Source organism: Shewanella sp. SM71, from assembly GCF_025653905.1.
Taxonomy (GTDB): domain Bacteria; phylum Pseudomonadota; class Gammaproteobacteria; order Enterobacterales; family Shewanellaceae; genus Shewanella; species Shewanella oncorhynchi.
This window is the reverse complement of the sequence record NZ_JAKKRW010000015.1, coordinates 1-57671: the sequence shown is the minus strand read 5'-3', so window position 1 is coordinate 57671 and position 57671 is coordinate 1. Positions and strand designations below refer to the sequence as shown.

Genomic DNA, 57671 nt, shown 5'->3' with positions numbered 1-57671 from the left:
CCTTCAGTGCCATTGGTATCTAAGTAAGACTTAGCTATGTTGATCATTGGCATTGCTAGATCTTTAGAAATACCCAATTTTTCAAAGGAGTCTAATACCATAGCACTGCCTTGCAGTGATGAACCTAAATCACCCGCTTTGGATAATAAGCCAGAAACACCCGATTTTGAGTCCAATTTAGGCGCGGCGGCTAGCAAACTATCGGCATTAGGAATGCTGGCAGCCAGTTTTGAGTAGTCGGTTGTTCCTAGGCTTGATTGCGCTAAGCCTAATAAACTGCCTAAGCCACCTTCGGCTTGAGTTTGGTTTAAACCCAATTGTGACATGACGCTGCCAACTAAATCATTCGACTGAGTTGCCGCTACTGTAGTGGTCGCTTTTTCAGTTTTGGCTTGAGTTCCTGCCAAGTTATCTAACCAGCCTGCACTGGCGGGCGCCGCTAAAATACAAGTGCTGAGGAGGATAGAGAAGGTTAGAGTGTGTTTCATATGGAAGCGTCCTTTGAGGGTTTGCGCACGAGTTCGCTGGACAGTTTAGCGGGTTTGTCACTTTTGTTGCAGTAGTTTTCTGTGATTTACGGTTCACACTGGTGATTTCTACTGTGCATTGCCAAGGGATTTTCGGTATCCTTAGCGGCAATTCTAAGTGTTAATTCATTTCAATTATTTGGAAAGTCGCATGTCACTATCCGCAATTTTGTCAGAAGCCTATAACTTCTTCCGTAATCATCTGGCGCAACTCGCTATGCTGACGATCCCATTACTCTTGATCCAAGTGGGGATCCAGTTATGGCTTGGTATAGAGATGAGTAAAGTTGATCTAGAAAACCCACAGTTTGGCGCTCCGCATATAATCGCCATGATGCTGTTACTACTTACTTTTTCGGTATTAATTGCCGCTTTGACTCTGTTTTTAGAACTGCGCTCACAAGGGCATAGTCCTTCAGCGGGAGTGGTGTTGAAGGCGAGTTTACCTTTTGTTCCACCATTATTATTGGCTGGGGTGTTTTCTGGTCTAGCGATTTTAGCACCAGTGATGCTGTTTGCCGCCTTCGGTCCTGTGTGGCTGGTAGGATTGGTAATTAGCTTCTATCTCTTTGCGCGTTTAGCCTATGTGAACTTTATGGTTGTGGTTGAGCGCTTAACACCGCTAGAAGCGATTAAGGGTAGTTTTAGTTTTAGTGGTCCTATCGTACTAAAAACCATTGCATTATTGATGTTGTATTTACCACTCTCTGTCATAGGTAGCCAGCTTTCTGGGTTAGCGTCCATGGGTGGATTACCTGTGCAAATGTTAGCGGATACTTTTATGTCTTTTATTGGATTATTCGTTAACGTCGCTTTGTTCCGCTTATATATGGTGTCGAAAAAACCAAGCGTCGAATAGTGCAACATCAATTCAGCCTGTAGGGAATCACTCATGGGGACGAAAACAGTCATTAAGGATAGTGAGTTTATCCACGATTTTTCGGTCTCCTTGAGTGATGATTACCTCAAGGCGAAAAGCTATGTGCAGGATGTGCCGACACAGTCGCTGCTGCACATTCGCAGTTTTACCCATAAACTTACAGAGTTACTGGGGCAAGATAAGCAAATCGCGTTTTCCAGTCCGAATTTATACGATAGGATCGAACAGCTAAATCAGCGGCGCGTGATTGATGTGAAGACCACTCGTGCCCTGCATCGATTGCGTGCCGACGGTAACCGCGGTGCTCATCCTGAGAAATACCATCTCACCCAAGAACAATTACTCGCGCTAGCGCAAAAATCCATTAAAGATGTCCTGACTTTAGTTGAGCACTTGTATCCTAAGGTTAAAGGTCGAGTTGCCCCTGACTACTGTTATGAAGCGACTGACGCAATGACGGTGAGGGACTTATGTTACCGCGCTGTGATGGAAGATGACCCGCAAGCGCAGTATTTGGTGGGGATATCGCTTAAGATCAAGGCTTTGATACTGAAAGAACAAGAACTGCTCAAAGAGCAAGAACTTGCGGCAGAAGCCGAAGCTATATCAAGCCAAGATTTATCCACAGTTTCACCTCTAAATACCATTTCTCACATTAGCGCAGCTGACAGTTTTGCCCGAGCGGCCTATTGGTTTTCCCTTGCGGCACCTAAGCACATGGAAGCCTTACATGAGCATGGCGTAGCACTGATCCACGGTTATCAAGGCGCGCCAGAAGTGGCTAAAGGTGAACAGATCATTGCCACTGCAGCAGCAGCAGGTGTGGTCAATGCGATGGCGTTATTGGGATATTTTTATCTTGTAGGCAGTGAGTCGTTTCAACCCGACAGCAAGTTAGCACAGCAATATTTACAAGGTGCGGCAGATGGCGAGCAAACCGAAGCGATGGCGAATCTAGGTGTATTGCATTACCAGCAAAAGAACTTAACTCAAGCTTATCATTTTATAAGCAAAGCCGCGCAAGCAGGTTATCCCCATGCTCAGTATCATTTAGCATTAATGCTTGCCAATGGAGATGGTTGTACTCGAGATATGATTGCCAGTGAGCATTGGATGGCCGAAGCTGCCGAGCAAGGACAACTCGATGCTATGCTCACGCGGGCGCAACATATGCTCAATGATGACAATGCCTTTGGCAGTGATTTGACTCAAGCTGAGGATTATTTGCGCCAAGTGATAAAATATAGCCACAGTGTGCCTGCGATGATTGAGCTGAGTATGGCACTGGCCGACGGTATCTTAGGACGAATTGATGTCGTTGGATCTGCTGCTTTGCTTAAGCTGGCACGGCAAAATGCCAATAAAAAAGAGGCGGATATTATCGAGCCTCTGTGGCGTTCACTGGTATTACAGATTGAAAATGTGCTTGAGGTAACCCAAGATCCCGCCGAAATTCATAGCCTTAAACGCGCGCAGACCTTACTCGCTTAAGTGCAGTTTTGCTTCGATTGAACTAGTGTTCATCCTCTTTATGCTCAAAAGTGCGCCCTTGATGGCGTGCCGCATTAGATTCCCTAACAATAGTGTCAGATCCATAAACCTGACTCTGCGGCTCCTCTGTCGCGTGGGCATGTTGCGTTGTGCTTGCCTGAGCCTGATTAAACTTAGCCAACTGATGTGCCATATAAAAGCGGCTAAATAGGACTAAACAACCGAGCGCAATCGCGCCAAATAAGAGCACGAAGGGCAATAAAAATAGTGATAAACAAATTAGGCTAATGCTAATTGCCATCGCTAACCAAGCCCGTGGGCCAGAAATTCGGGTCTGCAGTGGGCTCTGTTGGAACTGTTGAAAAATCATAAGAACTCCTCGATAGGCAGTGGACATTTAGTGTGCAATAGCGAGTGCGTATAGGTCACGTTAATCTTGATTAATTTACTTTATTTTACTCGGGAGGCCATTTTGGTGTTGCGCATTACTTTGATATGTGATCGCATGTCTATCTATATGTTGTTGCTCGAATAACGGTTGGTTAATTATATGTGTTTGCTAAAATCTTTTTGATGTAAATCTGAGCAATTTCTTTGCTAACTGTACATAATATGAGAAAATTCAGCTCAAATTTAACTGCAGTTTTAACTCAGTTAGCCGCCTTATTATATTGGTTGTAAATGTTCGTTCGACCCGCTCAAACACCCTCTTGTTTCACTGCTTTGTTAATTAATTAGACGCCAACATGAACTCATATTCGCTCAAGCAAAAAATTCTGTTCTCTGTCGTGGCAGCCCTTTCACTCGTGATTGGTTTGTTGTCATGGCAAAGTTATTCCAGCCAAAAATCCCAACTGTTACAAAACAGCCTAGAACAAGTGCAGCGCTTAGGTGAACAGCAGGCTGAGCGGATACAAGAATGGTTGGCTGGCCGCCAAGATATTATGGGAGCCCTGGCAAATAAAGTTGAAGGTGACAGCCTCAATACACTTCAACAAGCACAGGCATCGGGCCGTTTTCAGCTGACCTATTTTGGCTCTCAAGCAGGGCAAATGTTGGATTCTGATCCGAGTATTGATCGTACGGGCTATGATCCTCGCAGCCGCCCTTGGTATCAACAAGCCATCAGTGAGCGCGGTCTTATTTTGACAAAACCTTACGTGGATGTTGCCTATAACATTCTGGTTGTGACTATGGCACAGCCTACCGCACAAGGTGTTGTGGGTGGTGACTTATCTATCGCAAGCCTAGTTGACGGTGTTAATCGGATGAAGTTACCGGCAAACGGTTATGCCATCATGATGCACAAAGACGGCACAGTGATCGCTTATAAAGACCAAGCTAAGACGATGAAACCTATAGGTGAAATCGACAACGAGCTTAATCGCAACTTACCGGAACAGAGCCGTGCAGCGGGCACTCTGTTGCCTATGTATTTTGAAAATGAAGGACGTGACAAATTAGTCTGGAGCGTTGATATCCCTAATACAGATTGGGAATTAGTGTTAGTGCTTGATAAGGAAACGCTAGAAGCGCCACTCTCGAGCCTATTACTCACTCAACTGGGTCTCTCTGCACTCGTACTGTTGCTGAGTGTGTTAGCCATTTCTTGGTTAGTTGGCATGTTACTGGGTCCTCTGAGTCGAGTATCGCAAGCCCTTGCGCGTATTGCCGATGGTAATGGTGATTTAACTCAACGTATTTCAGTCGACACTCAAGATGAAGTGGGCGTGCTTGCCGACAGCTTTAACCGCTTTGTGGGCAGTCAACATCAGCTGATCAGCCATATTCGCCAATTAGCGAATGAGTTAGATGCCGATGCTGAACGTAGTCTTGCCACCACGCAAACTTCTGTTGCCGAGTTACAACGTCAACAGCAAGAAGTCGCTATGGTCGCGACTGCGGTAACTGAAATGGCGAGTGCGACTAATGAGATCGCAGCCAATGCTGAGAACACGGCAACAGCGGCTCAACAGTCTGCAGCGAGCAGTTTACAGGGCAAAGAGTTAGTGAATAAAACTCGTAACTCGATTAATTCACTCGCAGATGAAGTGACTCAAGCAACGGATGTCATTGGCGATTTAAGTCGTCACGCTAAGTCTATCTCGAGTATTCTGGCGACAATTCAAGGGATTGCTGAGCAAACTAACCTGTTGGCGCTTAACGCAGCCATTGAAGCGGCTCGTGCTGGCGAGCAAGGCCGTGGTTTTGCGGTCGTTGCCGATGAAGTTCGAGTGCTTTCACGTCGTACACAGGATTCGACTCAGGAAGTACATACCACGATTGAAACGCTACAACGCACTACCGCTCGAGCAGTCAGCTTGATGGAAAGCAGCCAAGCATTAGCGGGTCATAGCGTAGAAGATGCCAATGCGGCGGCGAAAGCCCTTGAAGAGATCACACAAGCGGTCAACGTGATTTCAGATATGGCAGGCCAAATTGCTACCGCAGCGGAAGAACAGACTCAAGTGACGGGTGAAATAACCCAGAATACGGTTGCGATTAAAGATGTGACCGATGAGATTACCGCGTCGGCCATGGCAGATTTGGCACAGGCGAGAGGGTTAAAAGCTCGCGCTAATGACCTGAATGCGCAAGTCGCGACATTTATTCTTTAGTTGCCTTAACTCGATTTTTTGAATAATAGATATTTAAGTAAATTTCAATCGTAGGTTTACAATAACTAATAGTTTTCCTCCGCGCCTTAGACGGCGCGAAGGTATTACTTTTTAAGATTGTTTGTGATGATACAATAATGAGTTAATTATACCTTTATTTAAAGGTACCATTCTGTTTATTTTTTATAATATCTTAAAATCACTTAATAACTGTTTTAACTTGAAGTTTTTAGTTGCATTTAATTCTTAGTTGTTTGCATTAATATGCATTGCTAAGCCTGTTTAATGTTTTGTGCTTATTTAAATTTGGCTAATTTAGTTTGTTTGTTAAGATTAAATTTTATTTTTAATTTATTTATCTTTCATGGTCAACGTGAAATAATTCATTTTTACGTTTCTAAGTAAGCTCACTGCTGCTAAAAATAGCTGTTGTTATATTTAGTCGGTATGGTTATCAGGTCTTTATTTGTGAAAAATATATTATGAAATCATTTTCATTAAGGCAGAAAATTCTTTTTTCCGTTATTCTTGCTCTTTCATCTGTCATATTATTATCTTGGCAGAGTTATTCAAGTCAGAAGAAAGTCTTACTAGATGTGAATTTAGAGCAGGCTCAACGACTTGGTGAGCAGCAAGCGCTACTTATCAGTGAGTGGCTCGTAAGCCGTCAGCAAATTGTTAAAGGAATCGGTGGGCAGTTGAGTCATGACATTGTGCAAGCAATGAAACAGGCTAAGCAATCGGGAGGGTTTGAATCGACATATTTTGGTGAGTCAAACGGTAATATGAGAGACTCAGAGCCAGCAACTGACTATTCAAATTATGATCCTCGTACAAGGTCATGGTATCAAGAGGCAATGCAAGCTGGAGGAAATATAATAACCCAGCCATATCTCGACATTCCTCTCCGTATTTTAGTTGTTACTTTGGCCGAGCCTGTTGCAGGCGGAGTTATTGCTGGAGATCTATCGATTAGTAATCTTATCGAAGAGGTCAACCGCATGAAGTTACCGGCAAACGGTTATGCCATCATGATGCACAAAGACGGCACAGTGATCGCTTATAAAGATCAAGCTAAGACGATGAAACCTATAGCTGAAATCGATAACGAGCTTAATCGCAACTTACCAGAACAAAGCCGTGCAGCGGGCACTCTGTTGCCTATGTATTTTGAAAATGAAGGACGTGAAAAATTAGTCTGGAGCGTTGATATCCCTAATACAGATTGGGAATTAGTGTTAGTGCTTGATAAGGAAACGCTAGAGTCGCCACTGTCGAGCTTGTTACTCACTCAGTTTGGGCTTTCTGCACTCGTGTTGATCTTAAGTGTATTAGCCATTTCTTGGCTAGTAAGTGTCCTGCTGGGTCCATTGAGCCGAGTATCGCAGGCACTGGCGCGTATTGCCGATGGCAATGGTGATTTAACTCAGCGTATTTCAGTCGACACTCAAGATGAAGTGGGCGTGCTTGCCGACAGCTTTAACCGCTTTGTGGGCAGTCAACATCAGCTGATCAGCCATATTCGCCAATTAGCGAATGAGTTAGATGCCGATGCTGAACGTAGTCTTGCCACCACGCAAACTTCAGTTGCGGAGTTACAACGTCAGCAGCAAGAAGTCGCTATGGTCGCGACTGCGGTAACTGAAATGGCGAGTGCGACTAATGAGATTGCAGCCAATGCTGAGAACACGGCAACAGCGGCTCAACAGTCTGCAGCGAGCAGTTTACAGGGCAAAGAGTTAGTGAATAAAACTCGTAACTCGATTAATTCCCTCGCCGATGAAGTGACTCAAGCAACGGATGTCATTGAAGACTTGAGCCGTCATGCTAAATCCATTTCGAGCATCCTGGCGACAATTCAAGGAATTGCCGAGCAAACTAACCTGTTGGCGCTTAACGCAGCCATTGAAGCGGCGCGTGCTGGCGAGCAAGGCCGTGGTTTTGCGGTCGTTGCCGATGAAGTTCGAGTACTGTCACGTCGTACACAGGATTCGACTCAGGAAGTACATACCACGATTGAAACGCTACAACGGACTACTGCCAGAGCAGTCAGCTTGATGGAAAGCAGCCAAGCATTAGCGGGTCATAGCGTAGAAGATGCCAATGCGGCGGCGAAAGCTCTTGAAGAGATTACGCAAGCGGTCAACGTGATTTCAGATATGGCAGGCCAAATTGCTACCGCAGCGGAAGAACAGACTCAAGTGACGGGTGAAATAACCCAGAATACGGTTGCGATTAAAGATGTGACCGATGAGATTACCGCATCGGCCATGGCAGATTTGGCACAGGCGAGGGGGTTAAAAGCTCGCGCTAATGACCTGAATGCGCAAGTCGCGACATTTATTTTGTAATCGCTATTCTTAATAGCGTGCCTCGATATTAGCCCGATAAAGCCTTCGCTTTGTCGGGCTTTTTACTGGCCGTTTTGTCGTGTTAAAGCATTTCTGTGGGATTGAATAACTTAGCCACACTTTGACAAATGGTTTCTCTAATCCATTTATGCCCTTGATCTTCATCATTTCTTTGATGCCATAACAGCACATAGGCCATTGGCATAAATTCGAAAGGCAGTGGCAGTTGTTTGAGCGGATAAAGTTGGCAGGCGTGACGGGCAAAGCTCGACGGCAGAGTGAAGATTAAATTGCTGTGGGCGCAAACGCTGGCGGCACCATAAAAGTCGGGTACAGTCGTGCTGATCCGGCGTCTATGCCCAAGATCGGCAAGAAAGTAATCCAGTGCCCACCAATCACTACCTTCACAACGAACCTGCACATGGGCCATATCGAGGTAAAGGGGTAAATTCCATTGTTCTGAGGTGAGCGCCGCCATCAGCGGGTGATCCTCTCGCACTAAGCAGACTTGTTGATCGGTAAATAATGTTTGATAGGCAATCCCTTCGGGCAGGCGATCCACTTGAAAATCCGACAGTGGATGCAAATCTCGCCCTGAAATGCCAAAGTCGATTTGCCCTTGCTGCAAATCCTGCATCGATTTTTCGGTCCAGACATAGGAGTCGAGTTTGACGTTGGGTGCCGTGGTCAGCATAGGGCCGATAAAATATGGGATTAAGGTTTCATAGGCGCTTTCCACCATGGCAAAAGAAAATTGTCGATTGCTACTGGCAGGATTAAAGGTCGGAGGCTGAGTGAGTTGATACAAGTCTTGCAATATATTCGGCAGTTTTTGCCCAAGAATGAGGGCATGCGCGGTGGGTTTTAAGCCATGCGCCGTGCGCTGAAATAGGGGATCATCTAAGGTTTCTCTGAGTCGATTTAAGCTCTTACTGAGTGCTGACTGGCTTATATGTAATCGGCTGGCGGCGCGAGTGACACTCTGCTCCTCTAGCAGTACTTTGAGTATGACCAGCAAGTTCAAATCGATTCTGGCTAAGTTGTCGATATTCACAGATATTCCTCAGAGGAAATTTACTTTGGAAATTATACCATTTCTGTTCATACCTTGAGTTAATTAAAATAGCGCCCACTGAAATACCTTTCCCTGATCAACTGAGATTATTTATGCGGCGCAATCTGTTACCTATCCTGATGTCTATGGTGCTGCTCAGCCCATTAGCCATCGATATTTATTTACCTTCAATGCCAACTATGGCGACAGAATTCGCCGTATCTGCCAGTGATGTGCAATCCACACTCGTATTGTTTTTATTCGCTATGGGTTTAGGCCAAGTGTTGATTGGGCCATTAGCCGATCGTTATGGCCGCCGTCCTGTGGCCATTTTCGGGGTCTTACTCTACGGCGCAAGTAGCCTTCTCGCTGCCGCGGCCATCGAATTTCATTGGTTACAGATTGCTCGTGTGCTGCAAGGTTTAGCCGCCTGTTCAACTTCTATCGTGGTGTTTAGTGCGGTGCGCGACTGCTACTCGCAAAAAGAAGGCGCTAAAATTTACAGTTACTTAAATGGTGCGATTTGCGTGATCCCAGCTTTAGCACCAACCTTAGGTGGCTTGTTAGCGATGCAATTCGGCTGGCGTTCAACCTTCGTTTTCATGACGTTATATGCCATGTTGATGATGCTCGTTGTTGGTTATCGCTTACCTGAGACTCGTCCAGCCAACACTGTTACTACTGGCCCACTTTACCGTTGGGGCAGATTCAAACCTGTACTCGGTAACACCCACTTTTTGTTTTATGCCTTTGCTTGTATGTCGGCTATGGCGGCTATTTTGAGTTATGTGTCTTATGCGCCAGTGTGGTTGATTGGGCATTTAGGGGTTTCAGAGTTGGCGTTTAGTGGCTTATTCGGACTCAATGCTGTGTTCAATATCGTGGCCTGTTTTGCGGCACCGATCGTCATTCGCAAACTGGGTAATCGTCCAACGGTTATTTTGGCTCTGTCCTTACTCGTTCTGTCTTCAGTGGCGACAGTGGCGGGCCAACAGTTTGGTCCAAATAAAGGGATGGCAGCAGCTTTTAACTTCATGTTACCTATGATGTTGTTATGTGTGGGATTTGCCTTCTTACTTGGTCCTGCGACTAGTATGGCGCTGTCAGCTTTCGGTGAGCGAGCGGGGACTGCCGCGGCTATGCTAGGTTTTATTCAGATGAGTGGTGCATCCGTTTTAGCTGGACTTATACAGCAAACGAATTTAACTGCACCTTACGCTGTGGCACTCGTCATGGGCGTGTTTTCTATTGGTTTGTTGTTGATGATGGCGCTGAGTCGATTCGACCACTGGCACCAAGAGCAGTTAGTTGGCGAGCATTAGTTCGCGGCACTGATTAATTACAGAGTACACCCTTTACCCACAGTTTGTTTGACCGCGAACTGTGGGTATTTTTTATTGTGTCTAATACCCTTTTATCCTTTGGTATACTCGTAAAATAACTCACTAAACCGAGGGTAAAGCTTGTCACGTCACTATTGTGTTATCTGTCGTTATCCGCAGAATGCTTGCTTATGTGCGAGTGTTCAGCCTATCTCTCCAATGACTCAGTTGGTGGTTTTACAGCACCCGAGTGAAGTCGAACATAAGAAGAATAGTGTGCGGGTATTGAGTCTTGCTGTACCTAAAACGCAAGTTTATGTGGGTGAAAGCGAGTCTGACTTCAAAGGTTTACGGGAATATTTAGCGGCGTGTAATAAGCCTATTTATCTCGTCTATCCCTCTGCGTTAAGTGTAAGTGTTGAACAGCAACATATTAATCCTGATTGTATATTGCTGTTGCTCGATGGCACTTGGCGTAAGGCATTCAAAATGCTGCAGCTGAATCCTTGGTTAACCCAGTATCCTGCGGTGCATTTGGCTGAAGGTTATGAATCGCGCTATCGGATCCGTAAATCGAGTCGTAGCGATAGTTTATCGACCTTAGAAGCTTGCGCTTATATGTTAAGCGCCCTTGATCCTACCCTTGATGTTCAGCCGTTAATGATGGCATTTGATGCTATGGTGGAACTGCGGATTAAGGCGATGCCGAGTACAGTGCAGGCTCGTTATCAGAACTCAAATGAATCCAGTGGTAAGGTATAGTTGATGGGGTTAAGGCTATTGAGTCTTAGATGTTTTAGGTATGAATTAGTGCTTTTAAGTTATTGAGTTTTTGAGACTCCGTACGAATTAAAATAGTCAAAATCTTATTCAGATCACGCTAACGTAATGTGAAATACGGTTTAATAACTGGGATTCATTTGCGCAGCAAATGATGAGATAGCTTTGCCAGCCAATTGCTTTGCAGGGGAGTGATTCCATTCATTACTATTAGTAAATGGCGTGCTGGCAGGGCTATCGAGCTTTAAATATGGTGTTTTTGTTGATAATAATGAGAGTGCTTTGCCAGGCCATCATTGGTTTTGCAGGGGAGTAGATTCCATTCATAACTATTAGTAAATGGCGTGCTGGCAGGGCTATCGAGCTTAAATCATATGTTTTCTGCAAGAAAATCTTTCCCCTTCGTTCGCGACCCATCAAAATATTTCGATAAAACCTTAGCGGAATCTTTCGTTTTCCTTTGTAAACGTTGAGAGCGTTAATTTGGTACACAAGTCGGATTATCGAGCCGATGCGAACATCGGCAGTCCTAAATCTGTTCTAGGCTAAGCGTTTTTCCGCAAGAAAGGCTTGGGTGAAGTTTTCGACTGAACTCGGGTAGCCAAATAGAAATCCTTGGGCGAAACCTTGGCCCATATCTGTCATTATGTCTTTTTGTTGTTGAGTTTCAATACCTTCTGCGACGAAGTGAATGTCGAGTGCTTGTGCTAGTTGCACTATAGCATTGCAGAGCTTTTGTCCTGAGACTTCGTTTAAGCGCAAGGCAAACTCGGCATCAATTTTGACGCTGTCTATTGGCAAAGTCCCTAAGCGACTGAGTGACGATAACCCAGTCCCAAAATCATCGATGGCAATGCTGACACCTAACGCTTTGATACGATTGAGTGTGAGTCGTGCTTGCTCCGGTTGTCGTAACAATGCCGATTCGGTAATTTCTAAAATCAGTGCTTCGGCGGGTAACTTCGACATTTCTAAGGCATTTATCACTTGGTCGATAAAATCTAAGTGTTCTAATTGCAGTGGTGACACATTGACTGAAATTCTAAAGTCGGGTTGATAATGTGCTCGCCAGAGGGCCGCTTGTACACAGGCCTGTTCTAATACCCATTGGCCAATGCTGACAATTAATCCTGTTTCCTCAAGCAATGGCACAAAGTCGGCAGCTTCATAATATTCTGTCGGTGACTTCTGCCAGCGGAGCAGGGCTTCGGCAGCAATAGTTTGATTTGTGTGTAAATCGACTATGGCTTGATAAGCGAGAGTGAATTGTTTTAGGCTATGTGCATGCCTTAGGTTATTGATTAACTGTAATTTTAACTCGGCTGCTAGGCTCATTTCCTTATCGTAAAACACGAGATGCGGTAAGCTCTTTTTAGCGCAATACATGGCAGTATCGGCAAGACTAATCAGCTGTCCCGCTTGGTTACTGTGGGTAGGAAATAGCGCAATGCCTATGCTGGTGCCGAGGAAGAACTTTTGGCCTTCAATTTCAAAGGGGCTCTCAAATAGGCTAAGAATTTGCTCTGCAAACAGCTGAATTTCATCTTTACAGCTACAGTCTTGCAGCACTAAGGTAAATTCATCTCCTCCCATACGGGCTATATCGGCCTTTTCGATACAACCTGCTTCGAGTCTGGCTGCGACCAGTTGTAATACTCTATCGCCCATGGAGTGACCGAAGCTGTCATTGATATTCTTGAAACCATTGAGATCTAAAAACATCAACGCGCCCAGTGCGAGGGGATCTGTTTTAAGTTTTTCGAGGGCACTATTGAGGATCTGCTTGAGATGGAACCTGTTAGGTAATCCAGTCAAGGTATCGTACATAGCTCGAGTTGTTAGCTGGGTTTCTAATAGTTTTTTAGTACTAATATCACTGAAAATATTCACATTATAATGAGCATCATCTTCCGTGACGATTTTACGACTGCTCTGCCAAGCAGGGAAGTTACTGCCATCTGAACGTCTTTTCCACGTTTCGCCCTGCCAAAATCCTCTTTGTTTCAAGGCGATTTGGCATTCGGTTTCTTCCCCCATATTATGGGTTATTACCTCTAAAAATTCAGGGGTTTTACTGATGAGCTGCTCAGCGCTATAGCCGCAAATACGGCACATTGCTTTATTGACAGCCAAAATTTGATTATCAGTGTCAGTGATATACACAGCTTCGGCACTTTCTTCGAGCGTGGTCGACAAAATTTCTTTGGGAATATGAGCAAAACCATCAGAAATCGTTTCGCGCATTTGATTGCGGCGATTAAGAGCTTGTAATTCAACGAGTACCACGGGCTGTTGTTGCAGATAACAGCGATAGAGATTAATTCGAGTCGGCAGTTCATTGCCTTGTTGGCTCATGTGCAGCCAGTTGAATTCAACATTATTGCCAGCAATGGCTTCAAGGATCATTTCCCGCGCAAATTCAACACTATTGCGGCCTGAAGATTGGATCCTCGGAGAAAAATCATAGGGAGTCGCATTCACAAAAGCATCGTATTCAGTCTCAAAATAACTGAGGGTGGCTTGGTTGGCACTAATAAAGCTAAAGCCTTGAATTAAGGCTAAGGGGGTTTTATGGGGATGTGCTTGCCAGAGAGACAGCTTTTCTTGTAGTACAGGATCATCTGTACTGAGTTTCTTAAGTAAGTGTTGCCATCTGATCATTCAGGATACTCCCTTGTGACGCAAAATAGTCACATCCCATTTTTAGGTCTTCGTTGAACACGAAGTTGCCCAATAGTACATCATTCCAATGGGGTTAAAAATAAACCTAATTGTTGTTTCACTCAAATAGAAACTTAAAAAGTGTAGTTTAAGACTTGTATTCAAGCATATTTTTTAAGAACACCTGCTGCATATTTCAAGCTTAGGCAGATTTTATGCTATGTTTTGCACATCTTGCGTGAATTGGCTTTTATCATTGATTCATTCAATTATCGAATAAAGGAGACTGGAAATGGCGTATTTATTTAAAGTGCTAATCTCTAAAATATTAATATCGCTAGTCCTCATCTTTAGTTTTCATCTCGCGTTAGCGAATGCCGCCGAGGCGCCAAAGCCTAGATTGACCCTAGAGCAAAAAGCCGATAAGGCACGCATCGACTCACAGCGATTAGAACAGGCTCAATTAGAAAAGGCCCGTCAAGCCACTAAAGAGACGACAGAGCGGGAAGATAACATTAAGCAACAATCCCAAACCAACGATTGGGAAGCGCAGCAAAAACTTAAGGCACAAAAACAGTTCGACGAAAGAGAAAGTCGCGAGCAAAAATATTTACGGGAAGCAAAAGAAGCCGCCGCAAAAGAGCGTAAAATCCCTAAACCTTAATCAGGCCATCGACATAGTCGATTTCAGCTGGTCAGTGCTAGCATTATTTGTGGGCATTACGACTATTCTCATTACTATGCACCTTACTATCCCTAGGAATTGTTGTTGAATATCTGCCCCTTATGCCATGGCGTTGAATTACTCGCTTATCATCAAGATAGGAAGCGTAACTACCTGCAATGCCAAACCTGCCAACTGGTGAGCGTGCCTTCTGAGTTTTATCTTTCGGCCGAGGCAGAAAAAGCCGAGTACGATAAGCACGAGAACCATGCCGATGATCTCGGCTATCAAACATTTTTAAATCGCACACTCGAGCCACTACTTAGCCGTGTTAGCACTTCGGCCCAAGGGCTCGATTTTGGCTGCGGAGAAGGTAAGGCATTGAGTCTAATGGCAAAGGCGCGCGGTTATCAGATAGATAATTACGACCTTTATTACGCTAATAATCCCGAAACGTTAGCCCGCCAATACGACTTTATTACCTTAACCGAAGTCATAGAACACGTGAGTGGTGCCGCAGGTTTGCTTACTCAGCTCGATAGGTTATTAAAACCCAACGGCATTTTGGCGGTTATGACCAAGCGTGTGCAGGATAAAACCGCATTTGCCCGCTGGCACTATAAAAACGATCCCACCCACATCAATTTTTACGCCGAAGCGACTTTTGAGTGGCTCGCGCATCACTATGGCTGGCGACTCGAAATTATCGATAAGGACGTAGTCTTCTTGCATAAAGAGAGGCATAAAGGAATTCATCAGTCGAGTTAATGCTGTTGTCGCTTAAATGTACTTATCATCAATTTGTGACGCTATAGATACCTGATTTTCTATGTTTTTTGTTGCAATGCCAGTGGCTATTACTAATACCTCAAGCTCTGACTCAAGATTAGGGTTAGTCGTTAGCCCGATAATCACTAGGGCATCGTGGGGGGCGTTGTTTGTTTAGCGCGCCTATCTGATTGTATTAACTGAGTTCTATGGTGTTCCTCGCGACGACACTCACAATTGCCGCTAGTGCTTGGTCTATATCATCGAGTAGTGGATGTTGCACCGAACGTTTACTCGTATTCTGCGTGTGGTTTTCAAGACGCTCGATTAATTCATTCACCGATATTTTACGGGGCGAGCGAGAGTTCAAACTGAGTAAGGGTCACTTGACGCTGAAAATTAGGCTGTATATCTAGTTAATAAGGTATGGCTGGAATAGCATTCTAGTAATAGAAGGCTGCGACAAAATCTGTCGCAGTAATATGAAAATAGAATTTATGTGGTTAATTCGATTAAATAAGTTCGCCAAGTGTATATGTTAGCGGTATAAAGCAAACGGATTAACACTGCGGCCAAGTGTCAAGATGAAGGAATAAATACAATGGATGTTAAGACGTATCTACAAGCATTGAGTGCTATTTACACCAACATGAATCAAACATTAGAGCTGGATCGTGGCTTATCAAACTCAGTCTTAGATGAAGCCGAAAAACAATTAGGTTTTAAATTTGTTTCTCCGTTAAGGGAGCTTTGGGGATATGCCAATGGCGGCAATGAGTGGAGCACAGTCTTTGCCCGGAAAGATTACTTTTGCCGATATGATTTTTTGTCATTAGCCTCATCTCTTACATATCGTGACCAAATGAAAAAACGGGCCCAGCACTACGCTAATTACCAAGAGCCAGAAGTGCGGGATCCCAAAATCCAATCGGGATGGTATCAAGAAGGTTGGCTGCCCTTTGCCCAATTTGGGGGTGGCACATTACTCTTGATTGCAGATCATTCGCCCTCAGCATTAGGTAAAATGGGACAAGTGATCGCATACACCCATGACCCCGATATGATGGACTTTATTAGCCCAGACCTAAGCCAATTTTTTGAGCAATCCTTGGCGCAAATCGCGCTATATCCAGATGACTTAATTGAGGATTAAGGATAACAAAAATGTACGATCCATTATTCAACAAACCTAGTGAACTGATTATTGAAGGTGAGCTTCAGGGCAACGATAAGTTACGCATAAAAATGCTCGAAGACGTTTCTCTGATGACACCAGAAACGAAGCATCAAATTCTAAATGCTATGCTCAAAATGCATAAATATTTTGAAAATTATTGCGGTGATTTGGAGGTTTCTTTAAATACCATCAATGAAATAGCCGCAAATACCCAGCCGTTGTACATTATATTGGATGACACCAGCACAATGGAGACTCGGGCAATTCGTTATCATTACGCCTGCAACTGGGAAACCGATCATGGGGTAGAAGTGATGGTACTCAATGGTAATCAAGTGATTTTTGTGGGCAACTGCGGTTACACCTATGGTGTGTTATTAGCCTCCATTGATAGTGCTTTATCCCTTCAAGATGAAGAGCTTAATTTTCTGTGAGTTGCTGACTAAATTTTACAACTATTATTCCCGCGCAATACTGTGTTACTCAGAAAGGCAATTTTAGCTAAGCATTTTAGCCAGACATCCACATATGATGGCTCTTGTTCAAGTAATTTTAGCCAGTACAGGTGGTAGAGAAACCGAAAGTGCATTATGTTGTTGATTTAAAATGGGTGGCTAGACTTTGGCTGGTAAACCAAGCTAAGGAGCCAAAACGTAACAAAGCGTTTAAAATCCTTCGCTTTACTCACTGGAAGTTCAAACTGCTGCTTCAGTTTGAAACTCCTTTAACACGGAGTTAACTTCCTATGACACCTGAATATCTAGCCAAACAAGTTGAATTTATTGACTGGCTCTCGGCTGCAAGTCCGATTGAAGGCATATTGGGTTCTACATATGGATGGGAGTGGCTGCCTACAAGCAGAGATCAAGAGGATCCTTTGAATGGTCCGAAAAAATGTGAGGAAACAAAAGACGCAGAGATGCTTGTGTATAAATCGGCGCTCAGATCTCTGAGAAAAATTGGCCGGTCACATCCTTTGCTTGTGTATGGTCCTCATGATTTTACTGAGAGCTTTAGAGGCGGCGCACTCTTTGCCTTCAAAATGGCAGCGAGAGAGGCCGCTCTCAGACAAAAGGGCGTATGGAGTGAGGTGGCTGAGTTGTATAGCCAAGGCCGATGGCCATGTGGTTTTAAAGAAAATCGTGAATTTGTTGTTTTGTGACTAAAGCTAACGATGCCAAGCATTAGGACAGCTTTTCCGTTGCCTTGAGTTTCTTTAACTGAGATCCGCCATCCCTATCTTTTTTCAGGTTGATTTATCTAAAAGCTGGATTCCAGCCCACAAACATTGCGGGAATGACGGTTAAAGACAGCCTCTAATGAAGCACAGTCTTTTTTACCTTTATCATTAAATCTATTAACACTTCCTCAGTGTCCGTGTAGTTTAGATAGCTTATAAAAACAACAATAGGCTATCGCTATGACTTTACCCTCTGTATCACTTGCTGCATCAACATCATTTGAATTTAAGCCTCCAATAAATAAATCCCGTTTTTCTAAGACCTTACTCGCTTCAGCCTTAGCCTTAAGCTTTATGGGCACGGGTTTTAATTCGGTGCAAGCAGCGACCAATACTATGCCGGATGCTGCTAAGTTGGCGGCGGGTGTGGAGCAAAAGGTGATCGGCTGGCGTCGTGATTTGCATCAACACCCTGAGTTGTCTAATCGTGAATTTCGCACCAGCAAGATTATTGAAAAACATCTGAAATCCTTAGGTTTAGAAGTACAAACGGGTGTGGCGCATACGGGCGTGGTGGCCATTTTGAAAGGCGGGAAGCTGAAGGGCGGCAAGCCTGGTCCATTGATTGCGATTCGAGCGGATATGGATGCACTGCCTGTGACTGAAGTGGTCGATGTGCCTTTTGCCTCTAAGGTGACTGACACTTATCGCGATCAAAAAGTGGGTGTGATGCATGCCTGTGGTCACGATACCCATGTGGCTATGTTAATGGGTGTTGCCGAAAACTTGGTTAAAGTGAAAGACAGCCTAGCGGGGGATGTGATGTTTATCTTCCAACCCGCTGAAGAAGGTGCGCCAGAGGGTGAAGAGGGCGGCGCGGAATTGATGCTCAAAGAAGGGCTGTTTGCTCAGCGCAAACCCGAGCAAGTATTTGGTATGCATGTCACCTCGAGTATGCCGAGTGGCATGATTGGCCTGCGCAGTGGTCCAGCAATGGCGAGTGAAGACTCTTTTACTATCAAAGTGAAAGGCAGCCAAACCCATGGTTCGCGTCCTTGGAATGGGGTCGATCCTATTGTCGCTGCGGCACAAATTATCACTAACGTGCAAACGATCGTCAGCCGTCAGGTGGATATCACTAAAGCGCCGGCAGTGGTGAGTTTTGGCGCGGTCAATGGCGGTATTCGCTCTAATATTATTCCTGATGAAGTCGAGCTGATTGGTACAATTCGTACCTTCGACCAACCTATGCGCGCCGATATTAAACTGCGTCTAGCGGAAATGGCCGAGCTGTCGGCGAAAACCTTAGGGGCGACTGCGACTACTGAGATCCATCAAGGTTATCCTGTGGTGGTTAACAATCCCGAATTAGTCGCCAGTATGCGGCCTGTGCTTGCGAGTGTGGTGGGCGATAAGATGCTGATTGAACCCGGGTTAATCACAGGTGCCGAAGACTTTGCTTACTATGCCTTAGAAACGCCGGGGATGTTTTTCTTCCTCGGGGTGACGCCAAAGGGAACGGACCCTGAAACGGCGGCCAGCAATCATTCGCCGGCATTTTATGTGGATGAAAGCGCGCTAAAAGTGGGCGTTGAGGCCATGACCAAAGTGGCGTTAACGGCGCTCAAAGCCCAATAAGTGGCTAATGCATTATTCCGTAAGCGCTGCGGTATAACTTGAGCTTACAAAAAATCGGCGCGGGATACGCTTCCTGCGCTTGATTTGTTAAACAATTTACCTCTATATGTGGATATTTACAGCAAGGAGCGAACAAGATGAAGCGCACGCTATCGGCTCTGGTGTTGGCCATGGGACTTTTGAACCCCCTAAGCCAAGCACAGGCCACCACGGCAGAAGACATTAAGAGTTTCACGCTAGATAACGGCATGAAAATCATGGTGCTAGAAGATGCCTCAATTCCCAATGCCAACATGTATTTATTTTGGAAGGTCGGTTCACGTAACGAAGTGCCCGGCATTACCGGTATTTCGCACTTTTTCGAACACATGATGTTCAACGGTTCGAAAAAGTACGGCCCAAAAATGTTCGACCGTACTATGGAAGCCGCCGGTGGCGCGAACAATGCGTATACCACTGAAGACATGACGGTTTATACAGATTGGTTCCCCGCCAATGCGCTCGAAACTATGTTCGATCTCGAGGCTGACCGCATCGCTAACTTAGATATCAACCAAGCCATGGTCGATAGCGAACGTGGCGTAGTGCAGTCGGAGCGTTCCACTGGCTTAGAAAACTCTAACTGGAATGCCCTCGAAGGCGAAATCAAAGGCGTGGCATTTTTAGCCCACCCTTATTCTTGGTCGGTGATCGGTCACGAGTCGGATATCGCCGCTTGGTCGCTGGAAGATTTAGTCCAGTACCATAAAACCTATTACGCGCCGAACAATGCCGTGGTCGTGATTGCCGGCGATGTAAAGCTTGCCCAAGTAAAAGCCTTGGCAGACAAGTACTTTGCGCCTATTCCGGCACAAACTCCGCCTAAAGCGATTCGCACCGTCGAGCCTGAGCAAAAGGGCGAGCGCCGTACCTTTGTGCAAAAGGCGTCGGTCAGCACACCGAACGTAATGCTGGCTTACCATATTCCGGCGGCGACTCACGCGGATTTTTATGCGCTGGACTTATTAAGCTCGATTCTAAGCCAAGGTAATAGCTCGCGTTTATATCAATCACTGGTTGATAAACAAGTGGCCTTAGAAGCGCAAACTTATATGCCAATGTCGGTCGATCCTAACCTCTTCTATGTGATGGGTGTTGCTACACCTGAGGTGAAAGCCTCGACGCTAGAACATGCGCTGATTGAACAAATCGATGCGATTGCGACAACGGGCGTTACCCAGCAAGAACTGGATAAAGTTAAAAATATCAAGTTGATGGATTTTTATCGCTCGATGGAAACCATTAATGGTAAGGCTAATACCATAGGCACCTATGAGATGTATTTTGGCAGTTACGACAAGTTATTTAATGCACCTGAAGCCTATAACAAGGTGACGCCTGCGGATATTCAACGAGTTGCCCAAACCTACTTACGTAAATCGAATCGCACTGTGGCTATGCTGGCGGCAACTGAGGAGTCTTCCCTATGAAATCGACAGCAGTGAAATCACTTAAGATGGCATCACTTGGGAAATCGTCTAAGTTAATGGCAGCATTGGCTTTAGGCACAAGCTTAATCATAGCGGGCTGCGCGGCGACATCGGCACCAAAGCGGGTCGATACTGGCAGCTTTGCGATGCCAAGTTACGATAAGTTTGTGTTAGATAACGGCTTAACTGTGTACTTAATGCCGCAGCGCGAAGTGCCGTTAATTACCTTAAATGCTGTGGTACGCGCCGGTGCAGTGAATGACACCACCGCAGGCGTGGCACAAATGACAGCAGAAGGTTTGTTGTTAGGTGCGGCGGGGAAATCTAAGGCGGATATCGAGCAGCAAGTGGATTTTCTCGGTGCAAGTTTAGTGGCCGAAGCGGATAAGGAAGGTAGTTATCTGAGTGCTGACTTTATGGCGAAGGACATTGACTTGATGCTGGGCTTATTTAGCGCGGCGATGTTAACGCCTGACTTTGATGCCGCCGAGTTCGATAAACTCAAACAGCGCGCGATTGCTGGGCTGCAGCAGGATAAAGAAAGCCCACGAGCTGTGATTGGTCGTTACTTCGATAAGCTCGTATTTGGTGCACATCCTTATGGTAATGCGGCTTCGGGTAACAGTGATTCGCTTGAACAAGTGACTGTGTCGCAGCTGCGCGCCTTCCATAAGAGTTACTATCAGCCTTCCAATACTGCGATAACTGTCGTGGGTGACTTTGATGTGGCGACGATGAAAGCCAAGTTGACGCAAACCTTTGGTCAGTGGCAGGGCAGCGAAAAACTGGTACAACCTGATTTAAACCAAGGTTTGCCTCAGTTGACCGAGGCCAAAGTCTTGCTGGTGGATAAACCCGATGCAATCGAAACTACTTTTGTGATCGGGGGCTTAGGTATTAGTCGTGACAATCCAGACTATGTAGGTTTAACGGTAGTGAACACTATTTTAGGTGGTCGCTTCACCTCTTGGCTTAACGACGAGCTGCGGGTGAACGCGGGGCTAACCTATGGCGCGCGCTCAGGTTTTAGTCCTTATACCGACTCGGGTGTATTTACTATCAGCACTTTCACTAAGACGGAAACCACTCAAGAAGCGATGGATTTAGCCTTAAAAACCTATGCACGTTTATGGGAAAAAGGTGTAGACCAAGCGACCTTAGATTCGGCTAAAGCCTATGTTAAGGGTCAGTTCCCGCCTCAGTTTGAAACCTCAGGGCAGCTGGCGGGGCTCTTATCTGGCATGTATCTATACGGTTTCGATGATAAGTTTATCAATGAGTTCCAAGCTAAGGTGGATGGTTTGACCTTAGAAGAAACCCAAAGGTTAGTGAAAACTTACTTCCCGCAAAAAGATCTGCAATTTGTGCTGATTGGCAATGCGGCTAAGATTGCACCTATTGCCGCTAAGTACGGCAAAGTGCAAACCGTCGATATTAAAGCCACGGGATTTGGCCAATAAGCCATCATTGCGAGGCTTGATTCAATAAAGAAAAGGTCTGCATAGTGCAGACCTTTTGCTTTTCTGTTCTTGGTGCTAGATGCAGCGTTTATTGTCCACCCGGCTTAGCATAATGGGTCATCCAATCCTTCACTTGATTATACCAATAGATAGAGTTATTGGGTTTCATAACCCAATGATTTTCATCGGGGAAGTAAATCATCCGTGATTCCACATTGCGAGTTTGCAGGGTGCGGAACAGTTCAAATCCTTGTCCCACAGGTACTCGGTAGTCGAGCTGACCGTGGCTGACTAAGGTCGGAGTGTTAAAGTTAGCCGCAAAGTAATGCGGAGAAATGGCTTTATACAGCTCAGGATTATCCCAGTAGTTGCCAAATCGGGTGCTGTGCACGGCAAAATCCGACGCCATTTGTGAATACATGTCGTAAACCGCAGCATGGATCAACAAGGCTTTAAAGGGATGTGGTTGACCTAAAATAATTGAGGTCAGATAACCACCGTAACTTGCGCCACCCGCCACCATACGATCGCTATCAATCCAGCTTTGCTGTTTAAACCAGTCGGCCGCCTTGAGCACATCTTCGAGGGATTTATTCTTCCAATCTGGGTTAATCGCATCGGCAAACGCTTGTCCGAAGCCGCTAGAACCATGGAAGTTTGGCCAAGCAGTGACATATCCCCAAGAGGCGAAGGTTTGTGCGTTCCAACGATAATGGAAACCGTCGGTAATGGCGTTGTGTGGCCCGCCGTGAACCAGCATAAAGAGGGGATATTTTTTACTGCGATCAAATCCGGGGGGATAGTGAACCCACATTTGAATATCTTGATCTTGATATCCCTTGTAGGTCACTGATTCGTAAGTGCCTAAATCAACATCTTTGAGAATATCGTCATTAAAATTCTCTAGGCGTACCGTCTTACCATTGCGGGGATTAATGCTGACCAAGCGCGCTGGGTGCAAAAAGCTCTCGTTGGTGGCAATCAGTTCACCGTCTTTGCCTATGGCGGGTTGGCCAAAGTCAGTTGCCTCTGTAATGGCTTTGACTTTACCGTTTTTGGCATCGATATGATAAATGCGGTTAGTGGCGGCATCTTCGATGGTGGCATAAAAGCCTTTACTGTCGGGGGTCCAATTAAATTGGCTGACCGAACGATCCCACTCTGGTGTTAGCGTATTAAGTTTACGGCTATCGATATCCAGTAACATCAGCCTTGAAGTATCGGCATAGAAACCGGGGATTTTCTGACGGGTAAAAGCCAACGTTTTGCCATTGGGACTAAAGCTGGGATCAGCATCTGCGGCTTGATTTTCTGGGGTGATATTCTCTGCTTTACCACTGCCAATCGTCGCAAGGAAAATATCCAGTTTAGGGTCGATACGGTTGTCTGAGCCATAAGTACTGAAGGCAATTAAGCGTTCATTAGGCGAAATATCGTAACTTGAACTGCTTTGGCTCGAGCGTGGTAACTCATGGCCGAGCGCTTGCGTCACGGATTCGACTTCGCCGCCCGAAGCGGGGATCCTAAATACATGGGCTTGGCGACGTTCATCTAACCAGTGATCAAACTGAGCGTAGGGCAAAGCGTTCCACTGGCGAGCGGAGACCTTATTGTCTTCGTCGGCTTTTAGTTGGGTTTTCATCTCGTCCCATGTTTGATTTGGGAATACATTGCTGATGAAATACAAATGCTTGCCAACCCATTTAATACCATTTACGCCAGTAGGTATGTCGGTTAAGCGTTGCGCTTCACCCGGACCGTCCATAGGCAATAGGTAGATTTGGCCTGCGTCGTCTTCATTTCGCTCACTCACAAAGGCTAAGGTTTTACCGTCGGGCGAAAACACGGGTTCACTTACCTTTAACCCTTTGAGTGTAATAGCGCGATTATTTTTCCCTTCGCCATCAAAACGCCATAACTGGGTCGAACCTTTATCTTCCTTCAGATCATATTCTGTGACTGGCGCAATAATATGCTCACCAGAGGGTGATACAACTGGGCTACCAATACGCTTAAGTTGCCAGAGCAATTCCACCGAGAGCGGTTTACCCTGCTCCGCAAATGCTGAGCCGAATGGCATCAACAGACAGAGCAATAAGATTCCTGTCTTCTTCACTGTGAGTCTCCTTATCATACATATAGTTATAATGATTTTATTTGTGGTGCAGATTCGAGAGTATAGAAACCGAGCATGAAAGCAAACTGAGTGATAACCCATAGCGGGACGCTTTGTGTAAGCATCTGTGAATGGTTGTCGGCTAATTGTGATTTGTTGATGACAGAATTACAGGCTAATCTAGGGTGATATTTCGGCTGAGGACTAGGTAGATGCAGAATAAAATCAACCGATTAAGACTGTTATTGGGAGTGACAATTGCACTGAGTGCTGCTATTCCTCTGGCTGCGCATGCGGCTAAGGTAAGTTTTAGTGAGTTTTGCCCTCAGTTTACCGGTCAATGGGTGGGCGATGCCGCCAAAGTGGGGGAAGTGCCACGAAAAGTCACAGTCACTGGATTTTGCTCCCATGATATGCGGCAGCTGTTATTGTCTGTGAGTGTTGGCACGCGTGCGCCCTATAGTGAAACCTGGTGGTTTAGGGAGCAGGGCGAGCAAGTGTTGTTGACCTATTACGATGGCGTGTCCCAAGAGAAGCAGCAAGTCTTTAGCTTATATCGTCAAAATGGCGATTATTCTTTGCTGGGTGAGGGCGTGGTGACTGCCCGGTCTGCGTTAATTCAATTACTGTTTGAGGTAAAGGGGGCGGGTGCTCAAGCTAACGCATGGCAATGGACGCAGAATATTCAATATTTAGATGATGATGTTGATCGCTATCAGCTTTTTCGCGGGATAGAGATGACGCCAGTCGCGCCATCTCCTTAGTCGCCAATCCGATTTACCTTCGATAGCGCTTAAAGTGCGCCAGCAAAATCCAGTTGGCGCCATGCTTCATAGCTGATAATTGCCACCGCATTAGACAGATTCAAGCTACGGCTGGTGGCCGCCATGGGGATGCGTAGTCTCTGCTCAGTGGGGATAGATTCGATAATCGCCATCGGTAAACCTCGGGTTTCTGGGCCGAATAGCAGCACATCGTCTTTGGCAAAACTCAGCTCAGTATGCGGGCGACTCCCCTTAGTGGTGCAGGCCATAATGCGCTTGCCCGTCATGGCTTCGAGGAAAGTATCGAAGTCTTTATGGCGAGTCACATTGGTTAAGTCGGCATAGTCCAAACCCGCGCGGCGTAGCTTTTTCTCTTCTAGATCAAAACCTAATGGCTCAATCAAATGCAGCTGGCAGCCATTGTTTGCGCAAAGGCGAATGATATTACCTGTGTTAGGTGCGATTTCTGGCTCATAGAGTGCGATATGGAACATACTGGCCCGCCTGTAGAAAATGACGGCCGATTATACGGCAAACGGTGGCCAAGCGCAGTGTCTGTTGTGGGTGGATTTGGCTAAGTTCATGCAATAGAGGTTGTGATAGGTGGAATTGTTATCTCAAGGCTTGCCTGTTTTATTATCTCAAAGTAATATATCTCAACATCAAGATACTTTTTAAGAAGTCATTATGCCCTTTATTATTGCGTTACTCGCTCCTGTATTTTGGGGGACGACCTATGCGTTAGTGAGTCTCTACTTACATGACATGTCGCCCTACTGGGTAGCCGTGTGGCGTGCCTTGCCTGCGGGGATATTAATGCTGATGCTGCGTCCTCGTTTGCCAACTTTGGTTTGGTCAAAGCTTGGTTTGCTGGCTTTTTGTAATATCGGTGCCTTCTTCACTTTGCTATTTATCGGCGCGTATCGTTTGCCGGGCGCGGTGGCGGGAACCTTAGGGGCTACTCTGCCGCTCATCTTCTTAATACTGGCTTGGCTCATTGATAAAAAACGCCCAGGAATGAAGTGGTTATTATTAGGTTTGATGGGATTAGGTGGGGTCATTTTACTGCTTAACCCTTCGGCGGATCTCGATCCTATCGGCGTACTTTGCATGCTGAGTGCCACGACGTTAATTGCTTTTTCTTCTCGCTGGATGCAAAAGTGGGATGTGGGTGACTTTTTAGTGCTGACCGCGTGGCAGCTATTATTAGGCGGTTTGATGTTGATCCCACTGGCTTGGTTTATGGCAGGGCCACCGCAGCTACCGAGTATGACGCTTGTACCTTCACTGATATGGTTAGTGATTGCCAACACCGCCGTTGCCTATTGGGCTTGGCTGTGGTCTATGCGAAACTTAGGGCCAGAAATCATGGGTATGGTCGCTTTAGTCAATCCCGTGGTTGCCGTATCATTAGGGGTCATGATTGTGGGGGAAACTTTAGACATGCGTCAGTGGGCGGGGATAGGTGTGATATTACTGTCGCTGTTATTGATGAAATTGCCACGGAATTTAAGGTTAAATCCATTTAAAAAAGTGCAACCCTAGTCATTATTTTGGGGTGAATGAGGCATAGATGCTAAAACGTTTGGATCTGAATTTACTGCCCGTACTCGAAATTCTACTTGAGGAACAAAGCGTGACCGCTGCAGCTGCGCGGTTGCATTTAAGCCAGTCGGCGGTGAGTAAACAGCTCACACGTCTGAGGGAAGTATTTGATGATCCTTTATTTGAGCGTACCGCCTACGGCCTAAAACCGACGCCCAAGGCTTTGTCACTCGCGCCTGAGTTGCGCCAATGCTTACAGCAATTGGCGCAATTTACTCGGCCGGACACCTTCGAACCCGCCTTGAGCCAACGACAGTTTAGAATGCATTTGGTCGAAACCACCTATTCACTGACCTTTCCCCATTTTATGCCCATGTTGCTCACTCAAGCGCCCGGTGTGAGTCTCAATTGCCAAACGTGGCGACTCGATACCATGGACAGATTACTGCGCTGTGACATCGACTTAGCCATAGGTTGTCGCGAGTGGGACGAGCGCTCGCCCATGCATGTGAATAATATTCCCGATGACTTATGCCATGTTGAGTTAGTGCAGGATTATCCAGTGTGTTTGATGCGTCGTGATCATCCGGCGTTAACACAAGAATGGAATTTAGATACCTTCTTGAGTTATCGCCATCTGCAAGTGGCCTTTGGCGGTTTAGAGCATTGGTTGCTGGATGATGTGTTGCAACTCGAGGGCCGTCAGCGGGATATTGCCGTGAATATGACCGACTTTCAGAGTGCTCTCACCCTGTGTGAACAGAGCGATTTGATCCTCTGCGCACCTTCACGCTATGCCTTGGCTGTGATGAAGTCTTTTGAGCTTCAGTCTTTACCATCACCCATCAAGCTGATCCCCGGTGCGTATTTATTGATGTGGCACAAACACTTCGAACACGACTTGAGCCATAAATGGCTGCGAGAGTTGATTATTAGCCAAGTGCTGCGTTCGATTACACCTCAGATTTAGGCAGTTTTGGTGTGGCTAACCAAGTGATTAATGCTGGCAAGATATTTTGCCCATCTGCTAAGCCTTGCTGATAGACGGCGGTTACTTTCCCGATGTTGCGATCGAGCCGCGATAGGTTAAGTGGTTGCGCTGGGCGGATCACAAAGGCTTTATTATTCGCAACGGCTTGGTTTAACTCGACTAATGCTTGATTATAAACACGATGGCGTTCATTTAGCGCATGGGCAACGGCGGGGTAGTGTTTATAGGTTTTGCGGGCTAACCAATTCATTTTCATCGCGGATTTTTGATAATGCTCATCTTGAGTCAAGATCACGACTTGGCGTGCGTAACCGTCCTTTCGTGATTGCGCTACTGGTATCGGTTCGCCGATGCCGCCATCGAGGTAAGGATTTTGGTTGATCACGCTGGGTTTAGACATAAAAGGCAGGCTAGAGGAGGCAATGAGCACGTCGAGCAATTTATCGTGATCATTAAAATCGGCCATCCCAAAGTAATCGGTTTTTCCTGTGTTGCAGTTAAAGGCGCCGACCTTGAATTCGGTATTACTATTTAAAAATGTATCAAAATCAAATGGCAGCAACTCATAAGCCATGCGACGGTAGGTAAAGTCTGTATTGACATAATTACCCGTTGCCAGCCAATGGCGGATGCCCATATAGCGTTTGTCATTGAGATATTGCTGCTGAATGTGGAGATTGCGACCAAATTGGCGGGATACATAGGACGCGGGATAAATGGCACCTGCAGATACCCCAATTACATAGTTGAAGTGAAGTGACTGCTGTAAAAACGCGTCTAATACACCTGCGGTATAAATGGCCCTGAGGCCACCACCTTCCAACACTAAGGCCACATCTTTCATCGAGTTACATCTTTTTATCGGTTTATCACCGCAGAATACCCCAGCTTAGCGCAGAAATGAATGCGTGTAAGGTATCTTCAAGATGCGTGACCAACATCAAGATGATGTGACTTTTTCTTAGTTTTAATTGGTAAGATATTGGTTACGTTATCGATTACGCCATCTTTTTGATGGCTCAGGTTAACATGATAAGCTTGGTGAAAATCTGCCTGATTAAAGTATTGGCTAAGTGCATTGAGCGCTTCTTTCACTTTTGCAGGTTGCTTATCCCGCGCCGACGTTACGCTATAAACACTGTAGGTATTGAGTGACCATTCGGGTAATAGGGTGACCAGTTGGCCGCTTTCGAGGTATTTATGCACTTCAGGTTCGGGCAGAGCGGCAAATCCTAGACCATCGAGTGTGAGTTGAATTAACGCCTGCATATTGTTGACGCTAATTCGCTGGCTTGTCAGTTCAAAACACTCTTGGCTGAAGGCGTGGGTTAAGATATCGCCTTTAGCATAAGTGTGGTAGATCCGATTTAATTCAGCTAACTCCGTTGGGTGGCTAAGGTTTTTATGCATTGGCAGATAATTGGGGGAGGCGCACAGTAACATACGCCAATCGGCTAAATGGCGGGCAATTAGGTTGGAATCCGATAAGGGGCCGATGCAAATCGCCAGATCGATACCGTCGTTGACTATATCTATCGGGCCATCTTGCAGCAGTAAATTCAAACTTATCTGTGGATGTGCTGCCAACAGGTAATTAAAAGGTTCGCTTAACAGGCCGCCGCCAAATCCTATAGGCGCGGCAATCTTTAATTCCCCTGATGGAATACCTTTCAAGTTATTAAGTTTCTGCTCTGTGCTTTCGACTATCGCTATGACCTTGCGGCAATTCTCATAGAACAAACTGCCCGCTTCGGTGAGTGTGAGGTTGCGGGTATTGCGGTGGAACAGGCTGATCCCCATGTCCATTTCGAGCTTGGTCACTTGCTGACTTACCGCCGACGAGCTGAGATTTAATTGCTGCGCTGCGGCACTCATTGAGCCCTTTTCTGCGATTGTCGCAAAAACGATCATCCCTTTGATCATGTTTTTATTCATTTTTAAGTAACTCTTACAAGTGAATACCTAAAGTCTAACTTGAGCTGATTGTAACATAGAGATACATTGCCGTATTGAAAATTGTTCTCATTTACAATCTTTGCTCTAATGGAGACTTGTCGGTTATGTTGTTAAGTCGTAAGAAGTACCTCGCTCAAGTGATCACCGCTTTATGTTTGTTGCCCACAGTACCAGTAACAAATGCCATTGCGGATACCGCGTCAGATAAAGAAAAGATGATGGAAAGAATCGTGGTGACTGCATCGGGATTTGAACAGCAAATTCGCGATGCGCCAGCTTCTATCAGCGTGATCACCCGTGAGGATCTGGATAACCGCTTCTACCGTGACTTAACCGATGCCATGTTAGAAGTGCCCGGTGTGGTGATTACGGGCGGTGCAGACCGTCAGGATATCAGTCTGCGGGGCATGGGTAGCCAATACACGTTAATTTTAGTGGATGGTAAACGCCAATCCTCGCGCGAGACACGGACCAACAGTGACGGCCCAGGCGTTGAAGGCGCTTGGACACCACCATTGGCTGCTATCGATAGAATTGAGATCGTTCGTGGGCCTATGTCGTCACTTTATGGTTCGGATGCCATTGGTGGGGTAATTAACATTATCACTCGCAAAGTGCCAAACGAATGGCAGGGTGAGGTGCGACTCGACAGCACTTTGCAGGAAAAATCTGACTCGGGAAATGTGTATCAAGGCAACTTTTTCGTCAACGGTGGTTTGATCAAAGATCTGCTAGGGATGCAACTTTATGGTCAATATACCCAGCGTGAAGAAGATCAAATCTATGGTGGTTACCGAGGTCGCGATGCGACTAACTTGACCGCGAGATTTGCGCTCACACCCAATGAAAATCACGATATCATGTTTGAAGTTGGTACTTCTAACCAAGAACTCGACAGCAGTTTAGGTAAAACCGTCACACCGTTAGCACCGGGCGAAGCCTGTGGCCGTCGCGGTTGCCCTGAATCTTCAATGACAGAATATGAAAACAGCACCTTCTCCCTTTCACATACAGGTCGTTGGGACTTTGGTACTTCGGATAGTTATATCAAGCATGAAGTGTTTGATAATAAAACCCGTAAGATGAAAATCACTAACACGGATGCGCAATCTAGCCTTATCACTACGTTAGGCCAAAGTCATACAGCGACCTTTGGCGCAGCATTCAACCATCAAGATTTAACCGACGAAACAGGTAACCAAGTGAGTGACTTAACTGATATTAGTCGCAAACAATGGTCGGTGTTTTCAGAGGATGAATGGCGCATTGTCGATAACTTTGCTCTGACCATGGGGCTGCGTTTGGATGATGATGAGAACTTTGGTAATCATGTCAGTCCGCGCGTTTATGGCGTGTGGGGATTAACCGACAGCACCACCTTAAAGGGCGGTGTATCAACAGGCTTTAGGGCGCCGAGTTTGCGCCAGACAGTGCCCGACTGGGGACAAGTCAGCCGTGGTGGCAACATGTACGGTAATCCAGATTTACAACCTGAAACTTCAGTTAACTACGAGTTAGGTTTGTATTCTGATCTGACCGAGAGCATTACCGCTAGCGCGGGTGTGTTCTATAACGAGTTTAATGACAAGATCACCCGCGTTGCCTGTCCTGCGACTCAATGTACCGATGGTCCAAATCAATTTGGTTCTAATCCGACGACTTATGTGAACGTCGACGAAGCTGTGACCCAAGGGATTGAACTGAGTATCGACTATCGCATTCGCTCAAATTTGAGTTTGACGGGTAACTATACCTATACGGATTCGGAGCAAAAGACAGGTGTTTATAAAGGTAGCCCATTGAATCAATTGCCTAAGCATTTGATCCAAGCGTCTTTCAACTACGAGCCTATTGATAATTTAAGCACTTGGTTGAGGGTGAACTACCGTGGCGAAGAGAGCCAACCGACGACTGGACCTTCATCGAGCAGTTTAATCGCCCCTTCTTATACTCTGCTGGATTTGGGGGCTAACTATCAGTTGAACGATAGCTTGAAATTTAGTGCGGGCATTTATAACGCCTTCGATAAGGAAATTACCCAAGAGGAATACGGTTATATCGAAGATGGCCGCCGTTACTGGTTAGGTATGACTTATAGTTTTTAAATTAAAAATAGCGAGTTATAAAGAAGCCAGCACTTAGCTGGCTTCTTTTTTGATTATTCAAAATTCGGTTTACGAATAAACAGGACGCTGAGATCTTGCTTTGGCGTGAATTGTTTTTGCTGGAACTCAAAGGTGAGAGGGTCAGTTTTTTTAAGCTCGCCATCAAAACACAAGCTAATGAGATCTGTGGGCTGGGATTTTTTTAGGGTGAGTTTGAAGTCCTTAATCGACCCTTGCCAGTTATTAGCTGTGACCAAAATATAGCTAAGATGGCTCCATTCGACGCCAATCTCCTGATCTTCACCGTCTTGTTTGACGACGAGATTGCGCTTCTTAATCCCTTGCTTGGCGCTTTCATCTAAACAGGCCAGTTCAGTGTAAGTATCAATAATACTACTGGCAGTATCGGGGATGCCCGTTGAGAGGCTTGGCGTGTAACTGTGGCTGATGGAGACAGATTGGCCTGCGGGAAAGGTTTGTTCCCACACAAAGTAATCGCTTAGGGTAAAGGCGATTTGTTGGTCCTCATCTAACCATTGCTTGGGGAGTGCGGGTTTACCCTTGGGGACTTCGGCATATTCGGCAAAGTAAGCGACTTCATCTACACCCCAGCCAAGCTGTTTCAGCTCGGCTGAAATATCGGTTTTATCGGCAAGTTGGGCAACCAGCCTGTGCTGAGTTGGCTGGGTATTACCATTCACTTTAAGGGTGAAATTATCAATGCTGCTGTGATCGGCTGAGCCAAAAAACATCGGTGGCATGGGGAAGGCGATGGGGACGATAAGATCCTGCGAACTGGTGTTGGTAAACACATAATCGACCCTGACTTCGGTCTCGCTGATGAAGAGGGACTCTTTATCCATACTGATATTAGGCTGATATTTCAAGGTAATAGAGCCATTAGCATCGCCAAAACTGCTATCATTGGCAGAGGCAGTTTCTCCGTAGACGAGTAAAACTATAGCAAAAAGGGGTATGGCTAAGTGTGCTGACATGTACTTCTTAACTCTAGTTGGATGTTTTAGTATCAATGGGGAACGATTATTGCGCGCGGGCGAGGTCGATGGCCGCACTTATCGCATTTCGCGCTTGTGGGCTATTTTTCCAGCAAGTGGTGCGCAGCATGCTGGCGACTAAGTTAGCAATATCATCCACTTCGTGTTGGGCGAGTTGTTGCAGCGAGCTGATGCCAATTTCTTCGAAGCGTTTAATTACCGTCGGGCCAACGCCTTTGAGTGCTAATAAGGCTTGTTTTTCTTGTTCATTAAAACCCATAACGAATACTCCTTTATTGTTGGGATTGTGCTCAATTAATAGTACTGGGCAAGATTACCTTTAAACCGAGTTAACAAAAAGGCCCTCGAAGGGCCTGTTTAGTCTTTATGAATCAACAATCATCAATAAGTGTTACATATCACAGGGTTTGAGCGGTTTACGCAACTGGGCGCGCACGTTATCCATGCCTGAGTAAAACTCTTTCATCATCAATAGACCCATCATCTTGCCGTTATCGGTGACGATCAGATTGTCGGGATCTGTTGGGTCGTTTTTGATGGCGCCAATCAGTTTCATCGACGTCATTTCTTTAAATAAGGCGGTATCTAAATTGACGCCAAAGGTTTCGCGGAAATATTTACGCGATAAACGGCCGGAGAACATGCCCAGCAAAAAGCGATATTGCATCACGTCTTTTTTGCTGTAGTTCTTTTGTTGCTCGACACCCATTTGACCCGCTGCGATGCGTTCTTGGTACTTACGTAGCGAGAAAGTGTTCACATAAAGCGTGTCATTTAAGAAGCTAAATGAGCCCGAACCTACCCCTAAGTATTCGTCGTAATCAATAACGTATTCGTCAAATCCTTCGTCATCGGTTTTACCAAATGCCCATGCAGACAATTGATTATATTGACCATTAAGACTGTTTAATATTTGGCGATATTGGTTTGCCATATCCGCTTGCGGCGCCGCTAATTTGCCTTTAACACTTTTACGGGTTTGATGAGTGATCATCAGCGGATAGGTGGTAATTTGTCTTGGGTCTAAGCGCGATGCCATGTCGAGATCGTGTTGGATCACTTCATCGGTTTGGCCGCGGAAACCAAAAATCAGGTCGACGTTGATAATAGGGAACAACTCTTTGGCACCCATGATCTTGTCGAAGGTTTGCTGACCCGTGCCGAATTTATCGAGTCGGTCGGTCATTTTTAAAATATCGTCATTAAAGCTTTGCACGCCGATAGACATGCGATCCACTAAGCCTTTGAGCTGTTTAAAGCCTGGGCTGTCTAAATGCTGCGGATCGGACTCGCAGGAGACTTCTTTAATGCTAGGAAATAGGGTTTTAGCGTGTTCTATGGTACGGGCTAATTCGTCTTCTAATACCGTGGTGGTACCACCACCAATGTACATAGATTCAAAGTCATAGCCGAGGGCCTTGACCATTTCCATCTCTTTACGTAATGAGATGAAGTAGGCACGCGCCTTGTCTTCCTTAAACATAAAACGGTGGAAGGTACAGTAAGAGCACAGGGTATGGCAGAAGGGAATATGTGCGTATAGCATATATTTTTTGCCTTCAACCGGTGCTGGCATCATTTCTGCGGAAAGCGTATCGAGGCGAAGATTCTTATCGACATAGTACTGCATGACCCGTTCCATCGAGCCGAGCATCCAGTTAGGGACGGTAATATTCGCTTGATAAGGCGTTGCGATAGCGCCGTTGAGCGTTTGAATAACTGATGACATAACGATTCCTATCTGAGAGTGCTAACCGTAAACACCGAAATTGCTTTAGGTAATTCACGACCACCTAGCGCAATAAGACTACCTCGTATGTAATTGTTAAAACGTGAACTGGTTATAAGTTACGGTTTCCTAACAAGGAAATCACGGGCTTTTTGTTAAGCAGATCATGTTTTAGCGATTGAGAATGCATTTTTATCATACATTTTTTAGCGGAATTTATTGTAGATTTGCGGGGTTAGCTTACCGCGTCAGTCGAAATACTGAGATTGAAAATCACCATTCTAGGCATTTTGTTGCTGGCGGATTAGCGCTTGTCTATCCAAGGGACGGCTGTCATCATCCGAGCGATAAAAATAACCTCTTGATGTAAAGGGCCCACTATGTTGGCAAAGGTAAACCGCTTCTTCCCGTTGTTGGCACTGATAGGCGCAATGACAGCTTATCTGATACCTAGTTGGTTTACTGAGCTTAAATCCGCCATAGTGCCGCTGTTGGTGATCATCATGCTATCTATGGGGCTCACCTTAGATCTTCAGGATTTTGCTAATGCCTTCAAACAGAAACGTGCGGTACTCGCAGGACTCGTGCTGCAATTTTCTGTCATGCCGCTCAGTGCATTATTGATCAGCCTGTTATTAGGATTAGATAGGGAACTCACCATAGGCATGGTGTTAGTGGGCAGTGTTGCAGGCGGCACCGCCTCAAACGTGGTCTGTTATTTAGCGAAAGGCGACGTGGCTTTATCGATAACCATGACGGCACTGTCAACCTTAGCAGGCGTGGTGTTAACACCACTGATTATTAAGCTGTTGATTGGGGAAATGATCGATATACCCTTCGCCGATATGCTGCTGAGTTTAGTGAAAATTGTGCTGATCCCTGTCAGCGTTGGCGTGATTATCAATCATTTTTTTAAATCGCTGGTGGCTAAAGTCGCTCCTGCATTGCCACTGATTTCTATCTTGGCAATTGTGATGGCGATTACGATTATCGTGGCGTTAAATGCCAATCAGTTTGATAAAGTTGGCCCGATTATTCTGCTTGCCGTGTTCTTACATAATGGCCTTGGTCTCGCCTTAGGCTATTTCTGCTGCCGTTTATTAGGCTTTAACCACATAGTCTGTAAAACTATCTCCATCGAAGTTGGCCTACAAAACTCCGGTCTCGCCACTGCTTTATGTATTAAATTCTTTAGCCCCATTTCTGCCATTCCCAGCGCGATATTCTCGATATGGCATAATTTGTCTGGCGCCATGTTGGCGGGATATTGGGCGAGGGAATTGCAAGATTAATACCAATCGTATTAAATATCTGTTCATTCAGCGGGAGTTCAACGCGCTTTAGGCAAGGCGAAGGCTTGAAGGCATAGTGGTGCTCTGTCGAAAGCCTTAAACGCAGTATAAAGCGCGTTGCCATGTAGTGAACATCAGCCGCCCTTCGGGAGCCACACAGGCATCCCACTCCGGTGTTGCATAGACTTAAAAGGGAATAACCATTTCTGCGTCAATGCGCCTTGGATTGAGATGCCTGTGAGGCTCTGAACTGATTAGATATTTAATGTGATTGGTATAATGTTGCTGTTGAAAATAGACAATGCCTGTAACCTGAGCAAGCGCGGCCACAGGCTTAAATTGCTGTGACTAGTTAACCGGTAATGGGGTCTCGACAGGCATGAGTGTTAGCTGCAAGATATTTTCTTGCCGGCTTAATGCCAGTGGCAGTGTGTAGTTGGGAAAGCGTAATCCGAATACGGCACTTTGTTGTAACAAGTGATACAGCTGATCTGCCATGGTAATCGTTAAACTGGCGCAGCCATGTTCATCGACTCTGCCTTCTAGTGGTAAGGCGATTTTGTCAGCTAAGGTTAGATACGCCGCCATACGCCAGTGAGAGTTTTCTCCAATATTGTATGTGCTGCCATGCAGTTGGTTGTAGCCTAAACCACAGGCCTGCAAGCTTAATTGGGTTTTGGCCGCTGTTGGCAGCGAAATAATCTGTTGTCGCTGCTGTGCCAGAAACTTACCCCACGCCAGGCGATGAATAACTGAGTCCAGTGAGATGGGAACATACTGATCTTGCTGTTTTAGTGCATTAAAGCGGGCAATGCCCTGTTCCAATTTCGTGAGATCGTCTTCATATTCCAGTTGTGCCTTAAGCAGATTATATGCGGGCGTTTTAGCTTGTTCCATGCCGGCTAACGCCGCTTTCTCGAAGTATGCCAGTGCTTTCACTTTATCGGCTTCTGCGCCCAAACCGCGCTCTTCCATGCTGCCTAAATGATAGTTAGCGATGGCAACTTGACGCTTAGCACCTTGTAAAAATGCGGCTTTCGCGCCGCTGTAGTCATTTTCATTCAATAGCAGAGCGCCGTAGTTTGTCCACGCCGTACCGTCATCTGTTGCCATACCCAATTCTAGCCACTTTATGGCTTGCTGGCGTAACTGCGGGATGTTGAGGCTTTCTCTTTCGTTGCCGACACTTTGCATCGCCATTAAATAAGCACGCAGATACTCGCGTGAGGCATTATCCAGATAGAGGTTATCGGGCTGGAGTTTAAAGGCTTGCTCAAAGTAACTCCCCGCTTGCTGCGCCGCAGTGATTGCTTTCGCTAGATAGAACCTTGAGCTGGGATCTGCCGGACTGTGTGCTCGTCCTAGGCTATATAAGGTCGGTAGTTTAAGACCCCGCGCCAGCGCTTCTTCTAACAAGGGGATGGCCTGCGTTTTTCGATCATTATCCAGCGCCATGCTGCCTAGATTATGGCTGGCACGGGCCGAACCTAAGGCTCTGGCTTGTTCATAGTATTGGCTGGCGGTGGCATTGTCTTGCGTTACGCCACGGCCGAGATGGTAGGCTTTACCCAGTAGAAATAACGCATCAGCATTGTTTTCTGCTGCTTGCTGCTGTGCTTGTTGCAAGAAAGCGTCGTATTGTTGTTGCTCAAATAACTGTTCCAGCGCGGACTTTTCTGCGGTTGCTGCAAAGCTTACGGTCAACAGTAATAGGAGAGTAGCAATAGTGAATATCTTCATAACATCCTTGTCGTTAAGCGGGTACTTGTAAGCGGTAGTGCTAGTGAAGTTGTTTAACGTAGAGGCTTGTTATGCTACAAGCAAGCCTTGCGGTTTACCACTGTGTTATGGACAGGCGGATAAAATGAGGCTGTGAACTAAATATGACAAATGTACTGCTTAATGTATCGGGTACTTTGTTTATGAGTAATATAGAGTGTTGGCGTTATATGGAAGTCGATGATGGTGTGATTGATTTAATCCGAAGGTTTTTAGTTATACTCAATATTTAAGGATGAATAAATATGAAATTCTTACCTGATGAATGGATGATAATAAAGCGGGTAATTATATATATTGTTACTGCATATTCATTTACGGCGAGTAGCAATGAACTGCCTTTAAAAAGAGAAAGTATACTGCGCGTAGAGCATCCCAGCGCCATTCAATATACAAGTGCCCTAATCCAATCTGACACATCCAATACTTTAGTGTATGAATCTTGGAGTGGACATAATATGGAAAAAGCTTGGCTGAGGTATACACATTTAAATTTTGATCACGGCGTGTTAGATAAGGGGGTATTAGCCAATATTTTACCTGAAAGTCCTTCTAATATAGTCTCGTCCGTGAGTTTTGTTAACTTAAATGGCGAAGATTGGTTGTATTATATTGAGGCGCGTAGCTTTAAGTCTGAGGCTGATGTATTTCGAGCAAAATTGCGTAATGGAGTTTTAGTCGAAATAGAGCCGGTATCATTAAAGGATGCGATTGCGCCATCAAGTAATATTAAATTTCATCGAGTTAGTCGCAACAGCGTTGCTATTGTGTATACCGCCAAAAAATGTTGCAGTCTTTATTTTGCACTAAGTAATGATGGCGTCAAATTTGATAGCCCCTCGGATATAGATAGTTCAGGTTTCATGCCTTATCTTTCATCTTTCTCCGGTAGTGATATAGTCTATTTTTTTCAAAAATCCTTCCGCACAAGTAAAACTCAGCCCAGCGGTAAACCTGTCTATATCACTAAGACCCATTTTAGATTATCCCGTAATTTAGGGAAAACTTGGACAGAGGCTGTACCTATTAACTTGACTGATGTGACAGTGCACGATGCTAAGGCTATTATCAGACCAGATGGTAATATTGATATTTATTATGTTTATCCAATTCAAGACAGTAGTGGATTATCCCTGTGGCGTCGATGTTTGAACCCTGATGGTCAATTAGGTGTTGAGGAATTAGTGGTTGAGCCTAGTTTCGGCAATATTGCTAAGCCGACTCCCCATCGTCTTAATACTGGGGAATTACTCATTACCTTTGTCGAGCAAGGAAAAGTCGTATTAGAGGGTGATCATAATCTTCATGCTGCAATTATCTCCCGTGATGCTAGCTGTGATATTGGGCCAGCTGTAATTCAGTAGCCGTGACTTGATACGTTCTTTGCAGTTAAATAGCGACTCAATAAAAATTAAGCGAAATCCCTTGCGAGTTATGACACGCAAGGGATTTGTGTCGAGAGTGGACGAGTAAATATAAACTTAAAGCTTAAAATGCGAGACCACGCCGACGAGTTGTTCCTTTGTCGCGGCCAAAGAGGTTGCGCTATTGAGGGTGGCTTTACCGCTTTGATTCAGTTCATCGACCATTTCACGAATGGTGGCCAGATTACGGTTTATCTCTTCGGTCACAGCGCTTTGCTCTTCTGCTGCGGTGGCGATTTGATTACTTAGCCCATTAATATCGAACACATAAGTGGTCAGGGTATCGAGATTTTCCGTTACCAGATTGGTGGTATCGGCGGCTTGTTGGCAACTGTGTTTAGTTTGCTCCATTGCGGTTACGGCGGCATTGGCACCAAGATAAAGTTGTTCCAGCATCTGGTTGATTTCTGCTGTACTTGCTTGCGTGCGCGCGGCCAGTGAGCGAACTTCATCGGCGACAACAGCAAAGCCTCGACCTTGTTCACCTGCACGGGCGGCTTCGATGGCTGCATTAAGCGCTAGCAGATTGGTTTGATCGGCAATCTCGCCTATTACATTCAAAATCGCGGCGATATGACGGGTATTTTCGTTCATATCATTAATCGCATCAGCAGCGACATCGACTTTAGCGACCAAGGCAATCACAGTGTTGGCAGCTTGTTCGACGGCTTTCTTTGATTTATCCGCTTGTGCATTTGCTTGTTGAGTAAACTGGGCTGCGGATGCAGCATCACCCGCGACATTATGGGCTGTGGCGCTCATTTCAGTCATGGCTGTCACGACTTGGTCGGTTTCGACGGCGTGGATTTGCAGTGCATGATTATTGGCATTTGACTGCACATTCAATTGCCCAATTTGGTCGGACATATGATCCGATGCTTGGGCAATTTCAGACATAATTTCACGTAGATTACCTATCACGCTGTCGAGATCTTCTGCGAGTGAGCAGAGCTCATTTTGTCCTTTAATATTTGTTTTATGAGTTAGGTCGCCATGGGCAAGACGTTCCATTACCCGTTTTATCTCATTGATTATGTGGACGAGTTGTTTACTCATAATGAGGGCGCTGAAGAGTGACGCTACAATCGCGAACAAGATCAATCCCAGTAGGATGCTTTCTGTTGAGGTGACTTTATCTTCAGCTTGTTTGCCTAACTCATGATTTCGCTGAGTGATCAGCGTGACCAATTGGTTGATTTGATTACTGACCTTAGGCCCGAGCGCAGCACGCTCAGCGGTTAGTTCAGGTACTGCTCCAGTTCGTTTAGCGAGTGCCAGTTCTTCTTGGTAGAGACGAACATAATGTTCTGTTTGTGGCAAAAGTGTGTGAATAGCTTGAGCATCAGCGCCCATGAAGTCGGTATTAAATTTGGTCAGTTGAGAGACGAGTTGTGCAACCTTATGTTGTTGATCGGCGATAGCTTTACCGTTGTGGACTAAGGTGGCTAAGCGCAACTCAAAAAAGGATTCTCGTACTGTAGTGAAAGTTTCTGCGAGCTGAGTGTTGTCGACTAGGCTTTTACTGGTCTCACCGAGTTCGTTAAAACTGCGATAGCACGAAATACCTATGATGATCAGTAAGATACTTGTAAACACTGATGGCAATGCCGTCAATGTACTGGTTTTGGCATTTTTAAACATGGTGACCTTCTAGGATAAAAAGCAGCAATGCGTAATTTAATTACGCTATAGGTAATTTTAGCGTGCGCGTGAGCTAGCCAGCAAGAGAGTATTTTATGGAAATGTCTACTAAGATACTGTTTTTAATTGAATTGTTTTATTGGTGTTGCATCTGGTTGGTTGCTAGGTTACGAAATGTTGTGTTGTTTAAATTCAATTTTTATCTAGATGATTGTTTTTATTATTAAATAACTATGATACATGCAATTTTTTTACAGTGATTTAGCATTTAAATTGGTCTTTGTGATCTCATACTCAAATGCTACAAATGATTCAAAATGTAATTCAGACATATACTTAAAGCCGATGACTCATGCTGAAATAAAAGCCCCCGCCAGTAGTGATTGACGGGGGCTCTACGTTTGCTAGTGGCTAAGTATTTTTTGAATACCTACAACTAGATTTCAGTCTTATTCTTTATATTTAAGCGTGCCGTTGGCTTTGATTTCATCAAACCATAGGTTGTGATGTTGGCTTGCCCAGTTTTCATCACAGTAGCCTGACACCATACATTCCATACCACCTTCTGACATCACAGTTGCCATGAAGATGTGTACGATAGAGAAAGCACAGATCACGATAGCGCTCACTGAATGCAGTACCAGGGCGATCAAGCTTAATGTACGGCTTGGCTCGAACAGGTTAGGGAAGAGTAATAACATGCCCGAGGCTGAAATGACTAATCCAAACAGGGCAAATGCCCAGAACCACATTTTCTCACCCGCGTTAGCAAAACCTGCATCTGGGTGCTTACCTTTGAACGGACCAAAGTTAATGTAACCGCCTACTACCATGAACCACTTTACGTCGTACATTTTTGGCAGTTGGTTTTTCGCCCATAGGGTGGTCATCAATGCCCAACCTATCATGAAGGGAATTGCCATCACGTCATGGATTTGCTTCGCGCCATAGACGATTGCTTCCCAGATGCCTTCGCCCAACCAAGGTTGGAAGAAGAAGCGACCCGCCAGCAAGGTTAAGCCTGTTAAAATCAACAGTAAGCATGGAATCGCGCCTAACCAGTGGATTGAAACATCAAACTTAGACCAGCGATGCACTAACTTGCCTGAAAAACCATGGTGCAGCTTGGAGATGCCATTCACCTTGATAAATAGGACAAAGATAATGATCATACCGAATAGTGCTGCCATTAAGGCGGGCGCTAACCAGTCGCTACGCAGCGCTAATACCCGTAAATCGTAGGTATTGATCGGCTGAGCATGAAACTCACTTTGGGAGGTAGTGTATCCCGTGGCACCATCCTTCAGTTGCGCCCAAATTTGGGCATCAGACTGTTGAACTTGATTCGCCAGTTCATCACCACCATTGGCTATACACACAGCACTAAATAACAGTGCTATGGCTAAACCTATGTGTTTGAACCATTTGTTCATCATACATCCTCTCTCACTTAGTCGCGCCCACCTAGATAGGCGCTAAGCTAAGTCTGTGGACAGATCCTGTTGACCTGAATTAATTCCAAGCCGCGTTTTTAGCACCACGATAAGCCACACGCTCACGGAAGATGCTTGAAACCACTTCGGCATCACCCGCTAACAGGGCTTTAGTCGCACACAGTTCTGCACACATAGGCAGTTTGCCTTCGGCAATACGGTTTGAACCGTATTTTTGGCGTTCTGCATCTGAGTGGTTTTCTTCTGGGCCACCGGCACAGAAGGTACATTTATCCATCTTACCGCGGCTACCAAAGGCACCTTTTTTCGGGAACTGAGGTGCGCCAAATGGACAGGCGTAAAGGCAGTAACCGCAACCAATACAGGCATCTTTGTCGTGTAGCACTATGCCGTCGTCGGTTCTGTAGAAGCAGTTTGCTGGGCAAACCGCCATACAAGGTGCATCTGAGCAATGCATACAGGCGACAGAGATTGAGGCTTCACCACGTTGACCATCGTTGATCGTCACTACGCGGCGGCGTTGGATCCCCCACTCGAGAGCGGAGTCGTTTTCGTTTTTACAGGCAGTGACACAACCGTTACATTCGATGCAGCGCTTGGTATCACACAAAAATTTCATTGTAGCCATAATGGCAATTCTCCTAGCTTAAGCTGCACTTACGCTTTAACAATCTGACAGAGTGATGCCTTGGTTTCCTGCATTTGTGTCACAGGGTCATAACCATAGGTCAGCGCAGTGTTACAAGATTCACCAATAACGTAAGGCACTGTTCCCTCTGGATAATTAGGCGCTAAACTTTCTCCGTGCATCACACCCGCAAAGTGATATGGCATAAAGGTAACGCCGGGTTTTACCCTTGGGGTAACCATGGCTTGTACCTTAATACGGCCACCTTCGGCGCCTTCTAACCAGACGTCTTCACCGTTACGAATGCCGCGATCGGCAGCGTCGGCAGGGCTTATCTCAACGAACATTTCCTGTTGAAGTTCAGCCAGCCAAGGGTTGGAGCGAGATTCTTCACCACCACCTTCGTATTCAACCAGACGACCCGATGTCAGTACCAGCGGGTACTTGCCGCTCATGTCTTTGTCTTGGATAGACTTATACAGCGTAGGGAGACGGTGTACTTGCATGTCGTCATAGGTTGGGTATTTCGCCACTAAGTCACGACGTGCTGTGTATAACGGTTCACGGTGTACAGGGACTTGGTCAGGGAAAGTCCATACAATACAACGAGCTTTAGCATTACCAAAGGGGATACAACCGTGCTTGATCGCCACGCGCACTATGCCGCCTGACAAATCTGTTTTCCAGTTTTTACCTTCGGCTTCCGCTTTCTCTTCCGCCGTCAGATCATCCCACCAACCCAATTGTTTGAGCATATCGGCAGTAAATTCTGGGTAACCGTCTTGAATTTCAGCGCCTTTAGAATAAGTGCCATCGGCTAAAATGCTTTGACCCTTATATTCAACACCGTAACGGGCGCGGAAGTTACCACCGCCGTCTTTAACGTGTTTGGCTTGGTTATAAAGGATTTGAGTGCCAGGGTGTTTAGCCTCTGGTGTGCCCCAACATGGCCAAGGTAAACCGTAGGTTTCGCCTTTAGCTGGGCCGCCTGCGGCTTCCAACGTCTTGTTGCTGAAAGTGCCCCAGTTTTGGGTGTGTAACTTGATACGCTCAGGGCTTTGACCTGTCATACCGATAGTCCACATACCGCGGTTGATTTCACGGGTGATTTCTTCAATCACAGGTAAACCATTTTCAATCGCGATGCGTTTAGTGTACTGCTCGGCAATACCCAGTTTTTGGGCTAAACGGTACATGATTTCGATGTCGGTTTTAGACTCGAACAGTGGCTCGATGACTTGCTCACGCCACTGGATAGAACGGCCTGAGTTAGATACTGAACCGTGAGTCTCAAACTGAGTTGCCGCAGGCAGCAGATATACGCCATTCTTACGACGGTGCATAACACCTGCCATCGTTGGGAATGGGTCGACAACGACGACTGTGTCCATCTTGTCTAATGCATCACGCACTTCACGCTGACGGGTTTCAGTGTTGACAGATTGTCCCCAGAAAAACGCCATACGGATATTATCTTTCTGCGCTAATTTGCTCTTATCTTCTAACACTCCATCGTGCCAACGAGAACAAGGAATACCCGGTGTCGTCATTGGATCTTTGCCAAGGTAGGCTGTTTGATCGAAACGACCTTTCACCCATGCCATGTCCAGATCCCAAACATGGGTCCAGTGACTCCATGCTGCTGAGGTCAAACCGTAGTAACCGGGTAAGTTATCAAATAACAAACCTAAGTCCGTTGCGCCTTGTACGTTATCGTGGCCACGGAAAATGTTAGTGCCGCCACCTGAAACGCCCATGTTGCCCAGTGCTAATTGCAGAATACAATAAGCGCGAGTGTTGGCATTACCAACGTGGTGTTGAGTTCCACCCATACACCAAATCACAGTGCCAGGACGGTTATCAGCCATTAATTTAGCCGCTTGATAAACCTCGGCTTCGCTCACACCAGTGATGTTTTCGACTTCTTTAGGTGGGAATTTCTTCACTTCAGCACGGATACTTTCCATCTCGAATACGCGGTGCTTGATAAAGGTTTTATCTTCCCAACCATTTTCAAAAATGTGCCATAACATACCGTAAATAAAAGGAATATCAGTGCCTGGGCGAATTGCACAATGCAAGTCTGAATGCGCTGCAGTGCGAGAGAAACGTGGGTCAACGACGATGATTTTAGCGTTGTTTCTTTCTTTAGCTATCAGAATATGTTGCATCGAAACGGGATGCGCTTCTGCTGGGTTTGCCCCGATCAGGAAGATGGCATGAGCATTCTGGATATCGTTGAAAGAGTTCGTTTGCGCACCGTAGCCCCAAGTGTTAGCAACACCGGCTACCGTGGTAGAGTGACAAATACGAGCTGAATGGTCGACGTTGTTTGTGCCCCACATAGCCGCCAACTTGCGGTACATGTAACAACCTTCGTTAGAAAACTTAGCGCTACCCATGAAGTACACTGAGTCTGGGCCAGATTCTTTACGAATGTTGAGCATTTGGTCGCCCACTTCGTTAATAGCATCTTCCCAAGAGATTTTTTTCCACTTGCCATCAACCAACTTCATTGGATATTTCAGGCGTTTTTCACCATGACCATGCTCACGCAGTGCAGCACCTTTCGCGCAGTGACCGCCAGCGTTGAATGGGTGGTCAAATGCGGGTTCTTGGCCCGTCCACACACCATTTTGTACTTCGGCATACAGGCCACAACCGACGGCGCAGGCACTACAAATAGTACGTTTGATTTCGATTGGCGCATCATGCGGCACTTCTTTGGCTTCGACACGACGCATCATGCCTGTGCCCATCAGAGATGCTGCGGCAATACCACCTGTGGCGATACCTGCGTGCTTCATAAATTGACGACGGCTGATGCCTAACGCCGGTTTGTCTGCCACTGTGGCAACATTGGACTTGCGAGTTAACTTCATCGCTGACTTCTCCTAGATTAGCTGCGCAAGCTATCGTAATAGCTGCTGATATGCGCAGTTTCGTGGTAACCCTTTGACTCTTTAGTGGTTACCTTGCTGCTCTCGCTGGCCTGTGCCACGCTCATGCCGGTTGCGGCAATGGCGGCACCCGCTACGCTGCCGACGGTGAGCGCTTTGAGCAAAGATCGGCGAGATAAATCGCTGGGTTGCTGCTTCATGCTGACTCCTGAAATTAGGGTTTAGTTTTTGAGATCGCACGGCTTTTTGTGGGGTTCATCTTGTTATCAAAAAGTGAAGATTAGCGGCGAAAAAGATAATGAAATCATCTTGTTTACCATCAATCATCGCGCGTGACGGCAATATAGTAGGAAAGGGTTGAGTAGGAATTGATCTAGGACAGTTTGCAGCCCTGAAATCGGCGGCCGTTCTCTTAAAGCGTTAACTCGCTCATAGTTTAGTGAACTACTGGGGAGGATGGCGTTGGCGGATTTTTGTATCTCGCTGTTTCAGTTGTTAATTTTTTGTACTGTTGAATTAATGCGAGGGGTATCAGTGCGAATAAAAAACACCCCGCGAGGCGGGGTGTTTTGAGGATGTAAAAGCTGCGGTTTAACTTAGTCTTTATACTTTAAGCTGCCGTTGGCTTTGATTTCGTCATACCACAGGTTGTGGTGCTGGATTGCCCAGTTTTCATCACAATAGCCTGACTTCATACACTCCATACCGCCTTCGCTCAGTACGGTCGCCATCCAAATATGCACTATAGTAAAGGCAATCAAGATAATGGCGCTGATAGAGTGGATCAGCAGCGCGCCCATAGAGGCTTCGCGGGGTAAATCCAAGCCTGGTAATACCAACATGATGCCAGATACGCTGATGAATAAACCAAACAACATCAGGGTCCAGAACCACATTTTTTCACCGGCGTTAGCGAAACCACTGTCAGGGTGTTTACCTTTGAACGGGCCAAAGTTGATATAACCACCTACCACTAAAAACCATTTCAAATCATACATCTTGAAGGTTTGTAACGGCATCCATTTCACCACACATACAGCCCAAGCCGCGATAAAAATGGGACCAGCCCAATCGTGGATTGTTTTGCTGCCATAGATCAATGGCGCCCAAAGGTCGGGGCCTAACATTGGCTGTATGACATGCTTACCTAACATTATGGTTAGACCGGTAAACATCAGTGCCAGACAGCTGCTCGCCATGATCCAATGGATCCACAGATCCGCCTTTGACCAGCGCGAAACCATCTTGCCTGAAAAGCCATGACTTAGTTTTGATGGACCATTCACCAGATAAAACAATAAGAAAGCACCAAACACACCGACCACGGCTAGCGCCATGACGGGGGTTAAGTATTCATTTCTCAGTTCTTTACCTTGGTTACCGGCAACGTTAATCAACACCCCAGTATCTATCCCTTTGGCAGTGGTATAGCCGGCATCGCCTGCTTTTACCGCTCGCCAAAGATCGGCATCGCTGGTTTGCGCTTTCGCCTGTTGTTGACTCGATTGCTGATCACTTGCGTGTACTGGGTTTGAGCTCATGACTGAACCTAATCCCAATCCCATGACGAGCACCAACAGAGCAAACAGACTGCGCAGTGATTTGTTTAACTGTTTGTTTAACATTTTCACTCCTTGCCAGAGGTTAGGGATTTCTCCCTAACCCTCGCTCTGCTTAGTTAATCTCACCTGTCTTGGGGTTGTAACCCCAAATCACGTTAGGATTGCCTCGAGAGGCCATACGTTGACGGTAAATGTTTGATACCACTTCCGCATCACCTGCGAGCAGCGCTTTAGTAGAACAAAGCTCAGCACACATAGGTAACTTGCCCTCAGCAATACGGTTGGCACCGTATTTTTTACGCTCGGCTTCGGAGAATGTTTCTTCTGGGCCACCGGCACAGAAAGTACACTTGTCCATCTTGCCACGACTACCAAAGGCAGTCTTTTTCGGGAATTGCGGTGCACCAAATGGACAAGCATAGAAGCAATAACCACAACCGATACAAGTATCTTTGTTGTGCAGCACTATGCCGTCTTCGGTACGGTAGAAACAATCTGCCGGACATACGGCCATGCAGGGAGCGTCAGTACAGTGCATACAAGCTACTGAAATTGAGGCTTCGCCAGGTAGACCATCGTTGATCGTCACCACGCGGCGACGTTGAATTCCCCACTCGAGAGCGGAGTCGTTTTCGTTCTTACATGCAGTGACGCAACCGTTACACTCGATGCAGCGCTTGGTGTCACACAGAAATTTCATGACTGCCATAATGGCTTATCTCCTCATCAAGTAGGTTAGGCTTTGCTGATTTGGCATAGGCTGGACTTAGTTTCTTGCATCTGAGTCACAACGTCGTAGCCATAAGTTAAAATGGTGTTTGCAGATTCGCCTATCACGTAAGGCACAGTGCCTTCAGGATAGTTTTTCGCTAGGCTTTCGCCTTCAAACACCCCAGCAAAGTGGTATGGCATAAAACATTCACCGGCAATAACGCGCGGTGTCACCATAGCCTTAACCGTGATTTTGGCGCCTTCTGGACCATGAACAAAAACATTGTCACCGTCACGAATACCACGATCCGCTGCATCTGCAGGGTTCATTTCGATGAACATTTCTTGTTGTAGTTCAGCTAACCAAGGGTTAGAACGGGATTCTTCACCACCACCTTCATATTCCACTAGGCGGCCTGATGTGAGTGCCAATGGGAAGTCTTTAGCAAAATCCTTGTCTTGAATTGACTTATACAGTGTCGGTAAACGAGCAACCATACGATCTTCGTAGGTGGGGTATTTAGCGACTAAGTCACGACGAGGCGTGTAAAGTGGTTCGCGGTGGCGTGGAATATCGTCTGGGAATGTCCATACAATACAACGAGCTTTAGCGTTACCGTAAGGGATACAGCCGTGCTTGATAGCAACACGTTGGATACCGCCGGAAATGTCAGTTTTCCAGTTTTTGCCTTCGGCGTGTTTTTTCTCGTTTTCGGTCAGGTCATCCCACCAACCTAATTGCTTAAGCATATCGGCGGTAAATTCAGGATAGCCATCTTGGATCTCACTGCCTTTAGAGTAAGTACCTTCGGCAAGAATATTATTGCCTTCATGTTCCACACCATAGCGAGCACGGAAGTTACCGCCACCGTCTTTCACATGTTTGGCTTCGTTATACAGAATCTGGGTACCAGGATGTTTCATCTCTGGTGTCCCCCAACAAGGCCAAGGTAAGCCGTAGGTTTCGCCTTTGGCAGGACCGCCGGGGGCTTCTAGGCTATCAGCATCAAAAGTACCCCAGTTTTCTTGGTGCATTTTTAAACGCTCTGGGCTTTGTCCGGTATAACCGATAGTCCACATACCTGTGTTAAATTCGCGGGTGATATCTTCAATCAAAGGCTCTTCACCATTGACTTTAATATGCTTGAATAGCTCTTTATCTATACCCACTTTTTTGGCGAGTTTGTACATGATCACATGATCAGGCAGGGATTCGAACAGGGGCTCTATGACCTTAGAACGCCATTGTACTGAGCGGTTAGTCGCAGAGATTGAACCGTAGGTTTCAAACTGGGTTGCCGCAGGAAGTAAATAAACCCCATCTTGACGTTGGTGCATAACACCCGCCATGGTTGGGAATGGATCGACAACGACGACGGTATCCATTTTATTTAAAGCTTCACGCACTTCACGGCCACGGGTTTCAGTGTTGACCGATTGTCCCCAGAAGAACGCCAGACGAATATTGTCTTTTTGCGCTATCTTGGTTTTATCTTCTAACACGCCATCGTGCCAGCGCGAACAAGGAATACCCGCAGAGGTTTGCGGTTTTTGTCCTAGATATTCGCCTTGATCGAAACGGCTCGCTACCCAATTAGGGTCGAGATCCCACACATTATTCCAATGGGCCCAAGCGCCAGTCGTTAAACCGTAGTAACCCGGTAAGTTATCAAATAACAAACCAAAGTCGGTTGCGCCTTGCACGTTATCATGGCCACGGAAAATGTTAGTGCCGCCGCCAGGTACACCCATGTTGCCCAGTGCTAACTGTAAAAGACAGTAGGAGCGAGTGTTCGAGTTACCCACGTGGTGCTGAGTACCACCCATACACCAAATAATGGTGCCGGGTTTGGTTTCTGCCATCATTTTGGCGACGCGGTACATTTGCGCCTTTGGTACACCCGCAACTAACTCAACTTCTTCAGGGGTATACTTCTTCACTTCCTCGCGGATACGATCCATGCCATAGACACGGTGTTTGATAAACTCTTTATCTTCCCAGCCGTTTTCAAATATGTGCCATAACAGGCCATAAATGAAGGGGATGTCTGTGCCAGGACGGATATGCACGTACTCGTCAGATTTCGATGCAGTACGGGTGAAACGTGGATCAACAACGATGATTTTGGCACCGCGTTCTTTACCAATCAAAATATGCTGCATGGCAACAGGATGCGCTTCACTGGGGTTTGCCCCAATAAACATGATGCACTTAGAGTTGCGAATATCGTTGATTGAGTTGGTTTGCGCACCGTAGCCCCAAGTGTTAGCAACACCGGCTACCGTGGTAGAGTGACAAATACGGGCAGAATGGTCGACGTTGTTCGTACCCCACAATGCCGCAAATTTGCGATATAAATAAGCTTGTTCGTTAGAGAACTTAGCGCTACCCATAAAGTAGACCGAATCTGGGCCTGACTCTTGACGAATTGAAGCCATTTTATCGCCGACTTCATTAATCGCTTGATCCCAAGAGATCTTTTTCCATTTTCCGCCTTCTAACTTCATGGGGTATTTCAGGCGTTTTTCGCCGTGACCATGTTCACGCAGTGCAGCACCTTTCGCGCAGTGACCGCCAGCGTTGAACGGGTGATCGAATGCGGGTTCTTGACCCGTCCATACACCATTTTGTACTTCTGCATACACACCACAACCTACGGCACAGTGAGAACAGATGGTACGTTTGACTTCGGTGGGAACATTATGGCCAATATCTTCTTGGGCCTGTGCTTTACGCATCATGCCTGTGCCCAGCATGGACGCCGCAGCGATCCCTCCTGTGGCAAGACTTGCCGATTTTAAGAATTGACGACGATTGAGACCCAGTGCTGGCGCTTTAGCTTCGACAACCTGGTCTGTTTTGCGGGTTAATCGCATCACACACTCTCCTCTATTTTAGTTTTAAAGCGACGCATAATAGCTACGAATATGGTCGGTTTCGCGGTAGTTCTCACTTTTAGGCTCTGTGGTTGCTGCCGTTTTTGTCGAAGCTAACGCTTGACTACTCACAGTGACCACTGCGCCTGCCGCACTGCCGAGTGCCAATGCTTTAAGCAATTGACGACGGCCCATGTCGGAAGCTGGCTTCTTCATAGTGTCTCCTTGTGTTACTGGATAAGGTGGTACAAACGGCTACCACCTCGGTTATTGTGGAAGCCTAAGCTTCAGTTATTGTTGCGAAGGTGAACATTAATCTCACCTTCGCAGTTTGAACTCATCTCTAACATTTACATTTAGCACGCACATGCCGCGCTATCACTCAGTTTAGTCTTAGTTCATTAACTCTACTGGTTTTGCTAAATCGCTGGTGGCTGGCTGTAAGTCTGCGCTGCCTGGGCAATTGACTGGAATATCTAAGCTTAATTGCTCAAAAGCACTGGCTTCCATTGCAAAAAAAGCTTTTGCTAGCTGTGCAACCGTGGCGTAAAACGCCGCACTTGGCGCTTTGGCTAAATTGTCGCAAAAACGGCCAATCCAGCTGCCGATATGGCGTTGGTAAAAAGCCAATTGGCGATAACTTGGCGCTTCTAAAATCAGGGTACCCATCACTTCACACAGGGCAGCAACGTGATCTTCGGGTTCCTTGACGTTGTCTTCGCGTTCAAACCCCAGTTGCATTAAGTCTTGGCGTAGCAATGCCAGTGGTTTATCCATCAATGAGCCCGTCATAAACCAGCTGCCGTAGGGCAGGATCTCACCGCAACCTACACCGAGGAACAGGGCAAAATACTCGTCTTCTAGTTGTGCACTGTTGAACTGCTGTGCGGCGAGTTGGAGTGATAACCAAGCTTTAGTCATCTCGTTGTCTTCATTGGCATCAATTTCAAGATTGGCCAAAAACTGTAGCAGTTCAGGGCTTGGCTGACGGCGCAATAGGGCGGCTAACAGTTGATAGATATCGGCTCTCAACTGATCGTTTTCTGAAACTTGTCTTACTGATTCGGTCATAGCGGATCTCTTATCGCAGTTGCTTTTCAGGATCTTGAAGAATGTCTTCAAACATGTCTTTTACCCGGCAGTCGCCACACATTTTCAAGCGTTCAATATTGGCAGAAAATGCGCTGTGCGCGCCGACCATATCCAGCATCCGATGCACCATAGATTGGGTCGCAAAAGGAGAGCCGCAGCGAATACATTCGAAGGGGGCTTCTTCTTTCAGGGTGTGTTGTTGCTGACGGGCAGCTTTATTAAAGTTAATTTGCGGGGTAAGGCTGATAACCTTTTCAGGACACGCTGCCTCACATAAACCACATTGCACGCAGTTTTGCTCGATGAAGTGTAGTGCAGGTTTGTCGCCGCCATCTTGTAATGCCACGGTTGGGCAAATTGCCACGCAGGACATACACATAGTGCACTTTTCTACATTCACACTGACTTTGCCAAAGGGAATATTGCTGAGGCTAAGGCAAGTATCGATTTCACCCGCTTGGCTATTGAGGTGGTCGATCGCTTCAAATAGCGTATTGCGTTTAGTGGTCGACACAAATGCGGCGGGCACGATCACGGGCCAATCTAAGCTGATATCGAGTATCGAATGTAAATCGGCAAGCATGCTCGGGTCGATGAGGCTAATGCGTTGTGGCTGGCCCATTTCATCTAAAATGCTATTGGCTAACGACAGTTCGCCTTTAAGCATTTGCGTTAGGGTTGGCGCTGTTGCGTCTGTGTTGAGGATCAGCACTTGGCGCGCGCCCCAAGCGAGTACTGACAACCAATGATCGACGCTAGAAACGGTAATTTCTTCGAGGGCAACGGGGATGATGTCGCCTGCTAAATCGTCGCTAATAAAGTTGGCGCCGACAGCATTATCGTGGAACAAGATCACTGGTGCGGTTTGGGCTTGCTCGCGGAACCGACTAACGATTTTGTTCAGGTATGAATGCAAAGCTTGCGGCGTAGGTAAATCGTAACTGATGGCACCCGTTGGGCAAGCGCTGGTACAACTGCCTGCGCCGTGGCAAAGATATGGATCGATTTCAATTTTCTTTGCGACACTACTGATCGCATCTGCTGGGCAGAAGTTGAGGCAACGATTACAACCATTGATGCCATTGCGGTCGTGGGCACAGATATCTGAGTTAATTTTGACGTAGCGCGGCTTATCAAATTGGCCGATGAGATCGGGAATTTGCGCGAGGGCATCTTCGAGTTTTTCTGCGTCTTGGCCTACGTAAAAATAGCCGGGTGGCAGCATTTCTAAGTTCAAACAAGCTGCGCTGCTCAAATCGAGCACGATATCGAAATGGGGTTTACGGATTGACACTAAACTGAGTTCGGCAGCACCATCTTGATGTTCAACACTGACTTGGAATTGGCCTAAAAAGCCTTTTACGCCAATGAGTTTGTTGTAATAGCTTTCGACATCAGTTGCCGCTGCCATGACACGTTCTAGGTGCGCTTCATCTTGGCTGGTAATGGCTTCATTGGCTAAAATCACTCTATGGGCCATAGTGGACAATTTGTCCGCGGCGAGGCGAGCCAGATCTTCTGGGCCAATAATAAGAACATTGCCTTCGGTGGTATAGCTGACAGTTGGCGGGATCAGATTCTGCAACATCTGAGTTTGCGTTAATACCTGTTGTCGCGCTTGTTTTAACGCTTCTTGGGTTTGATTGGTCATCAAATAAGTGCTCACATTGCGTTCCTGAACAGTACTTTGGCTGTTTCTTGTTTTACTGTATCTGGGCAGATTTAGGCGGCTGGTAATAAGTAAGTCATTGCCTTTTCTGCTTTTATCTAAGCTTTTTTATATCTTAGTACAGCAATTCACATACCAAAGTTACGGACATTAAAATTAGCTAAACTGACGTTAAACAACTCGGGTATGTACCTGAGCTAAGGGCTCTGGTGCATTTTGGGGTAGGTCATCAGTCTCCCCATCCAAATTGTCCGTTATCGGCTCAGCTGCCCATTCGACTTCGACTTCATTAGTCTCATGAGTTGTTGTTTCGCTTACATCAAGACTCGTGGATGGATTGCTTTCTTCAGTTTGTTTGGCTAAAACAGCTGATTCTTCATCCGAGGTCTCGCTGTCTTCGGCTATGTAACGGAAGACTTTTTGCATCAATTCAGCTGAGACTTCTGCACTGAGTTTCGGTTGATTACTGTAATCGAGTGCATATTCCAAAAGCCCATCTATCTCGTTGAAATGCGGTTGTTTCCACAGTGCACGTAGCGCTGCTGATTTAGCCGCAGGGTCAACATTGGCGCCCATAAAACTCGCAAAGCTGCCGCCTACTTCAATTTCGTCGGGATTGGGTAAATCCGCTGCAGTGAGGATGCGATTAGGATCGTCATGCTCTGCAGTATTAGGTTCAAAGGCTGACTCTGTGGGTTGAAGCTGCTCAACTGCCATAGTAGGCTCGGCTACGATGGCCTCCTGAGGTGTGATTTCCCCGTCAGCCTCCCGCGCTTCCTCTGCTGCAACTTGTTCGCGCCGTTGGTTCCAGCGACTCAGTAGCCCGCCTGTTTTTTGTATGGATTCAGCCATTAGTCCCTCCGCAATGGATCGTGACTTGGGCCTTGATTATTACGGCCATCGACATGTTTACGGCGATGAGCGGCAATTTCGACTTCACCATATTGGGTGATAAAAGCTTCAATCCAACAAGCAATAGCTTTTGGCATCAATAAGTTGAGGACAGGGGTATTGCCCTCAAGGCAACCCGCCGCGACATTCTGATCCGCCGATAATGCCGCAGGTATCCAAGTGCCATCGGCCGTTTCATCACATACTAAATACAGCATGGCGTTATCTAAATCGAGATTGAGGCGATAGCTGGCGCGTTCGTCTTTGTGCAGTTCGAGTAGCACTAAGGTTGCATCGTCTGGGGCTTGATGGGTGGCGGGAAGTAGGTGATCAATTTCCCATTGTACTGAGGTCCAGCGGCCAACTTGCTTCTCTACTTTCTTGAGTGAAACGTACATAGGCCAAACACTAGTTGTATGTTGCATTGTCTCTCCGTCTCAGCCGTGTTGATGGACAAACCGTAGAGTGAACGGTTCGGTTTTACCAACAAATTGCGATAAAAGGTCACTGCAATATTGGTGCCAGTAAACATAGTGGATTAGTTTGAGCTAGATCATCAAAAACACCCTATAAATTGGACATTTTGTCCAGTACAGGATTTTGTTTGGGACATAAAAGGGCTAATGAAAAATCAGCATTGCGGCAGATCACGCATTTAACCCCAATTTTTATGTCTAGGTATAAATATTGCTATGCTCTGGCCATGACTCGTTAAGCGGTAACATTATGATCTCTGAAAATATCACTATTCCTGATAACAACATGAGCACAGATAGCGAAATAGCGGCAGCCAATCCTTCTCAAAAAACTCAGCATCAGTGTTCTTTTGTGAGAACTCAAGTGGAAGTACCGCTAACCATTGCTGTAAAAGCAGTGAATGAAGCCGGGGAAGTGATGGATAAATTTGTCGCCTGCGAACGTCCGCTTACCGTGTATTTGAACTGGCGACCAATAGTGACACTTATGACCCTAGGGGCGAAACCTGAGTCACTGGCGTTAGGCTATCTTAAGAACCAAGGCTTTATTTCGGATGTGAGCTTACTGGACTCTGTTATCGTCGATTGGGATGTGAGTTCTGCAGCCGTGGTTACCCGTGAACAAACCGCTGATCTTGATGAGAAACTCTCCGAAAAAACGGTGACATCAGGCTGTGGTCAAGGCACGGTTTATGGCAGTTTTATGCAAGATTTAGACGGCATCAATTTACCAACGCCAAGTCTTAAGCAAAGCACCCTTTATAGCTTATTGAAAAATATCAACGAATATAATGAAACCTATAAAAATGCGGGTGCTGTGCACGGTTGTGGCTTGTGTGAAGACGATAAAATTATGGCTTTCGTCGAGGATGTTGGCCGTCATAATGCCGTAGATACTTTGGCTGGGGATATGTGGCTGACTCAGGATCGCGGCGATAATAAGATATTTTATACCACTGGCCGCTTAACTTCGGAAATGGTGATTAAAGTCGCCAAAATGGGGATCCCTATTTTGCTATCACGCAGTGGCGTGACTCAGATGGGCTTAGCACTAGCGCAGCAGTTGGGTATTACTATTATTGCCCGCGCCAAAGGTCGTCACTTTTTGGTGTACCACGGTAGTGAAAATCTGCAGTTTGATGCCAATACGGCTCCTTAGCCCCAAGTTAGCTAAGACAGTAATGCTAAGACTTACATGCAGTAACGAAGAATAAGACAAGGAAACAAGATGACGTCTGCCAGTGAATTGGTCTACATGAGCGCGAAGCAAGTGGCTGAGTATTTAGATCTTAATGAGAAAAAAGTCTACGCCATGGCTAATGACAGAATTCTCCCCGCCACTAAAATCACCGGTAAATGGCTATTTCCGAAAGTGTTAATCGACCGTTGGGTAATGGATTCTTGCCACAGTGGCATGCTGACCGACCGTTTATTGATCACTGGTAGTGACGATCCACTATTATCTATGCTGGTGGCGCGTTTGATGGCGCAAGTTGGTAGCCGTGAGTTGATAAGCTACAGCGCAACAGGTTCACGCTTAGGGTTAGAGTTGCTTGCTAAAGGTTATGCCGATGTGTGCACCTTACACTGGGGTAGCATGGAGGATAGAAATATTCGCCACCCAGCTTTACTTAAAGGTTATAACAACCATCAACAATGGATCATGGTGCATGGTTACTCCCGTCAGCAAGGGTTGATCATGCGTGCCGATATGCACCACAGATGCCAAGAAGAAGATAAAGTCGTGAACTTGCCTTGGCGTTGGGTGAGTCGTCAGGGGGGCGCAGGTAGCCAACAGCACTTAGAGCATTGGTTGTTAAAGCAAGGTGCTCGCTTAGATCAACTTAATGTCGTGCTAACTGCCTATAGTGAACGCGAGTTGGCGGGTTATATCGCTAGGGGTGATGCCGATATTGGTTTTGGTTGTCAATCTGTGGCTTTGGAAAGTGGTTTAAGTTTCGTGCCACTGATTAAAGAGTCTTTCGATTTCGTTATGCCGCAAAGCATTTACTTCCGTCGTCAGCTTCAACAACTTTTTACTATGTTGGCGAGTGGTCACTCGAGGCAAATGGCGGCACTACTTGGTGGCTATGATCTTACAGACTGCGGACAACTGCTATGGAGTGCGAGCTAATCCACTCAACTCGGTAATGGATTAAGGTGAATAGAGTTGAATGGTCTCTGAACTACTTATTACTGCTACTACTATTATATGCTGATATCTAATGTAGCCAGTTGCTCTAACGAATAAGTATCAAGGAGACCCTCTTTCTATTGCTGAGTACATCGTTTCGACTTTCTATGGTGGGTTGATGGGAGGCAACTACTATATATAAGTAAAGTATCTTCATCGCCAAATACACTCAGAGTGTCATCTTCTTCTGTTGTTCCCCGTAATTCTCCCATTAACGACTCTATATAAAAGTGGAGGTGAGATATTCCAGTTCGAGCAGCCGTTATTCTCATTTAAATCTGATAGCATTCATGCTCATGATCCCTTTGTCTTGATACTGTACGCTGGCAATCAATTGGGCCAAATTACAGATAAAGCGCTATTTTGTGGATAACTTTGGGGGTAAGTGGTGGGTATGGTGTGGCTAGATTAGATAATTAGAATTAACTGCAAATTTCCTTAAAATAGGGGTTGCACAAAAAGTTTCACTGCCTATAATGCGCATCCACTGACACGGCAGGCAGCGTTAAGCAGCCTGATGTGACAGTTCATCAATGAGTTTACTGATTGATGAGTGTTGAGAAAGTTTGCAAAAACTCCTTGACGCGAAACGGGAAATGCGTAGAATACGCAGCCCTAGCCAACTGGAAGCGTTCGACGCTCAGTGTGGTACTCACCTTCTCTTATGAGGTTGAGTTGCTCTTTAACAAGATAAAACAAGAAATCTGTGTGGACACTCACAGGTGTTGAGTTAATCGAAACTGCTTAACCTTTGGGTTGGCAGTCAAAAATTTAAATCAATGTAACAATGAGTGTTCATAGCAATATGTACAGTTTGTT

Annotated in this window: 48 protein-coding genes (1 of these 48 running past the window's edge); 22 read left to right on the top strand and 26 right to left on the bottom strand. The window is 46.0% G+C overall.

Annotated elements, in window-relative coordinates:
* Positions 1–488, bottom strand: the 5' portion of a protein-coding gene (locus tag L5L97_RS15155; RefSeq protein WP_263182643.1) for a DUF2780 domain-containing protein. The gene continues 43 nt to the left of window position 1, outside the view; 488 of the gene's 531 nt are visible here — the first part of the coding sequence; it begins with the start codon at positions 486–488; the stop codon falls past the left edge of the window.
* 190 nt (positions 489–678) lie between these two features.
* Between L5L97_RS15155 and L5L97_RS15150 the strand changes: the two genes are divergently transcribed.
* Positions 679–1386: a hypothetical protein gene (locus L5L97_RS15150; RefSeq protein WP_263182642.1), complete on the top strand. Its 708-nt coding sequence runs from the start codon at positions 679–681 to the stop codon at positions 1384–1386.
* A gap of 33 nt (positions 1387–1419) precedes the next feature.
* Positions 1420–2898, top strand: a complete 1479-nt coding sequence (locus L5L97_RS15145) for a DUF4145 domain-containing protein (protein WP_263182640.1) — start codon at positions 1420–1422, stop codon at positions 2896–2898.
* A 22-nt stretch (positions 2899–2920) separates the two neighbouring features.
* Here L5L97_RS15145 and L5L97_RS15140 read toward each other — a convergent pair whose 3' ends face one another.
* Complete coding sequence (locus L5L97_RS15140) at positions 2921–3268, bottom strand: hypothetical protein (RefSeq protein WP_263182638.1); 348 nt, start codon at positions 3266–3268, stop codon at positions 2921–2923.
* A gap of 376 nt (positions 3269–3644) precedes the next feature.
* Here L5L97_RS15140 and L5L97_RS15135 point away from each other — a divergent pair, with 376 nt between their 5' ends.
* Together L5L97_RS15135 and L5L97_RS15130 are read left to right on the top strand one after the other, a co-directional pair.
* Positions 3645–5516, top strand: a complete 1872-nt coding sequence (locus L5L97_RS15135) for a methyl-accepting chemotaxis protein (RefSeq protein WP_105250585.1) — start codon at positions 3645–3647, stop codon at positions 5514–5516.
* A 482-nt stretch (positions 5517–5998) separates the two neighbouring features.
* The gene (locus L5L97_RS15130; RefSeq protein ID WP_263182637.1) at positions 5999–7867 is read left to right on the top strand and encodes a methyl-accepting chemotaxis protein; all 1869 of its coding nucleotides are present in this window, start codon (positions 5999–6001) and stop codon (positions 7865–7867) included.
* An 82-nt stretch (positions 7868–7949) separates the two neighbouring features.
* Here the strand turns inward: L5L97_RS15130 and L5L97_RS15125 are convergent, their stop codons facing one another.
* Entirely contained in the window at positions 7950–8921 is a 972-nt protein-coding gene (locus L5L97_RS15125) for a LysR family transcriptional regulator (RefSeq protein ID WP_113940290.1), read from the bottom strand.
* A gap of 113 nt (positions 8922–9034) precedes the next feature.
* Between L5L97_RS15125 and L5L97_RS15120 the strand changes: the two genes are divergently transcribed.
* Together L5L97_RS15120 and L5L97_RS15115 are read left to right on the top strand one after the other, a co-directional pair.
* Positions 9035–10243: a multidrug effflux MFS transporter gene (locus tag L5L97_RS15120; RefSeq protein ID WP_263182635.1), complete on the top strand. Its 1209-nt coding sequence runs from the start codon at positions 9035–9037 to the stop codon at positions 10241–10243.
* A gap of 141 nt (positions 10244–10384) precedes the next feature.
* Positions 10385–11005 carry a tRNA-uridine aminocarboxypropyltransferase gene (locus tag L5L97_RS15115; RefSeq protein WP_263182632.1) on the top strand — a complete coding sequence of 207 codons (621 nt, stop codon included), beginning with the start codon at positions 10385–10387 and terminating at the stop codon, positions 11003–11005.
* A gap of 558 nt (positions 11006–11563) precedes the next feature.
* Here L5L97_RS15115 and L5L97_RS15110 read toward each other — a convergent pair.
* Complete coding sequence (locus L5L97_RS15110; RefSeq protein WP_263182629.1) at positions 11564–13684, bottom strand: putative bifunctional diguanylate cyclase/phosphodiesterase; 2121 nt, start codon at positions 13682–13684, stop codon at positions 11564–11566.
* A 292-nt stretch (positions 13685–13976) separates the two neighbouring features.
* Between L5L97_RS15110 and L5L97_RS15105 the strand changes: the two genes are divergently transcribed.
* Together L5L97_RS15105 and L5L97_RS15100 are read left to right on the top strand one after the other, a co-directional pair.
* Positions 13977–14348, top strand: coding sequence for a hypothetical protein (locus L5L97_RS15105; protein WP_168827272.1), 372 nt, complete (start codon positions 13977–13979; stop codon positions 14346–14348).
* A 105-nt stretch (positions 14349–14453) separates the two neighbouring features.
* The gene (locus L5L97_RS15100; protein WP_263182627.1) at positions 14454–15116 is read left to right on the top strand and encodes a class I SAM-dependent methyltransferase; all 663 of its coding nucleotides are present in this window, start codon (positions 14454–14456) and stop codon (positions 15114–15116) included.
* 196 nt (positions 15117–15312) lie between these two features.
* Here L5L97_RS15100 and L5L97_RS15095 read toward each other — a convergent pair whose 3' ends face one another.
* The gene (locus L5L97_RS15095) at positions 15313–15456 is read right to left on the bottom strand and encodes a hypothetical protein (protein WP_211085969.1); all 144 of its coding nucleotides are present in this window, start codon (positions 15454–15456) and stop codon (positions 15313–15315) included.
* Positions 15457–15717: 261 nt separating this feature from the next.
* Here L5L97_RS15095 and L5L97_RS15090 point away from each other — a divergent pair, with 261 nt between their 5' ends.
* From L5L97_RS15090 to L5L97_RS15065, 6 genes are all read left to right on the top strand, one after another.
* Positions 15718–16269: an SMI1/KNR4 family protein gene (locus L5L97_RS15090; RefSeq protein ID WP_263182626.1), complete on the top strand. Its 552-nt coding sequence runs from the start codon at positions 15718–15720 to the stop codon at positions 16267–16269.
* Between the two features lie 11 nt (positions 16270–16280).
* Positions 16281–16727 (top strand): DUF6985 domain-containing protein, encoded by a 447-nt coding sequence (locus L5L97_RS15085; protein WP_263182624.1) that lies wholly within the window; start codon positions 16281–16283, stop codon positions 16725–16727.
* A 311-nt stretch (positions 16728–17038) separates the two neighbouring features.
* Positions 17039–17455, top strand: a complete 417-nt coding sequence (locus tag L5L97_RS15080) for a hypothetical protein (protein ID WP_263182622.1) — start codon at positions 17039–17041, stop codon at positions 17453–17455.
* Positions 17456–17713: 258 nt separating this feature from the next.
* Positions 17714–19111 (top strand): amidohydrolase, encoded by a 1398-nt coding sequence (locus tag L5L97_RS15075; protein WP_263182619.1) that lies wholly within the window; start codon positions 17714–17716, stop codon positions 19109–19111.
* Between the two features lie 137 nt (positions 19112–19248).
* Positions 19249–20580 (top strand): M16 family metallopeptidase, encoded by a 1332-nt coding sequence (locus L5L97_RS15070; protein ID WP_263182615.1) that lies wholly within the window; start codon positions 19249–19251, stop codon positions 20578–20580.
* Complete coding sequence (locus tag L5L97_RS15065; protein ID WP_263182613.1) at positions 20577–22040, top strand: M16 family metallopeptidase; 1464 nt, start codon at positions 20577–20579, stop codon at positions 22038–22040. Before L5L97_RS15070 ends, L5L97_RS15065 begins: the two co-directional genes overlap by 4 nt.
* Before the next feature lie 88 nt (positions 22041–22128).
* Here the strand turns inward: L5L97_RS15065 and L5L97_RS15060 are convergent, their stop codons facing one another.
* On the bottom strand, positions 22129–24156 hold the full coding sequence (locus tag L5L97_RS15060; RefSeq protein WP_263182611.1) for an alpha/beta hydrolase family protein: 2028 nt from the start codon (positions 24154–24156) through the stop codon (positions 22129–22131).
* A 212-nt stretch (positions 24157–24368) separates the two neighbouring features.
* Between L5L97_RS15060 and L5L97_RS15055 the strand changes: the two genes are divergently transcribed.
* Positions 24369–24920: a hypothetical protein gene (locus L5L97_RS15055; RefSeq protein WP_263182610.1), complete on the top strand. Its 552-nt coding sequence runs from the start codon at positions 24369–24371 to the stop codon at positions 24918–24920.
* A gap of 29 nt (positions 24921–24949) precedes the next feature.
* Here the strand turns inward: L5L97_RS15055 and trmL are convergent, their stop codons facing one another.
* A complete protein-coding gene (gene trmL / locus L5L97_RS15050) occupies positions 24950–25414 on the bottom strand; it encodes a tRNA (uridine(34)/cytosine(34)/5-carboxymethylaminomethyluridine(34)-2'-O)-methyltransferase TrmL (protein WP_105250569.1) in 465 nt (154 codons plus the stop codon).
* 193 nt (positions 25415–25607) lie between these two features.
* Between trmL and L5L97_RS15045 the strand changes: the two genes are divergently transcribed.
* Both L5L97_RS15045 and L5L97_RS15040 read left to right on the top strand, forming a co-directional pair.
* Positions 25608–26465 carry a DMT family transporter gene (locus L5L97_RS15045; protein ID WP_263182607.1) on the top strand — a complete coding sequence of 286 codons (858 nt, stop codon included), beginning with the start codon at positions 25608–25610 and terminating at the stop codon, positions 26463–26465.
* A 28-nt stretch (positions 26466–26493) separates the two neighbouring features.
* Complete coding sequence (locus L5L97_RS15040) at positions 26494–27435, top strand: LysR family transcriptional regulator (protein ID WP_263182605.1); 942 nt, start codon at positions 26494–26496, stop codon at positions 27433–27435.
* Here the strand turns inward: L5L97_RS15040 and L5L97_RS15035 are convergent.
* Together L5L97_RS15035 and L5L97_RS15030 are read right to left on the bottom strand one after the other, a co-directional pair.
* Positions 27419–28300, bottom strand: coding sequence for a patatin family protein (locus L5L97_RS15035; protein WP_263182603.1), 882 nt, complete (start codon positions 28298–28300; stop codon positions 27419–27421). The two genes, L5L97_RS15040 and L5L97_RS15035, sit on opposite strands and share 17 nt — an antisense overlap.
* Positions 28301–28377: 77 nt before the next feature.
* The gene (locus L5L97_RS15030) at positions 28378–29391 is read right to left on the bottom strand and encodes a LysR family transcriptional regulator (RefSeq protein WP_263182602.1); all 1014 of its coding nucleotides are present in this window, start codon (positions 29389–29391) and stop codon (positions 28378–28380) included.
* Between the two features lie 125 nt (positions 29392–29516).
* Here L5L97_RS15030 and L5L97_RS15025 point away from each other — a divergent pair, with 125 nt between their 5' ends.
* On the top strand, positions 29517–31517 hold the full coding sequence (locus L5L97_RS15025) for a ligand-gated channel protein (protein ID WP_263182600.1): 2001 nt from the start codon (positions 29517–29519) through the stop codon (positions 31515–31517).
* Positions 31518–31570: 53 nt separating this feature from the next.
* On the opposite strand, the gene L5L97_RS15020 is transcribed toward L5L97_RS15025, so the two are convergent.
* The 3 genes from L5L97_RS15020 to L5L97_RS15010 all read right to left on the bottom strand — a co-directional run bounded on the left by L5L97_RS15020 (position 31571) and on the right by L5L97_RS15010 (position 34262).
* The gene (locus L5L97_RS15020) at positions 31571–32512 is read right to left on the bottom strand and encodes a DUF4424 domain-containing protein (protein WP_263182598.1); all 942 of its coding nucleotides are present in this window, start codon (positions 32510–32512) and stop codon (positions 31571–31573) included.
* A 46-nt stretch (positions 32513–32558) separates the two neighbouring features.
* Positions 32559–32792 (bottom strand): hypothetical protein, encoded by a 234-nt coding sequence (locus tag L5L97_RS15015; RefSeq protein ID WP_011787794.1) that lies wholly within the window; start codon positions 32790–32792, stop codon positions 32559–32561.
* 132 nt (positions 32793–32924) lie between these two features.
* Positions 32925–34262, bottom strand: coding sequence for a coproporphyrinogen III oxidase family protein (locus tag L5L97_RS15010; protein ID WP_025008660.1), 1338 nt, complete (start codon positions 34260–34262; stop codon positions 32925–32927).
* 380 nt (positions 34263–34642) lie between these two features.
* Here L5L97_RS15010 and L5L97_RS15005 point away from each other — a divergent pair, with 380 nt between their 5' ends.
* A complete protein-coding gene (locus L5L97_RS15005; protein WP_263182595.1) occupies positions 34643–35554 on the top strand; it encodes a bile acid:sodium symporter family protein in 912 nt (303 codons plus the stop codon).
* Between the two features lie 348 nt (positions 35555–35902).
* On the opposite strand, the gene L5L97_RS15000 is transcribed toward L5L97_RS15005, so the two are convergent.
* Complete coding sequence (locus L5L97_RS15000) at positions 35903–37294, bottom strand: tetratricopeptide repeat protein (RefSeq protein ID WP_263182593.1); 1392 nt, start codon at positions 37292–37294, stop codon at positions 35903–35905.
* 284 nt (positions 37295–37578) lie between these two features.
* Here L5L97_RS15000 and L5L97_RS14995 point away from each other — a divergent pair, with 284 nt between their 5' ends.
* Complete coding sequence (locus L5L97_RS14995; protein WP_263182591.1) at positions 37579–38697, top strand: hypothetical protein; 1119 nt, start codon at positions 37579–37581, stop codon at positions 38695–38697.
* A gap of 117 nt (positions 38698–38814) precedes the next feature.
* On the opposite strand, the gene L5L97_RS14990 is transcribed toward L5L97_RS14995, so the two are convergent.
* The 13 genes from L5L97_RS14990 to L5L97_RS14930 all read right to left on the bottom strand — a co-directional run bounded on the left by L5L97_RS14990 (position 38815) and on the right by L5L97_RS14930 (position 54607).
* Positions 38815–40398 (bottom strand): methyl-accepting chemotaxis protein, encoded by a 1584-nt coding sequence (locus L5L97_RS14990; protein WP_263182590.1) that lies wholly within the window; start codon positions 40396–40398, stop codon positions 38815–38817.
* A 449-nt stretch (positions 40399–40847) separates the two neighbouring features.
* The gene (locus L5L97_RS14985; RefSeq protein WP_131525797.1) at positions 40848–41831 is read right to left on the bottom strand and encodes a formate dehydrogenase subunit gamma; all 984 of its coding nucleotides are present in this window, start codon (positions 41829–41831) and stop codon (positions 40848–40850) included.
* 79 nt (positions 41832–41910) lie between these two features.
* On the bottom strand, positions 41911–42480 hold the full coding sequence (gene fdh3B, locus L5L97_RS14980) for a formate dehydrogenase FDH3 subunit beta (RefSeq protein ID WP_105250558.1): 570 nt from the start codon (positions 42478–42480) through the stop codon (positions 41911–41913).
* A 29-nt stretch (positions 42481–42509) separates the two neighbouring features.
* Entirely contained in the window at positions 42510–45362 is a 2853-nt protein-coding gene (locus tag L5L97_RS14975) for a molybdopterin-dependent oxidoreductase (protein ID WP_131525790.1), read from the bottom strand.
* A gap of 17 nt (positions 45363–45379) precedes the next feature.
* On the bottom strand, positions 45380–45580 hold the full coding sequence (locus tag L5L97_RS14970) for a twin-arginine translocation signal domain-containing protein (RefSeq protein ID WP_253989766.1): 201 nt from the start codon (positions 45578–45580) through the stop codon (positions 45380–45382).
* A 396-nt stretch (positions 45581–45976) separates the two neighbouring features.
* On the bottom strand, positions 45977–47005 hold the full coding sequence (locus tag L5L97_RS14965) for a formate dehydrogenase subunit gamma (protein WP_113940318.1): 1029 nt from the start codon (positions 47003–47005) through the stop codon (positions 45977–45979).
* 49 nt (positions 47006–47054) lie between these two features.
* On the bottom strand, positions 47055–47651 hold the full coding sequence (gene fdh3B, locus L5L97_RS14960; protein ID WP_006083566.1) for a formate dehydrogenase FDH3 subunit beta: 597 nt from the start codon (positions 47649–47651) through the stop codon (positions 47055–47057).
* A 26-nt stretch (positions 47652–47677) separates the two neighbouring features.
* Entirely contained in the window at positions 47678–50530 is a 2853-nt protein-coding gene (locus L5L97_RS14955) for a formate dehydrogenase subunit alpha (RefSeq protein ID WP_263182722.1), read from the bottom strand.
* A 24-nt stretch (positions 50531–50554) separates the two neighbouring features.
* Positions 50555–50746, bottom strand: a complete 192-nt coding sequence (locus L5L97_RS14950; protein ID WP_113940320.1) for a twin-arginine translocation signal domain-containing protein — start codon at positions 50744–50746, stop codon at positions 50555–50557.
* A gap of 177 nt (positions 50747–50923) precedes the next feature.
* Complete coding sequence (locus tag L5L97_RS14945) at positions 50924–51601, bottom strand: molecular chaperone (RefSeq protein WP_263182587.1); 678 nt, start codon at positions 51599–51601, stop codon at positions 50924–50926.
* 10 nt (positions 51602–51611) lie between these two features.
* A complete protein-coding gene (locus tag L5L97_RS14940; RefSeq protein WP_263182720.1) occupies positions 51612–53273 on the bottom strand; it encodes a 4Fe-4S binding protein in 1662 nt (553 codons plus the stop codon).
* Between the two features lie 189 nt (positions 53274–53462).
* A complete protein-coding gene (locus L5L97_RS14935; protein ID WP_263182586.1) occupies positions 53463–54143 on the bottom strand; it encodes a DUF3306 domain-containing protein in 681 nt (226 codons plus the stop codon).
* The gene (locus L5L97_RS14930; protein ID WP_105250549.1) at positions 54143–54607 is read right to left on the bottom strand and encodes a DUF3305 domain-containing protein; all 465 of its coding nucleotides are present in this window, start codon (positions 54605–54607) and stop codon (positions 54143–54145) included. Before L5L97_RS14930 ends, L5L97_RS14935 begins: the two co-directional genes overlap by 1 nt.
* Positions 54608–54944: 337 nt before the next feature.
* Here L5L97_RS14930 and L5L97_RS14925 point away from each other — a divergent pair, with 337 nt between their 5' ends.
* Positions 54945–55817, top strand: coding sequence for a formate dehydrogenase accessory sulfurtransferase FdhD (locus L5L97_RS14925; RefSeq protein WP_263182718.1), 873 nt, complete (start codon positions 54945–54947; stop codon positions 55815–55817).
* 69 nt (positions 55818–55886) lie between these two features.
* Complete coding sequence (locus tag L5L97_RS14920) at positions 55887–56792, top strand: helix-turn-helix transcriptional regulator (RefSeq protein WP_006083558.1); 906 nt, start codon at positions 55887–55889, stop codon at positions 56790–56792.
* Positions 56793–57671 lie beyond the last annotated feature (879 nt).

Coding starts and splice junctions, on each gene's coding strand:
- L5L97_RS15150 (WP_263182642.1), top strand. CDS start 679: ATGTCACTATCCGCAATTTTGTCAGAAGCCTATAACTTCTTCCGTAAT.
- L5L97_RS15145 (WP_263182640.1), top strand. CDS start 1,420: ATGGGGACGAAAACAGTCATTAAGGATAGTGAGTTTATCCACGATTTT.
- L5L97_RS15140 (WP_263182638.1), bottom strand. CDS start 3,268: ATGATTTTTCAACAGTTCCAACAGAGCCCACTGCAGACCCGAATTTCT.
- L5L97_RS15135 (WP_105250585.1), top strand. CDS start 3,645: ATGAACTCATATTCGCTCAAGCAAAAAATTCTGTTCTCTGTCGTGGCA.
- L5L97_RS15130 (WP_263182637.1), top strand. CDS start 5,999: ATGAAATCATTTTCATTAAGGCAGAAAATTCTTTTTTCCGTTATTCTT.
- L5L97_RS15120 (WP_263182635.1), top strand. CDS start 9,035: ATGCGGCGCAATCTGTTACCTATCCTGATGTCTATGGTGCTGCTCAGC.
- L5L97_RS15110 (WP_263182629.1), bottom strand. CDS start 13,684: ATGATCAGATGGCAACACTTACTTAAGAAACTCAGTACAGATGATCCT.
- L5L97_RS15105 (WP_168827272.1), top strand. CDS start 13,977: ATGGCGTATTTATTTAAAGTGCTAATCTCTAAAATATTAATATCGCTA.
- L5L97_RS15090 (WP_263182626.1), top strand. CDS start 15,718: ATGGATGTTAAGACGTATCTACAAGCATTGAGTGCTATTTACACCAAC.
- L5L97_RS15085 (WP_263182624.1), top strand. CDS start 16,281: ATGTACGATCCATTATTCAACAAACCTAGTGAACTGATTATTGAAGGT.
- L5L97_RS15080 (WP_263182622.1), top strand. CDS start 17,039: ATGACACCTGAATATCTAGCCAAACAAGTTGAATTTATTGACTGGCTC.
- L5L97_RS15075 (WP_263182619.1), top strand. CDS start 17,714: ATGACTTTACCCTCTGTATCACTTGCTGCATCAACATCATTTGAATTT.
- L5L97_RS15070 (WP_263182615.1), top strand. CDS start 19,249: ATGAAGCGCACGCTATCGGCTCTGGTGTTGGCCATGGGACTTTTGAAC.
- L5L97_RS15065 (WP_263182613.1), top strand. CDS start 20,577: ATGAAATCGACAGCAGTGAAATCACTTAAGATGGCATCACTTGGGAAA.
- L5L97_RS15055 (WP_263182610.1), top strand. CDS start 24,369: ATGCAGAATAAAATCAACCGATTAAGACTGTTATTGGGAGTGACAATT.
- trmL (WP_105250569.1), bottom strand. CDS start 25,414: ATGTTCCATATCGCACTCTATGAGCCAGAAATCGCACCTAACACAGGT.
- L5L97_RS15045 (WP_263182607.1), top strand. CDS start 25,608: ATGCCCTTTATTATTGCGTTACTCGCTCCTGTATTTTGGGGGACGACC.
- L5L97_RS15040 (WP_263182605.1), top strand. CDS start 26,494: ATGCTAAAACGTTTGGATCTGAATTTACTGCCCGTACTCGAAATTCTA.
- L5L97_RS15035 (WP_263182603.1), bottom strand. CDS start 28,300: ATGAAAGATGTGGCCTTAGTGTTGGAAGGTGGTGGCCTCAGGGCCATT.
- L5L97_RS15030 (WP_263182602.1), bottom strand. CDS start 29,391: ATGAATAAAAACATGATCAAAGGGATGATCGTTTTTGCGACAATCGCA.
- L5L97_RS15025 (WP_263182600.1), top strand. CDS start 29,517: ATGTTGTTAAGTCGTAAGAAGTACCTCGCTCAAGTGATCACCGCTTTA.
- L5L97_RS15020 (WP_263182598.1), bottom strand. CDS start 32,512: ATGTCAGCACACTTAGCCATACCCCTTTTTGCTATAGTTTTACTCGTC.
- L5L97_RS15015 (WP_011787794.1), bottom strand. CDS start 32,792: ATGGGTTTTAATGAACAAGAAAAACAAGCCTTATTAGCACTCAAAGGC.
- L5L97_RS15010 (WP_025008660.1), bottom strand. CDS start 34,262: ATGTCATCAGTTATTCAAACGCTCAACGGCGCTATCGCAACGCCTTAT.
- L5L97_RS15005 (WP_263182595.1), top strand. CDS start 34,643: ATGTTGGCAAAGGTAAACCGCTTCTTCCCGTTGTTGGCACTGATAGGC.
- L5L97_RS15000 (WP_263182593.1), bottom strand. CDS start 37,294: ATGAAGATATTCACTATTGCTACTCTCCTATTACTGTTGACCGTAAGC.
- L5L97_RS14995 (WP_263182591.1), top strand. CDS start 37,579: ATGAAATTCTTACCTGATGAATGGATGATAATAAAGCGGGTAATTATA.
- L5L97_RS14990 (WP_263182590.1), bottom strand. CDS start 40,398: ATGTTTAAAAATGCCAAAACCAGTACATTGACGGCATTGCCATCAGTG.
- L5L97_RS14985 (WP_131525797.1), bottom strand. CDS start 41,831: ATGAACAAATGGTTCAAACACATAGGTTTAGCCATAGCACTGTTATTT.
- fdh3B (WP_105250558.1), bottom strand. CDS start 42,480: ATGGCTACAATGAAATTTTTGTGTGATACCAAGCGCTGCATCGAATGT.
- L5L97_RS14975 (WP_131525790.1), bottom strand. CDS start 45,362: ATGAAGTTAACTCGCAAGTCCAATGTTGCCACAGTGGCAGACAAACCG.
- L5L97_RS14970 (WP_253989766.1), bottom strand. CDS start 45,580: ATGAAGCAGCAACCCAGCGATTTATCTCGCCGATCTTTGCTCAAAGCG.
- L5L97_RS14965 (WP_113940318.1), bottom strand. CDS start 47,005: ATGTTAAACAAACAGTTAAACAAATCACTGCGCAGTCTGTTTGCTCTG.
- fdh3B (WP_006083566.1), bottom strand. CDS start 47,651: ATGGCAGTCATGAAATTTCTGTGTGACACCAAGCGCTGCATCGAGTGT.
- L5L97_RS14955 (WP_263182722.1), bottom strand. CDS start 50,530: ATGCGATTAACCCGCAAAACAGACCAGGTTGTCGAAGCTAAAGCGCCA.
- L5L97_RS14950 (WP_113940320.1), bottom strand. CDS start 50,746: ATGAAGAAGCCAGCTTCCGACATGGGCCGTCGTCAATTGCTTAAAGCA.
- L5L97_RS14945 (WP_263182587.1), bottom strand. CDS start 51,601: ATGACCGAATCAGTAAGACAAGTTTCAGAAAACGATCAGTTGAGAGCC.
- L5L97_RS14940 (WP_263182720.1), bottom strand. CDS start 53,273: ATGACCAATCAAACCCAAGAAGCGTTAAAACAAGCGCGACAACAGGTA.
- L5L97_RS14935 (WP_263182586.1), bottom strand. CDS start 54,143: ATGGCTGAATCCATACAAAAAACAGGCGGGCTACTGAGTCGCTGGAAC.
- L5L97_RS14930 (WP_105250549.1), bottom strand. CDS start 54,607: ATGCAACATACAACTAGTGTTTGGCCTATGTACGTTTCACTCAAGAAA.
- L5L97_RS14925 (WP_263182718.1), top strand. CDS start 54,945: ATGAGCACAGATAGCGAAATAGCGGCAGCCAATCCTTCTCAAAAAACT.
- L5L97_RS14920 (WP_006083558.1), top strand. CDS start 55,887: ATGACGTCTGCCAGTGAATTGGTCTACATGAGCGCGAAGCAAGTGGCT.